The organism is Pseudoalteromonas sp. XMcav1-K, from assembly GCF_044005875.1.
Taxonomy (GTDB): Bacteria; Pseudomonadota; Gammaproteobacteria; order Enterobacterales; family Alteromonadaceae; genus Pseudoalteromonas; species Pseudoalteromonas spongiae.
This window is the reverse complement of the sequence record NZ_JBIPJE010000050.1, coordinates 57,672-115,342: the sequence shown is the minus strand read 5'-3', so window position 1 is coordinate 115,342 and position 57,671 is coordinate 57,672. Positions and strand designations below refer to the sequence as shown.

The 57,671-nt window shown below is 41.6% G+C and carries 52 protein-coding genes (2 of these 52 cut by a window edge); 29 read left to right on the top strand and 23 right to left on the bottom strand.

The window, feature by feature from the left end:
- From ACHSBP_RS17335 to ACHSBP_RS17325, 3 genes are all read right to left on the bottom strand, one after another.
- On the bottom strand, positions 1–304 hold the beginning of the coding sequence (locus tag ACHSBP_RS17335) for a substrate-binding periplasmic protein (RefSeq protein ID WP_395389775.1). It extends 461 nt beyond the left edge of the window; the window shows 304 of its 765 coding nt (coding positions 1–304); it begins with the start codon at positions 302–304; the stop codon falls past the left edge of the window.
- Positions 305–428: 124 nt separating this feature from the next.
- Positions 429–737: a hypothetical protein gene (locus ACHSBP_RS17330; protein WP_100914700.1), complete on the bottom strand. Its 309-nt coding sequence runs from the start codon at positions 735–737 to the stop codon at positions 429–431.
- Positions 738–965: 228 nt separating this feature from the next.
- Positions 966–2,267, bottom strand: a complete 1,302-nt coding sequence (locus ACHSBP_RS17325) for a hypothetical protein (protein ID WP_395389774.1) — start codon at positions 2,265–2,267, stop codon at positions 966–968.
- Positions 2,268–2,511: 244 nt separating this feature from the next.
- Here ACHSBP_RS17325 and ACHSBP_RS17320 point away from each other — a divergent pair, with 244 nt between their 5' ends.
- Complete coding sequence (locus ACHSBP_RS17320; protein ID WP_100914701.1) at positions 2,512–3,570, top strand: peptidase M42; 1,059 nt, start codon at positions 2,512–2,514, stop codon at positions 3,568–3,570.
- A 59-nt stretch (positions 3,571–3,629) separates the two neighbouring features.
- Here ACHSBP_RS17320 and ACHSBP_RS17315 read toward each other — a convergent pair whose 3' ends face one another.
- On the bottom strand, positions 3,630–5,012 hold the full coding sequence (locus ACHSBP_RS17315; protein WP_010558292.1) for a Na+/H+ antiporter NhaC family protein: 1,383 nt from the start codon (positions 5,010–5,012) through the stop codon (positions 3,630–3,632).
- Positions 5,013–5,407: 395 nt separating this feature from the next.
- Between ACHSBP_RS17315 and ACHSBP_RS17310 the strand changes: the two genes are divergently transcribed.
- The 4 genes from ACHSBP_RS17310 to ACHSBP_RS17295 all read left to right on the top strand — a co-directional run bounded on the left by ACHSBP_RS17310 (position 5,408) and on the right by ACHSBP_RS17295 (position 8,420).
- The gene (locus ACHSBP_RS17310; RefSeq protein WP_010558291.1) at positions 5,408–6,439 is read left to right on the top strand and encodes a nitronate monooxygenase family protein; all 1,032 of its coding nucleotides are present in this window, start codon (positions 5,408–5,410) and stop codon (positions 6,437–6,439) included.
- Positions 6,436–7,011, top strand: a complete 576-nt coding sequence (locus ACHSBP_RS17305) for a Crp/Fnr family transcriptional regulator (protein ID WP_395389772.1) — start codon at positions 6,436–6,438, stop codon at positions 7,009–7,011. Before ACHSBP_RS17310 ends, ACHSBP_RS17305 begins: the two co-directional genes overlap by 4 nt.
- 70 nt (positions 7,012–7,081) lie before the next feature.
- Complete coding sequence (locus ACHSBP_RS17300; RefSeq protein WP_395389771.1) at positions 7,082–7,585, top strand: YgjV family protein; 504 nt, start codon at positions 7,082–7,084, stop codon at positions 7,583–7,585.
- A 181-nt stretch (positions 7,586–7,766) separates the two neighbouring features.
- Positions 7,767–8,420 carry an XRE family transcriptional regulator gene (locus tag ACHSBP_RS17295; RefSeq protein ID WP_010558288.1) on the top strand — a complete coding sequence of 218 codons (654 nt, stop codon included), beginning with the start codon at positions 7,767–7,769 and terminating at the stop codon, positions 8,418–8,420.
- Positions 8,421–8,469: 49 nt separating this feature from the next.
- Here the strand turns inward: ACHSBP_RS17295 and ACHSBP_RS17290 are convergent, their stop codons facing one another.
- The 3 genes from ACHSBP_RS17290 to ACHSBP_RS17280 all read right to left on the bottom strand — a co-directional run bounded on the left by ACHSBP_RS17290 (position 8,470) and on the right by ACHSBP_RS17280 (position 13,368).
- Positions 8,470–10,638 (bottom strand): M3 family metallopeptidase, encoded by a 2,169-nt coding sequence (locus ACHSBP_RS17290; RefSeq protein ID WP_395389769.1) that lies wholly within the window; start codon positions 10,636–10,638, stop codon positions 8,470–8,472.
- A gap of 305 nt (positions 10,639–10,943) precedes the next feature.
- Positions 10,944–11,720 (bottom strand): ABC transporter substrate-binding protein, encoded by a 777-nt coding sequence (locus ACHSBP_RS17285; protein ID WP_010558286.1) that lies wholly within the window; start codon positions 11,718–11,720, stop codon positions 10,944–10,946.
- 445 nt (positions 11,721–12,165) lie between these two features.
- Positions 12,166–13,368, bottom strand: a complete 1,203-nt coding sequence (locus ACHSBP_RS17280; protein WP_395389768.1) for a PQQ-dependent sugar dehydrogenase — start codon at positions 13,366–13,368, stop codon at positions 12,166–12,168.
- On the opposite strand from ACHSBP_RS17280, the gene ACHSBP_RS17275 reads away from it, so the two are divergent.
- Positions 13,353–13,796, top strand: coding sequence for a hypothetical protein (locus tag ACHSBP_RS17275; protein WP_395389766.1), 444 nt, complete (start codon positions 13,353–13,355; stop codon positions 13,794–13,796). The two genes, ACHSBP_RS17280 and ACHSBP_RS17275, sit on opposite strands and share 16 nt — an antisense overlap.
- A gap of 49 nt (positions 13,797–13,845) precedes the next feature.
- Here ACHSBP_RS17275 and ACHSBP_RS17270 read toward each other — a convergent pair whose 3' ends face one another.
- Entirely contained in the window at positions 13,846–14,142 is a 297-nt protein-coding gene (locus ACHSBP_RS17270) for a DUF6482 family protein (RefSeq protein WP_105172182.1), read from the bottom strand.
- A gap of 202 nt (positions 14,143–14,344) precedes the next feature.
- Between ACHSBP_RS17270 and ACHSBP_RS17265 the strand changes: the two genes are divergently transcribed.
- The 6 genes from ACHSBP_RS17265 to ACHSBP_RS17240 all read left to right on the top strand — a co-directional run bounded on the left by ACHSBP_RS17265 (position 14,345) and on the right by ACHSBP_RS17240 (position 23,133).
- Entirely contained in the window at positions 14,345–15,067 is a 723-nt protein-coding gene (locus tag ACHSBP_RS17265; protein ID WP_395389765.1) for a hypothetical protein, read from the top strand.
- A gap of 125 nt (positions 15,068–15,192) precedes the next feature.
- On the top strand, positions 15,193–16,740 hold the full coding sequence (locus ACHSBP_RS17260; RefSeq protein ID WP_395389764.1) for a hypothetical protein: 1,548 nt from the start codon (positions 15,193–15,195) through the stop codon (positions 16,738–16,740).
- Between the two features lie 221 nt (positions 16,741–16,961).
- A complete protein-coding gene (locus tag ACHSBP_RS17255; RefSeq protein WP_010558280.1) occupies positions 16,962–17,108 on the top strand; it encodes a DUF3626 domain-containing protein in 147 nt (48 codons plus the stop codon).
- Between the two features lie 690 nt (positions 17,109–17,798).
- Positions 17,799–19,421, top strand: coding sequence for a chitinase (locus ACHSBP_RS17250; protein WP_395389763.1), 1,623 nt, complete (start codon positions 17,799–17,801; stop codon positions 19,419–19,421).
- Between the two features lie 297 nt (positions 19,422–19,718).
- Positions 19,719–20,507 carry a hypothetical protein gene (locus tag ACHSBP_RS17245; RefSeq protein ID WP_395389762.1) on the top strand — a complete coding sequence of 263 codons (789 nt, stop codon included), beginning with the start codon at positions 19,719–19,721 and terminating at the stop codon, positions 20,505–20,507.
- A gap of 379 nt (positions 20,508–20,886) precedes the next feature.
- Positions 20,887–23,133 (top strand): TonB-dependent siderophore receptor, encoded by a 2,247-nt coding sequence (locus ACHSBP_RS17240; RefSeq protein ID WP_395389760.1) that lies wholly within the window; start codon positions 20,887–20,889, stop codon positions 23,131–23,133.
- Between the two features lie 558 nt (positions 23,134–23,691).
- Here ACHSBP_RS17240 and ACHSBP_RS17235 read toward each other — a convergent pair.
- Positions 23,692–24,465, bottom strand: a complete 774-nt coding sequence (locus tag ACHSBP_RS17235; protein WP_395389758.1) for a hypothetical protein — start codon at positions 24,463–24,465, stop codon at positions 23,692–23,694.
- Positions 24,466–24,672: 207 nt separating this feature from the next.
- On the opposite strand from ACHSBP_RS17235, the gene ACHSBP_RS17230 reads away from it, so the two are divergent.
- Complete coding sequence (locus tag ACHSBP_RS17230) at positions 24,673–25,470, top strand: ion transporter (RefSeq protein WP_395389757.1); 798 nt, start codon at positions 24,673–24,675, stop codon at positions 25,468–25,470.
- A gap of 132 nt (positions 25,471–25,602) precedes the next feature.
- On the top strand, positions 25,603–26,070 hold the full coding sequence (locus ACHSBP_RS17225) for a YHS domain-containing (seleno)protein (protein ID WP_395389755.1): 468 nt from the start codon (positions 25,603–25,605) through the stop codon (positions 26,068–26,070).
- A gap of 3 nt (positions 26,071–26,073) precedes the next feature.
- Here the strand turns inward: ACHSBP_RS17225 and ACHSBP_RS17220 are convergent, their stop codons facing one another.
- The gene (locus ACHSBP_RS17220; RefSeq protein WP_395389754.1) at positions 26,074–27,003 is read right to left on the bottom strand and encodes a cupin domain-containing protein; all 930 of its coding nucleotides are present in this window, start codon (positions 27,001–27,003) and stop codon (positions 26,074–26,076) included.
- Positions 27,004–27,066: 63 nt separating this feature from the next.
- On the opposite strand from ACHSBP_RS17220, the gene ACHSBP_RS17215 reads away from it, so the two are divergent.
- Both ACHSBP_RS17215 and ACHSBP_RS17210 read left to right on the top strand, forming a co-directional pair.
- Positions 27,067–27,303, top strand: a complete 237-nt coding sequence (locus tag ACHSBP_RS17215) for a glutaredoxin domain-containing protein (protein ID WP_010558272.1) — start codon at positions 27,067–27,069, stop codon at positions 27,301–27,303.
- A gap of 255 nt (positions 27,304–27,558) precedes the next feature.
- On the top strand, positions 27,559–28,617 hold the full coding sequence (locus ACHSBP_RS17210) for a Kelch repeat-containing protein (RefSeq protein WP_395389753.1): 1,059 nt from the start codon (positions 27,559–27,561) through the stop codon (positions 28,615–28,617).
- A gap of 102 nt (positions 28,618–28,719) precedes the next feature.
- Here ACHSBP_RS17210 and ACHSBP_RS17205 read toward each other — a convergent pair whose 3' ends face one another.
- Positions 28,720–30,342, bottom strand: coding sequence for an endonuclease (locus ACHSBP_RS17205; protein WP_395389752.1), 1,623 nt, complete (start codon positions 30,340–30,342; stop codon positions 28,720–28,722).
- Positions 30,343–30,649: 307 nt separating this feature from the next.
- On the opposite strand from ACHSBP_RS17205, the gene ACHSBP_RS17200 reads away from it, so the two are divergent.
- The 4 genes from ACHSBP_RS17200 to ACHSBP_RS17185 all read left to right on the top strand — a co-directional run bounded on the left by ACHSBP_RS17200 (position 30,650) and on the right by ACHSBP_RS17185 (position 32,975).
- Positions 30,650–31,165, top strand: a complete 516-nt coding sequence (locus ACHSBP_RS17200; RefSeq protein WP_395389751.1) for a Crp/Fnr family transcriptional regulator — start codon at positions 30,650–30,652, stop codon at positions 31,163–31,165.
- 82 nt (positions 31,166–31,247) lie between these two features.
- A complete protein-coding gene (locus tag ACHSBP_RS17195; RefSeq protein WP_395389750.1) occupies positions 31,248–31,874 on the top strand; it encodes a nitroreductase family protein in 627 nt (208 codons plus the stop codon).
- The gene (locus tag ACHSBP_RS17190) at positions 31,871–32,323 is read left to right on the top strand and encodes a DMT family transporter (protein WP_138630670.1); all 453 of its coding nucleotides are present in this window, start codon (positions 31,871–31,873) and stop codon (positions 32,321–32,323) included. The genes ACHSBP_RS17195 and ACHSBP_RS17190 overlap by 4 nt, the downstream gene beginning before the upstream one ends.
- Positions 32,324–32,327: 4 nt before the next feature.
- Positions 32,328–32,975, top strand: a complete 648-nt coding sequence (locus tag ACHSBP_RS17185) for a GNAT family N-acetyltransferase (protein ID WP_395389749.1) — start codon at positions 32,328–32,330, stop codon at positions 32,973–32,975.
- Here ACHSBP_RS17185 and ACHSBP_RS17180 read toward each other — a convergent pair.
- From ACHSBP_RS17180 to ACHSBP_RS17160, 5 genes are all read right to left on the bottom strand, one after another.
- Positions 32,964–33,440 (bottom strand): DUF2938 family protein, encoded by a 477-nt coding sequence (locus ACHSBP_RS17180; protein ID WP_395389748.1) that lies wholly within the window; start codon positions 33,438–33,440, stop codon positions 32,964–32,966. The two genes, ACHSBP_RS17185 and ACHSBP_RS17180, sit on opposite strands and share 12 nt — an antisense overlap.
- 142 nt (positions 33,441–33,582) lie before the next feature.
- Positions 33,583–34,920, bottom strand: a complete 1,338-nt coding sequence (locus ACHSBP_RS17175) for a DUF3526 domain-containing protein (protein WP_395389746.1) — start codon at positions 34,918–34,920, stop codon at positions 33,583–33,585.
- On the bottom strand, positions 34,917–36,317 hold the full coding sequence (locus tag ACHSBP_RS17170) for a DUF3526 domain-containing protein (RefSeq protein WP_395389744.1): 1,401 nt from the start codon (positions 36,315–36,317) through the stop codon (positions 34,917–34,919). The genes ACHSBP_RS17175 and ACHSBP_RS17170 overlap by 4 nt, the downstream gene beginning before the upstream one ends.
- Before the next feature lie 3 nt (positions 36,318–36,320).
- Positions 36,321–38,336, bottom strand: coding sequence for a TonB-dependent receptor (locus tag ACHSBP_RS17165; RefSeq protein ID WP_395389742.1), 2,016 nt, complete (start codon positions 38,334–38,336; stop codon positions 36,321–36,323).
- 22 nt (positions 38,337–38,358) lie between these two features.
- Positions 38,359–39,063: an ABC transporter ATP-binding protein gene (locus ACHSBP_RS17160; RefSeq protein WP_395389741.1), complete on the bottom strand. Its 705-nt coding sequence runs from the start codon at positions 39,061–39,063 to the stop codon at positions 38,359–38,361.
- A 247-nt stretch (positions 39,064–39,310) separates the two neighbouring features.
- Here ACHSBP_RS17160 and ltaE point away from each other — a divergent pair, with 247 nt between their 5' ends.
- Positions 39,311–40,312: a low-specificity L-threonine aldolase gene (gene ltaE / locus ACHSBP_RS17155; RefSeq protein ID WP_395389739.1), complete on the top strand. Its 1,002-nt coding sequence runs from the start codon at positions 39,311–39,313 to the stop codon at positions 40,310–40,312.
- Between the two features lie 89 nt (positions 40,313–40,401).
- Here the strand turns inward: ltaE and ACHSBP_RS17150 are convergent, their stop codons facing one another.
- The gene (locus ACHSBP_RS17150; protein WP_395389737.1) at positions 40,402–41,463 is read right to left on the bottom strand and encodes a hypothetical protein; all 1,062 of its coding nucleotides are present in this window, start codon (positions 41,461–41,463) and stop codon (positions 40,402–40,404) included.
- Between the two features lie 114 nt (positions 41,464–41,577).
- Here ACHSBP_RS17150 and ACHSBP_RS17145 point away from each other — a divergent pair, with 114 nt between their 5' ends.
- A complete protein-coding gene (locus tag ACHSBP_RS17145; RefSeq protein WP_010558258.1) occupies positions 41,578–43,539 on the top strand; it encodes a methyl-accepting chemotaxis protein in 1,962 nt (653 codons plus the stop codon).
- Positions 43,540–43,624: 85 nt separating this feature from the next.
- Here ACHSBP_RS17145 and ACHSBP_RS17140 read toward each other — a convergent pair whose 3' ends face one another.
- Entirely contained in the window at positions 43,625–44,821 is a 1,197-nt protein-coding gene (locus ACHSBP_RS17140) for a helix-turn-helix domain-containing protein (protein WP_395389735.1), read from the bottom strand.
- Positions 44,822–44,969: 148 nt separating this feature from the next.
- Here ACHSBP_RS17140 and ACHSBP_RS17135 point away from each other — a divergent pair, with 148 nt between their 5' ends.
- Positions 44,970–45,638 (top strand): DUF2306 domain-containing protein, encoded by a 669-nt coding sequence (locus ACHSBP_RS17135; RefSeq protein ID WP_010558257.1) that lies wholly within the window; start codon positions 44,970–44,972, stop codon positions 45,636–45,638.
- 182 nt (positions 45,639–45,820) lie between these two features.
- On the opposite strand, the gene mtnK is transcribed toward ACHSBP_RS17135, so the two are convergent.
- Entirely contained in the window at positions 45,821–47,023 is a 1,203-nt protein-coding gene (gene mtnK, locus ACHSBP_RS17130) for an S-methyl-5-thioribose kinase (protein WP_010558256.1), read from the bottom strand.
- A 121-nt stretch (positions 47,024–47,144) separates the two neighbouring features.
- Here mtnK and mtnA point away from each other — a divergent pair, with 121 nt between their 5' ends.
- Positions 47,145–48,167: an S-methyl-5-thioribose-1-phosphate isomerase gene (gene mtnA, locus ACHSBP_RS17125; RefSeq protein WP_010558255.1), complete on the top strand. Its 1,023-nt coding sequence runs from the start codon at positions 47,145–47,147 to the stop codon at positions 48,165–48,167.
- Between the two features lie 307 nt (positions 48,168–48,474).
- On the opposite strand, the gene ACHSBP_RS17120 is transcribed toward mtnA, so the two are convergent.
- The 3 genes from ACHSBP_RS17120 to ACHSBP_RS17110 are packed head-to-tail and all read right to left on the bottom strand — an operon-like array spanning position 48,475 to position 50,311.
- Entirely contained in the window at positions 48,475–49,017 is a 543-nt protein-coding gene (locus tag ACHSBP_RS17120; protein WP_010558253.1) for an acireductone dioxygenase, read from the bottom strand.
- Entirely contained in the window at positions 49,014–49,700 is a 687-nt protein-coding gene (mtnC, locus tag ACHSBP_RS17115) for an acireductone synthase (protein ID WP_010558252.1), read from the bottom strand. Before mtnC ends, ACHSBP_RS17120 begins: the two co-directional genes overlap by 4 nt.
- The gene (locus ACHSBP_RS17110; RefSeq protein WP_010558251.1) at positions 49,697–50,311 is read right to left on the bottom strand and encodes a methylthioribulose 1-phosphate dehydratase; all 615 of its coding nucleotides are present in this window, start codon (positions 50,309–50,311) and stop codon (positions 49,697–49,699) included. Before ACHSBP_RS17110 ends, mtnC begins: the two co-directional genes overlap by 4 nt.
- Before the next feature lie 153 nt (positions 50,312–50,464).
- Here ACHSBP_RS17110 and ACHSBP_RS17105 point away from each other — a divergent pair, with 153 nt between their 5' ends.
- The 3 genes from ACHSBP_RS17105 to ACHSBP_RS17095 all read left to right on the top strand — a co-directional run bounded on the left by ACHSBP_RS17105 (position 50,465) and on the right by ACHSBP_RS17095 (position 52,975).
- The gene (locus ACHSBP_RS17105) at positions 50,465–51,559 is read left to right on the top strand and encodes a methionine aminotransferase (RefSeq protein WP_051320918.1); all 1,095 of its coding nucleotides are present in this window, start codon (positions 50,465–50,467) and stop codon (positions 51,557–51,559) included.
- Positions 51,547–52,338 carry an amidohydrolase gene (locus tag ACHSBP_RS17100; protein ID WP_010558249.1) on the top strand — a complete coding sequence of 264 codons (792 nt, stop codon included), beginning with the start codon at positions 51,547–51,549 and terminating at the stop codon, positions 52,336–52,338. Before ACHSBP_RS17105 ends, ACHSBP_RS17100 begins: the two co-directional genes overlap by 13 nt.
- Before the next feature lie 106 nt (positions 52,339–52,444).
- Positions 52,445–52,975 (top strand): CIA30 family protein, encoded by a 531-nt coding sequence (locus ACHSBP_RS17095; RefSeq protein ID WP_010558248.1) that lies wholly within the window; start codon positions 52,445–52,447, stop codon positions 52,973–52,975.
- Positions 52,976–53,185: 210 nt separating this feature from the next.
- Here the strand turns inward: ACHSBP_RS17095 and katG (ACHSBP_RS17090) are convergent, their stop codons facing one another.
- Entirely contained in the window at positions 53,186–55,453 is a 2,268-nt protein-coding gene (gene katG, locus ACHSBP_RS17090) for a catalase/peroxidase HPI (protein ID WP_395389731.1), read from the bottom strand.
- 330 nt (positions 55,454–55,783) lie between these two features.
- Between katG (ACHSBP_RS17090) and ACHSBP_RS17085 the strand changes: the two genes are divergently transcribed.
- Together ACHSBP_RS17085 and katG (ACHSBP_RS17080) are read left to right on the top strand one after the other, a co-directional pair.
- Complete coding sequence (locus ACHSBP_RS17085) at positions 55,784–56,692, top strand: hydrogen peroxide-inducible genes activator (protein ID WP_010558246.1); 909 nt, start codon at positions 55,784–55,786, stop codon at positions 56,690–56,692.
- Positions 56,693–57,050: 358 nt separating this feature from the next.
- On the top strand, positions 57,051–57,671 hold the 5' portion of the coding sequence (gene katG, locus ACHSBP_RS17080) for a catalase/peroxidase HPI (RefSeq protein WP_395389729.1). 1,539 nt of this gene lie beyond the right edge of the window; only the first 621 of its 2,160 coding nucleotides appear in the window; its start codon is at positions 57,051–57,053; its stop codon lies off the right edge, out of view.

Below are 57,671 nucleotides of genomic sequence, written 5' to 3'. Positions count from 1 at the left end.
GAAATAAGTAATTTGTTTCACGACCGGGCGTTTTAAGCAGCGACATCATTACTACATTCGGCTGCGACTGTAGTTCACGAAACGCTCTTGCTTGCGGCATGATTTCAATTTTGCCAGCGCACGCACAGTCATCAAGTACCGCGTTAACGACATCAACTAAAAAGCCGTCTGGCTGGTTATTTTTATCTTTAAAATGAAGCGGGTATAAGTCTTCAGCGACAAAGCGAAGTTGTGTAGCAGAGCAAGTGACACTGAAAAAAAGAGTGACGATAAGTATGACATATACAAGAACTGAGTTTTTCATAAAGAACACACAACAATTACAACCCATTGCACACATTGCCTAAATGTATGCGCTTTTTCCAGCCATTTAGCCTGATATTAGTCAGGCTTTAATTGTAGCTCAACGCAAATTAGTGCCAAGTAGCTTAATCGTCAGGGCCTTTTAAGGTAAATACTAAGTGTTTGCGCATATCTTTTAGCACAACACCTTTTTTTACCAGCGCTGCACTTAAGCGTTTTTGCCAAGTGAGCAGATTAGGCTCAGCAGCGGCTAAGGCTTGCTCATTTTCGAATTGAAAGCAAAGTAATAGCGATCCTGGAAACAAGTGATATTCAACATCAAACCAGCATTGCACCATGCCCGGAATTTCAGCTAAGGCTTTTGCCTCTAGCGCATCTGCAATACTAAGCACCAAAGCTTGTTGTTTTAGTTGAACTTTTGAGAGTTTTTTCATTGTTTTTTGATGCTCACTACGAAAATATCAAATGGGGAAGCAGAGCGTTCAGCCTGCGAAACGTCAATTATACCAATTCTGTTAAGTATGTGATCAGCTACTTAAGTGAATTGGTATTATAACCAAGGATTTAATGGGCTACCAATGTTAGATTATCGGCTTTTATATATTAGGATTGTGAATTAATAAGCGCCAACAGCGTTACCTGCACAGTTGGCGCACAAGGGATTAAGAAATTGAGGGTAAATAGTGCGCCATCAGCTGCTTTGCATCTGCTTGATACTCTTGGTACGACTTCACCTTAAAGAAAGTGCCTGCGCGATAATCTTCTCCTTGTCTGGTTTGATACATTTTCTCTAGCACTGCTTCATCATTCAAAAGTGCAAACAGTTGCGTCGCAGATTTGGCATCTTCTAGCGGATTATAGGTTTCTTGGTTGTTTTCATCGCGTTGGATAAGATTTTCTAAGCCAATAGTAAAGGTGTCTAGATAAGCGATTTGCTGCTGGCGTGGATGATTTATTAAGTCTTCGCCAAATTTGCTCAGCTGCTCGTCAGAAAACTCGTAATCTTCTAATAAATTAACGGTTTTACTTACCATATCTTGCACTGTTGTATACATGTTGTCGCCATGGCCCTTACGGAGATAAAGTGGGTTATCGGGGTCACGAGACGAAAAGGCGGAAAATTCTAAAAAGGCGCCCGATTTTTGCGTAATATCACCTAAAAATGAAACGATGTTTTGACGTGCGGTTTCATCTTTGTCGTGTAACTGATCAAGTAAACGTGTACCAAGATGATTATCAAACCCCAGTACATTTAACATTGCACTTTGCTGCTGCTCACTAAAATTACTGAGTTTGTCTACTAAATCACCTGGGTTATCTGACGAAATGACACTTGATACAAAATTTTGTAGGTTATTTGCGCTTGAATCGGTACTAAAGTACAAATTGATTTCCGAGTAGGTACCGTCATCGCGACTATTTTTTTTGTATGTATTTACGGACTCGCTATAAAGTGCTGCTTGCGAAATAATTTTGTCTCGGTTTACTTCATTTTGGTTGGCAATCACGTCAATAAATTGCGCTATTTTTTCTTCTTCCGTGCGCGGAGGTTGGTATTCATTCACATGCACAAATAACATGCTTGCAGGCACAGACAAGCCCGCAATAGCACTTACTAATCCATTTAAATGCTCGTTATCGAGCTGCCCTGACAATGATAAAAACTGTTCGTTTTTTAGCACATCTGTTTTTGCTAAATTAATGAAGTCTTCTTCAGAAAGTCGCTCATACAACGACGTAAGCTGCTGTTTTTGCTCATCGGATAAATTGGCTTGGTCGGGTTCGGCTAACCAACTGTTAAAATCAAAATCAACAAGGTAAACCTGGCTAATAAATACAGAATCTGGCGCTATTTGGTCATTAGCGTTTACTTTTGCTGTGTTTACAGCTTGTTCAATACTGGTGTTTTTATTTTGCACCGCATTTGAGAGGTTTTCATAACTATTTATGCTAGGTAATTTCATAATCACGTCCTTGTTTGTGAATCAATATGTTATCGGCAGGTTAGCCCAATAATTTAGTATTTATTTTGGCTTTGATTTTACTTGCTAGTTTGTAGATTCAGGCAGATACTTGCAGTTAATTCGGTGCTTTAAATTTAGCCATAAAACGCTTGTGCAAAGATATCGAACTAGGCAAAAAATGACGGCTTCTCGCTAGGCTTTTAAACTTAGTAGGGGCTATTTAGCGCGTTTTAGAGTGAAATTAATGAGCACATTAAGCCAAGAGTATATCGATTTATTAAAAGAAATTATTCGCCATCCGAGTGTGGTCGGGGCGGAGCATTCGTTTTTTCGTGTATTGCAGCGCGAGCTTGAAGAGCGAGGAGCCACCGTAACTTGGTACGAAGGACTATTAGTTGCGCAGGGTAAAAAGCCGTTCAGTGCAATGTTTTCCGCACATATCGACCGCCATGGTTTAATTTGCACCGGGCCGAACGAATTTCAATATGCAGCATTTATTGCTGCAAACCGCACTGATTTGCTCAATAACTCAGTGTCTGAAGAACTCATGACTAAAATCACCGAGCGCTATAAGTCTACCCCGGTGTATGCTTACGAACCTTGGTCTGGTGCGTATCGCGGGCAAGGCATGATCAAGCATTCTTATGTGTGTGAGTATCGAAATAACCTTATTTTTGAAATTGACGGCCTTGAAAGTGCCGTTGCCGGAACACCGGTTGCGTTTAAAGACAAACTACGTATTTCGGAAGAGCGATTAACCGGTCAGCTCGATAATGTGCTGTCGGCGGCAGCGCTCGTGCATTTATTTAGTTTGGGCTTTGAAGGCACAGTGTTTTTCACCGCGCAAGAAGAAGCAGGTAAAAGCTGGCGCTATTTATTGGAATGGTTTCGTCGTTTTGGTGGCTCAACTAACCGCTTATTTGTGGTGGATACTAGCCCGTTTCCCGATGTTGAATCAGCCAACAAACAACATTTAGTGCTGCGAAAAAAAGATGCCAACGCTTCGTTTAATTCAGCGGCAACTAAGTTAGTGGAAAAAATCTGTAAAGAGCAGCAGTTAAGCTACATCTATAAAGATGAATATATGGAAAAAATAAATAAAGAGCTTGCCGCGCGGGGGGAAGCGCCACGCTCTATTGGTAGTACTGAGCTTGGTCGTATTATCGCCAGTTCGAATGGTTTAGTGGATGGTACCACTATTCAAGTGCCAACAACCAGCTATCACACAATGGATGAATCGGGCTCAATCGCATCGGTAGAAGCCTTTTTGAATGTATTAATGGCCCTCTCAAAAAGAGGCTAATTATCAATAAAAAAGCGCCAGCATATTGCTGACGCTTTTGTTTTATCAGGTTATTGAGTTTATGCCAGTAGCAAAAAGCCAATAAATGCGATTGCAGCTGCAAGCAGTGCGTAAGGTAATTGGGTTACAGCATGGCTGACTAAGTTACAATCTGAGCCTTGCGCTGCCAGTACCGTTGAATCAGAATAAAAACACGCTTGGCTACCAAAAGATGACGCTGATAATAGCGCACCAATCACAAGCGGAATGTTCGCATCAACCGCAACAGCAAGTGGCATTACAATTGGGATTGTTACTGCAAAAATACCCCAACTCGACCCCGTAGCGAACGCTAAAATAGCCATTGATAAAAACACCATCGCAGGCAGTAATTGTGCTGTCATATACGGGCTTAGTGTGTCCATTACATATTGTGGCAATAGCAATTTGTCGCACACATCTTTAAAAATAAATGCAGCGATAACCGTACCAATGGCAGGTAACATACATTTAAAGCCATCAATCATTTGCTCCAACATATCGGCCAACGGCATTAAACGCTGTGCCATATAAAATGGAATGGTCACAGCCAATGTTGCCAGTAAGCCTTTCCACACATCAATATCAAAGTACACGGTAAAGCCTACAAGAAGCACTATTGGCACTAAAAAGTTGTAGAGCTTACCGCTATTATCGGCATTTTCGAATTCTTGCTCGATTGCTTTTGCAGCGTATTCATCGGGTGTTTGCACTTCGCTTAAATCGACTTGCTCAAGTGCTGGTTTACCCGCTTTTGCTGCAAGTTCGGCTTTATTCATAGGGCCAAACAGTGGGATCACCTCTAAAATAACCAATGGCACCATAAACACGGCAACCCAGGCATAGAGCATGTAGGGGATCGCGTCGATGTAAACGCTAATGCCTTGCCCTTCTGCGGCAACACCGTTATCAACCAACAAGCCACCAAAAAACACCGCCCAAGTAGATAGTGGCACCAGCACACAAATAGGTGCGGCGGTTGAATCAACCACATAGGCCAGCATTTCGCGGGAGATTTTAAATTTATCCGTAACGCGGCGCATGGTTTCGCCTACAGTTAAAGCGTTTAGGTAGTCATCAATAAAGATCACCACGCCCAGCAAGTAGGTCATAAGCAGTGACGACTTAGCGCCTTTGGCAAGTTTCAGTGCGCTGCGACCAAATGCCAGTGCACCACCAGTTCGCACCAATAGCGCAATAAGTGCACCAAAGCTACCGCATACTAAAATTAGCCAACCTATGGTTTCGTCGGCCATCACTTTTAATGATGCCTCGGCAAAATTACTTAAAATGGTCGTAAAATCAAGCAGGGCTAAGCCTACTAACGCACCTAACACAAGGGCTAAAATAGGGCGGCGAAGTACTACAGCAAGTGTCAGTACAACAATGGGTGGAATTAAGCTGATAACGCTCGGCTCGGTCATTCAAATGGTTCCAATATTATGGTTACTTTTAAAGGTGTAAATCGCAGCAATAGGCATGCGGATATCTGCTTAATATTGGGTTGACCAGCGCTTAGTATGGCCCTTCTTGAAACATCACGGCGAAAATAAACAGGATTACGTTTTGCGTCAATTTAAAATTTTTGTCTTATCAAAAAATAGTTTTAATCAATGGGTTAAATTATTAAATTTCAATAGGTTATTAACCATTAAATGTTAGTGTAGTACTGAGTGTGGTGCTACGGCATTTTTATTTTTCACTTAACAAAAACAGTTTAATTTAAACACCTTAACGCAAACTCAGTTCCTTTAATTTATTTGAATAGCATAATGCGCTAACACTTTGGCTTTTCTTCATTACAACAAGGATCGTAACAATGACAAAAACGTTTTTTAATACTGAGCTTGCGCTTATTCAAGCGCCGATGGCGGGAGTACAAAATGCCAAATTGGCCGTTGCGGTTTGCAATGCAGGAGGGCTTGGGTCGCTGCCGTGTGCTATGTTGACAAAAGAGCAGCTAGTTAGCGAATTAAACTATCTAACCTGCCATACAGATAAGCCCTACAACTTAAACTTTTTTTGCCACACCACGCCCAATTATAGCAAGCAGCAGCAAATGGATTGGCATCAATTACTCACCCCTTATTTTGCCGAGTTTAATATTGATGCATCAGGATTTTCAAGCAGTGCATCGCGCACGCCTATTGATCAAAGTGTATTGGAGATTATCGCGCCATATAAACCGCCAATAGTGAGCTTTCATTTTGGCTTGCCAGCCAAGGAGATTGTGTCGCAAATTAAAAAGTGGGGTGGGCAAGTCTGGTCATCGGCAACCACGTTTGAAGAAGCGTGTTTTTTAAAAGAAAACGGTGTTGATGCCATTATTGCACAGGGCATTGAAGCCGGTGGTCACCGCGGCCATTTTTTATCGACTAACATCATGCAGCAGCCAACAACCAAGCAATTGGTAAAACAATGTGTCACTTTAGACGTGCCAATTATTGCCGCTGGTGGTATTAGTAAACCTGAAGACGTTGAGGCATTTCAGCAGCTAGGTGCTGGTGCGGTACAAATTGGTAGTGCCTATTTATTAAGTAATGAAGCCACAACAAGTGAGCTCCATCGCGCGGCACTAAAAAAGCCGCACCAAACAGTGCTGACGACTATATTTTCTGGTCGCCCTGCGCGCGGAATAGTCAACCGTGCGATAACTGAGCTTGACAGCATGCCGTCACATGTACCGCCATTCCCGTTTGCGTCAATTGCGATGACGGCGATCCGCGCCCGTGCAGAAGCCGCTGGCAAAAGTGATTTTTCGCCACTTTGGTGTGGTCAGCATTTTGTGGTGCGTGATAGCGTGAATGCAAGTGAGATTACTCAATTATTAATGCGAGGTTGGCACCATTGAATACGCCAAAAATCCTTGAACTAGGTGATAGTTATCAGCAACTTGCAAGCTTATTTGAGCAAAAGTTAGCAGGGCAATTTGATATTAAAACCTATGCCAAAGGCGAGGTACTATTACAACAAGGCGAAACGCAACACGCGGGGTTTTTAATTTTGTCAGGGGTACTTGGGGCTTTGCACGCAAGTTCCGATGGCGGGCAAAAATGCAAAGAGTTTTATTTTAAAGATGAATTTGCACTTTTGTATGGCAATTGGCTAACGCACAGTCCTGCGCTTTATCAGCTAAAAGTAATACGTCAGGCTCGCGTAATTAAGGTGCCATTATCGTTAATGGAAAATGCAGATTGGCAGTTTATAAAACAACAGCTTATAACCCAACAGTTATTATTTAAAGAAGCCAAAGAGGCTTTTTTATTGCTCAATACGCCCGAGCAACGCTATCAATATTTACTCGACAATAAACCTCATTGGTTAGAAACGCTTAGTTTGAACGAAGTGGCAATGTACTTGGGAGTGTCGGCAATATCATTGTCGCGCATTCGCCGTCGTTTAAATTTAACCAAATCATTTTGACGGCAATTAACTTAAGTTAAGGTTTTTACATTGGCGCCTGATTAGACTGCCCCTTTTTACAGGAGCCGTTATGTTTATTGTGTCGCAGTGTTTGGTAGCAATCGCTACTTTACTTGATTTAGCCTCGTTTCAATTTAAATCGCGCAGTGCGATTTTAACCTGCTTATTTACTTCGGTATTGTTTACCGCAGTGCATTTTCTGTTGCTCGATAAAATAAGTGCAGCATGTTTAATGCTGTTGGCGGCATTGCGTTATGGCTATTGTATTTTTGCACGAGATCCACGTGTAATGCTCGGTTTTATGGCGATGAGTATTGCTGCGGTTTATATTACTTGGCATAGCTGGATAAGCCTAATTGCGCTGCTTGCGGCTTTACTGCAAACCTATGCGTCGTTTCAAGCAAATGATTTTACTTTGCGCTGTTTTATGATTGTTGGCACCTTATGTTGGATTTTGCACAATGTGTTGGTGTTTTCGCCAGTAGCTGTACTGATGGAAAGTGTTTTCTTAATCAGTAACCTGATTGGCTTGTGGCGTTTTTATGCCAAAAAGCAGTTATCGGTTAACACTTAGTTTGGTTGAGGGGACTTGTGTTGGAAGGGGGTTGTTTAGCTAAGCTCAGGTTTATTGACTGCAAATCCAACGATGTGTTTAAAAATAAGGCATACAGCTAAGAGTTTAGCTTGGTTACGTTGAATTTAGTGTGAATATAGGTAAAGTCAGCCTCCACTAAAATTTTGGAGCTGAACTTACCATGAGCACTGCCTTTTCTCGCCGCTTTCTTTCGTTAATTGACCAAATCACAGAAGGCAACAAAAAGCGTTTTGCTGAAGTAACCGGGCGTTCGGCTTCAACTATTTATCGTTTGTGTCGTGGTGGCAGCCGCCCGTCGCTTGCTTATTTAGAACAATTAAGTGAGCAATTTAGCATTGATTTAAATTGGCTAATTACAGGCCAGCGCGCTACTGACGACGTTACCAATAACACTAAACCCGATATGGTACTTGCACCTAAGTTTGATGTAGAAGCCAGTGCGGGCTTTGGCCAAGTTGGCGCAGGGGAAGAAATTTCTGACCATTTTGGTTTTTCGAAACAGTGGTTATCATCGCAATTAGGTGTGCATTCAGAGCAGTTGGCGTTTGTTTCTGTACGCGGAGACAGTATGCAACCAACCCTAGAACACGGCGATATGATTTTAGTGGATATGTCGCAAAAGCAAGCGCATAAAGAAGATATTTATTTAGTACACACCGAAGATGGTTTGTTAACTAAACGCTTAAAACCATTTAGTGGCGGCGTAAAAGTAATAAGTGACAATCCAGAATACCCAAGCTTTGAAATCACCCATGCCACGGGTGAACAAGCACGTATTGTTGGTCGAGTTGTGTGGTTTGGTCGCGATATATAACATTAAAAGTGAGCAAAAAAAACCGAAGTCACTGACTTCGGTTTTTTGTTTAATCTAGCCCGCGATTGCGAAGTAGTGCATCCGTGGTAGGCTTTCGGCCTCTAAATCCTTCGTATGCTTCGAAGTAATCTAATGTATCACCACGGCTGTAAATAAAGTGATATAACTTCTCTGCCGTTTCTGGGTCAAAAATATTTTTCTTTTCCAAGAAAGCATCAAACCCGTCGGCATCTAAGATTTCAGACCACATATATGCGTAATAGGCTGAAGAGTAACCGCCAGCAAAAATATGGCCAAAGTGCGTGCTGCGATGGCGCATAATAATTTCACTAGGTTTACCGTACTTAGTTAACACGTCGTTTTCAAAAGCACGTACATCCAAGTGTTTTACGTCTGTTAGTTGGTGATATGCCATATCGACAAGTGCAGATGCCGTAAACTCAATCGTTGCGAAGCCTTGGTTAAAGGTACTTGCTTGTTTAATACGCTCAATAAGTGCTTTAGGCATAGGCTCGTTGGTTTTGTAATGACGAGCAAACTTTTCGAGCATTTCTGGTTGCGCAATAAAGTGTTCATAAAGTTGCGCAGGGAACTCAACCCAGTCACGAGGTACACTTGTGCCAGCAAGCGTTGGGTAAGTCACGTTAGATAATAAACCATGAAGTGCGTGGCCAAACTCATGAAACAAGGTTACTGCATCGGAGTAACTCATTAACGTTTTTTCGCCTTCAGCTGGTTTATTTAAGTTCATATTGTTGACGATAATTGGCTTTACATCGCCAGCAAGCTTTTGCTGGGTGCGGAACGAGCTCATCCAAGCGCCTGAGCGCTTGCTTGAGCGTGCGTAATAGTCACCAAAGAATAAACCGATGGCGTTGCCTGTTTTGTCTTGCACTTCCCATACACGAACTACTTCGTTGTAAACAGGAATGTCGTTACGTTCAACAAATTTAAGGCCAAATAATTGCTCAGCAACATAAAATTTTGCTGCAAGCATATTTTCAAGCTCGAAATACTCGGCAATTTCACCTTGGTCTAAGTCAAATTTGGCTTTACGTACTTTTTCTGCGTAATAGCGCCAATCCCAAGCAGCTAGCTCGTGCTTAACACCCTCAGCTGCCATTTGCTCTTTTATCCAACTACGCTCTTGTTCTGCTTTTTCAATTGCTGGCTCCCACACTTTTAACAGTAGGTCCATTGCGGTTTCTGGAGAACTTGCCATCGCGTTTGACAGTACATATTCAGAGTGGTTTTTATAACCAAGCAGTTGAGCACGTTTGGCGCGTAACGATACCATCTCAGCAATAATTGCCTTATTGTCGAACTCATTATCGTTGTCGCCACGGTTTGCCCAACCTTTGAACGCTTTTTCGCGTAGATCGCGACGGCTCGAAAATTGTAAAAACGGTTCAACGCTGGCACGGTTTAGTGTAATCACGTATTTGCCTGCTAAGTTTCTCGCTTTTGCCGCTGCGGCTGCTGCATCACGTTGTGCTTGAGATAAACCGTCTAAATCTGATTCTTCTAATACCAATGTAAACGCACGCGAGTCATTTAAAGAGTTCTGCCCAAACTGGGTTGAAAGTTCGGAAATACGTTCATCGATGGATGCGAGTTCAGCGCGTTGTTCTTCGGTTAGGTTTGCACCTGTTCTCACAAAGCTGTCGTATACACGGTTTAACAAACGAGTTTGTTCAGGGTTTAAATTTGCACCAGAACGGTTGTTGTAAACGTGCGCTACACGTTTGAACAAGGCTTCATCCATGCGAATTTCATTGTTGTGACGCGTTAGCATTGGTGACACTTTACGCTGCAACGCTTGCATTTCATCGTTTGATTCTGTGCCAGTTAAATTAAAAAACACACGAGAAACGCGTGTGAGTGACGCACCTGCAAGCTCCATAGCGGCGATAGTATTATCGAATGTTGGTGCGTATTCACTTTGTGTGATCGCATTGATTTCTTTTTTATGCTCAGCCATGCTTTTTTCAAAAGCGGGTAAAAAGTCGGTTGTTTTTATTTCATCAAATGGTGGCGAACCAAATTGCGTATTCCACTCTTTAAAAAATGGGTTTTGCGTGAGCGCGTTTTTGCTCTCTTTCGAAGTGGTTTCACTTACTTCTGTATGTGCTTTGTTAGGACTCTCAGGTTCTTTGGAGCAACCTGTCAGCATAACTGCTGCAGATATTGCCAAAGCTAGGTAGGTTTTATGTTGCACAACTTTCCCCTTAAAAGGCTTGTTATTAGATTATTTATAAAATGATACATTATAACAAAACAAATAAAATGAATTTTATCTCATAAATGATGGTGCTTGTCTGAAATTTTAGGTGTTGGCGTTAGGTGTTTTAACGTGTTTGAAGGGGAGTGGTGCGTTTTTACCTAAAATAGTGTTGGTCGAGTTGTGTGGTTTGGCGCGATATTTAATTTAACCTAACTTGGGTTAAATTAGAGCGTGTTGACCTTTGCTGTCTATTTCTGCAGCATTTTGTTTGGCATTTAGACCACAAAGATCAACACGCTCTAGTCGTGAGCTAAGATTTGCTCACGGCTTAATTGTATGTGGTGCCAAAAGCGCGCTACATCGTCTTTATTGTTGTTATAAAAATCTCGATTAAACGGTACGTACCAATAGGTGCGTTTTAACACTCCCTGACTGCTGATAACAATACCTTGTTTGTTAAGTGCTTCAACACGTTTTAACCCTGCGCGTTTTTCAACTACATAACCGTCGAGCCTGCCATTAGCGACTTGGTTGATGCCCAAATCTAAGTCATAGTTATCATTTGCGGCGACGTTATGCTGTTTTAAAAATTGATGTAATACATAGCCAGTGGGTGCTTGTAAGCCAAATTCTTGTATGCGTTTGTAATAATTAAAATTAAACTGACCTTGTTCGTTAAACAGTTTGCCGTTCGATTCGGCACGATGCAGCGGCGAGCCTTTTTTATACAAAATGACATAATCTACTTTATTTAAGTAGTGCTGCTCATTTGTTGGGTATGCAAATTGCTCTGCGCGCTTAGGCGTTTTAAGCATTACAAACAAGCCGTCATATGTGCCATTTTTAACGCCTTTCTTGCAGCGTTTCCATGGACGAGCAACAAAAGTAATCGGTGTATTAGCGTGCTTTGCTGCCCCAGATAACACGTCAATTACAAGCCCTCCAGGCTGAGTGTTTTGCACTGGCTTAGTAAGGTAAGGCGGGTACTCTTTATCTTCATGACAAAGTCGCCAAGGCTTAGCATTAATACTAAAGCTAACTACAAGCAAAAATGTGAGTAAGGCGTTTAAAAGCATAGTATTTCTTTGTCGTTGAGTAGTGGTAATTATATGTGACTTGCCTGAAATAGCTATGCAAAAAAGCAGCTTACAAAACGAGTTTTGGTCAACATATGGTTAATTGTGTAAAACATAGCTAAGCACTATGTTTTTATGTTACTAACATATTTCAGTGTGACAGCGCCTATTGAATTTAGGCTAGGGTCTGTTAACCTTTGCTGTTCTATTTTTGTTCTTTTTGAGCGTGCTTTTATCGCGGCGCTCGATGTGTGGCCTAGTAACCTAAGCAAATATCGAGCAACAATGAGAAAAGTGCGCTCAAAAGAACCATTCGGCAGCGCTTGATTGAGTTTTCTACTGTGTTATCGGCTGACTCACATAGAATGACTATGCCACGCAGTCTCTGCCTTGTATAAAACCCAATCAAACTGCTGCAAAAACGAACTTGAAAGGTCAACAGACCCTAGTTACTTAGCTTTGAAACAAGTAGCAATTTGGCATCTTTGCCATCGGTTAAAATGGCGATATTACCGCTATTGCTAACAAATACGTCGCGCAAGCGACCGCTTATTTCGGGGAATACAGCGGTTTGTTTAAAGCGATTATTGTTAATATCAACTGCGTACAGTTTTCTATCAACGAGCGTGGTAATTAATACGTGCTTTTGTAGTGATGGGAACGCGTTATAACGTGTGCCGTAGTAAGCCATGCCAGAAGGGGCGATAGAGGGTGTCCAATTAATGCTTGGTTGTTTCATACCCTTGTATCGAGTAAACGGCGAAATTCGCGCTTGTGAATAGTCTTTACCGTAGGTGATCACCGGCCAACCGTAATTTTCTCCAGCGCTTAAAAAATTTAGCTCATCGCCGCCAGCAGGGCCATGTTCATGACTTACAATGCGTTTTGCATCGTAATCGTACACAAGCCCTTGTGCATTGCGATGGCCAAGAGAAAAAACCGTATGAGCGTTTTGGTTTGTGTGATCTTTAAATGGATTGTTGTTAGGTATGCTGCCATCTAGGTTTATGCGTAGCATTTTTCCTAATTGACTCGTTACAACTTGTGCTTGTTCACGATAATCAAAGCCGTCGCCACTTGAAAACAGCAAGGTATTGTCAGGCAGTATTAGTGCGCGACCAGCATAATGTTGAGGTGTGCCTTTATCGGTTGCGACCGTATACACAATTTGAGGTTTTGAAAATTCTGTGCCATTAAACTGTGCTTTTGCGATGGCTAAGCGGTTAGCGCTTAAGTTGCCTTGAGCGTAGGTAAAATAAACGGTGTTTGATTGCACATAATCAGGTGCAAGCAGTATATCAAGCAAGCCACCTTGACCTGCAAGGTACAGGCCTTCAAAGTTAACGTTTAGCCGTTTTTGGCTGTTGCCTTTTACCATTACGACATGGCCGTCTCGTTCAGTAATCAGCCATGTTCCATCGGGTAACTCCACCATGCTCCAAGGCGCGTTTAATCCGGTAGCAAGGGTATGTATGTTGTAAGTTTCTAACGGTAAGTTGGTGTCGCTTGCAATGGCGTTTTTTGAAACACCTACAGATGTGACAAAACTAAAGACGATACAAAGCAACCATTGTTTACAACCCAAGTGTTTGCTAGTGTGAGGGAATATACCTTTGTTGAGTTGCGCTAACTTTGTTATTTTTAACACGTTTATTACCTTCGTTTTTAGTCGCATGGCTGCTGAGCTTTACCATAGCTAGCTTGTTCCATAGCCAATATGTTGTCAATCAGTTAGTAAATGTTGGTGTGGTGGTGCCATTAGGTTATCGTCTTAATGTAATGGCGCAAGATTGGCTTGGCATGATCACAACCTATGGCGTGATTATCGCAGTTGCATTAGCAATCGCGTTTACGGTTGCTAATTGGCTTAGCAAAAAATACGCTATTTCGCGCGATGTATGGTTTACCTTTGCAGGTATTGCAGCGCTCGCAACTGTGTTAATTGCGTTTGAACTCATTGTGAAAATTAACGTAATTGCGGGCGCAAGAGGTTGGGGGTTTTATACCCAATTACTCGCTGGCGCCGCAGGTGGTTTTGTGTTTTCAAAAGTAAGTGCTGCGCTAACACGTAAATAATAAGCTGTTAGCTTTAAAGTAAGCTTAACGTATAATCTTCTAAGCTTATTTAGTACAGCTTATTATCTCCAAGCGACACTTCCATCTCATTACTCCCTTTAACTGGGCCGCCAATCATCTCATCGTAGGCGCTGCTTTGACGTACCACCTGTTTTTTAGCTTTTACATTTTGAAAACGCTGTTGTAGTGCCAATAAATTATGGTGTTTTATGCGTTCACCTCGCTCATCAGTAATGATGTATTCCTGTCCTTCAACCACTGCACTTACGTTGTAAAGCGCTAAATCAAGGCTATTAAAAACAAGTTTTTCAACTTCAAAGTACTTTTCTAATTTGCTCAGTTTCATTGTCGTATTCTTATTTAAATCATAACCTTGTTTATTACGTATACCACTTCAAATTAGATTAACTAGTAGCGTTAATTTTTATGTGTTAAACAAGCTAATAGTTTGTTCTATTTACATATTTAGTAAAGCCAATAAAATAGGCAAGGCAACAACGGAATCGCCGTTAATCAAAACAACCATCGCTAGCACAAATGGATTTAATATGCGCTCAATTGCAAAGCACTCGCTCGAACTTGATTTAACCGACAAAGATTGGTTTAGATACGCTTCCTTTCAAGGTAAATCATCGCTACAAGCCGATTCAGTAACACGGCTTCAGTCTTTGCCTGCGTTAGCCGTGTTATCAGGTTGGGCTGAAGTGTTTTTTGCCCTTTTGGTGATGGCGATTGCGCTATCAAGTTTGTATTTAGTAGAACATTACCCGCGTGGCATCGCTTTTTTAATTTGTTTAGGCAGCTTTTTAACGGTATTCATAATTAAGCGCTTAGTAACGATTAAAAAATATGGTTTTGGCAGTAAAAAAGTGATGACCATTAGCCAAAATCACATCGAAATTGAAGAGCTCGCTAAAAAAGTCAAAAAAGGTGGCAGTGAGTTAGTTAATAAAAGCGATATAAGCGAAGTGGTTTTTAACTACACCTATATTCGCAAAAACAAGCACCGAGTCGGTGGCGTTGCCAATAAAACACGCGCTGTTTTGCATACTTGCGATATTCATTTAAACGACGGTAAAACCATCTCCCTCGACGCTATGCGCGTTGGGTTATTTAATGTTTTGTACTTATTAGTATTTCATCAATACCCATTGAAATATAGAAACACCTCAGCCGGTGGTATCGGCACCATGTCGATTATTTTACTGCGATTATTCGCACTTGGCGCAATCGGCAATGCGTTAATTTTGATGGGTAATAAGTTGTTTTAACTTATTAATATTTCACATTGATTTACATTTACTAAAATGAATACAGATCTTTTGATTGCAGGGTATTTACATTCAAAATAAAGTTGCGGGCGATAATTATAATAAAACTCGCTTAAGGAAAAAGAGTGAACTTAAAACATCTATGTTGCGCCGCTATCATCTTCTTTTTAGTTGGCTGTCAAAGTACACCGAAAGACCAAAACGCCCAATTACTCTCAAACTCACATGGTTATTTAGTTGTAAATTTGCCACGTTTTCATCCCAATGTGGAAGTTACAAATATAGCTACTAAAAAGAAGTACACTCTCACCACGCGTATCAATAACACTTCTGGTTTATGGCTACCTGAGGGGGAATATGCTATTAGCAAAATGGGTATGCAGTCCAAGATAAAAGGGTTTCCAACGATTAACGTAAAAACAGGTACGTTAACTGATATGGGCTCTTTGATTTACTTTGATTTAGGGGACGATCAAGAAATTTGGATTCCAAAGCGTTTAGGTAACGAAGAACAATTAATAGCCCCACATATCGCAAAATATTCTCCTTACTTGTCGAACCAAAATGGTATCGTTTGGCAGCCAAAAAAAATGCCTTTGCCTAGCAAAAGTGTGATGACAAGTTCAGGACAAGGCTTAGTGGTTGATCTAATAAATGTTTATGTGCACAGTGTTCAAGAAGGAGCGTTGAAGAAAGGTTTGTCAGATGAATTAGATGCTGATCAATTTTATAATTTAGCAATCAAAGCGTTACCACCAATACAGTCGCAAATTCCGGCAAGTGATAATAATCAAAACTTATATTATGGTGCCGAGCTTGGTGTAATCAAAAAGCGTGATGCAAAAGGGCAATGGGACATTATTCAAACAAATCAAGTGAGCGACATTCATACCGTTCGAACGCTTTCAAATGGAAAGCTATTAGCGGCAAACGAAGCGCAACAAATGATTGTTGAAGCGCAAGAACAATGGCAAGTGGTAAGCAAGTTTGAAAATAATGAAAAAATTCAAGATATCGATATTTTAGGCGACAAAGTTTATGTAATCACAGCTGATTATGAAGACGTAAACTATATTCCATTCGGAGGTAATAACTATACATTAAAAGTTTATGAGTTTGACGCTAGTAATTTCGCATCTAAAAAAGAAATCTATTCGAATTTTAGAAAATGGGGTGCAAGAGCACACGGCAAAATTGTAAATAATAAATACTATATTGGCTTATCGCCAGAGCTACTTGATGTTATCGACTTGAATACGTATCAGACAGAAAATTTAAATGTGCCTCAAAAATTCACAAACTTTAATGTGTTAGGTGAAATAATTACGCTATACAACCAACAAGGCGCATTTTCTGATCTATTTGTTTCAAAAGATTTAGGGCAAACGTGGCAAGAACTTAGCACACCACTATACACCATTGGCAGTATTTTGTTCGAATCACTGACTAATGGAACAGCATACCGCATTGCTGCTAATTTAGCAGATGTGAGCTTTTTCTTGCAAAAATATGATGCGCAAAAGAACAAGTGGCATAACTTTTCTGAAGCGCCACGTGAGTGCAAATTTATCTTACACGATGCAGAGTATTTCCCTCGTTTTTGTGTGACTAAATCAGATGAAATTATGTCATACCAGAATAAACAGTGGTCAAAGGAGTCCAGCTTTCTTTAATTTATTACTTTCTAATAAAAGCACCCTTGCTATTAAATGAGTTAGGGTGTTGTCTTTTTAAGCAAGCCCGTATTGGGTAAGTCTTAATCTATTGTTTCTATTATTATTGGATTAAAGTGATAGAGGTGGGCTGTTAGCAGAAGTAATGAAATGCTGTTCCGCAAGCAATTGAAAATATTCGCTTAAAGTCAAAAAAGGGGGGAAGCGTTGTTAACTGCCCCGTGACTATTAATTTTCACCCAGATCGCTTTACTAATCAAAACGTGCCGCTGGTGCTCGTAATGCAAAAAGCAGGTCACTTGCAATCGCAATTTGAAATAGGCACCAGTAATGGCGGTTTAACAGCGTATGCTGTTGTAGAGCGCTAGCTTTGGGAGCAGAGCGTATTTGATGGTGCTTCAAACAGCTAACCAAATTGAATTTGTTAGCGTGTCAGCACTGAAATTAAGTTAGAGACATAAAAAACATTCATGCGTAATTAGCATGAGTGTTTTTTATGGTCTTTTTAGCTGTTGATTATGAATTCCCTGTAATCAAACGTGGTATCTTCCAAAACTCATACTTTATAAATTACTTTTTACTCTGTTACCTTATGCGCTTTTGTTACAGCGCGAAAATCCAACACTAACAATGTTGCGTGTAACTGGCAATACTCATCTTACCGTTCGTGATAACGATAAGGCTTGCCCAAGTCTGTAAGCCTTTTTTATGGTTTTGCTATACCAATACTACTGATAAGGCCCTTATTAAAAATAGCGTTTGACAACGCTGTCAAAAAGTACCAGTATTCGGTACGTTAATTTATTGTTAACGTTTCCAAGAATAACTAACCTCAGGCTCAGATAACAAATAGTGAAAGTACATAAGTTTGAAATAGATAAAGCTGTTTTAAAGCGCTTGCGACAAGTGTTTGCAAAATTCAAGGCATAGCCCTTGAAACAATAGCGAGCATTAAGAGTGAATTTATTGCCAACACATTTTACGGTTAAGCCAGTAAAAGTAACCGTTAGAAGCACATTCGTTATCTCCACTTGAGGTTAACCAATAAGGGCAGAAAAATGAAAAAAACACAGTTAGCGTTGGCGCTAAATTTAGCGCTGTTAACACCACTTGCGACGCACGCACTTAATGTGCAACCCGACCCACAAAACCCCAATGGTTATGTGCTATTAAAAAGCGAAGTAGCGACTGCGGCGCAAACTAAAACCGCAAATCCAATGTACGCAATTTGGTCAGATGCGCTACGCACCGCTGATAACACGTTAGTTGAGGCGATTGTGCCAAATGCCGCTAGCAACCCCGCCAATGTAAAGCGTGCAGAGCGGGTTTTTGGTCAGGCGCAATGGGACTTTTTAACTCAAATGGCTGCACCTGAGTATACCTACACGCGTTTTTTACGCGCAATTGGTAAGTTCCCAGCGTTTTGTGGTGATTATAGCGGTGGACGTGATGCCGATGCGATTTGTCAACGATCAATCGTTACCGCATTTGCCCACTTTGCCCAAGAAACGGGCGGCCATATTGCAAAAGACAATACCTCAGATAACCCGCAAGGTTTGGAAGAATGGCAACAAGCGCTTGTACACGTAAGAGAAATGGGCTGGTCTGAAGGGCAACCCGGTTACACCACGGGGTGTGGTCAAAATGACTGGCAAAATCGCCGCTGGCCATGTGCACCAAATCAAGGCTATTTTGGTCGCGGTGCAAAACAGCTGTCGTATCATTTTAACTATGGCGCGTTCTCAGAAGCGATGTTTAATGGTGATGCCACGGTACTGTTAAATAACCCAGCACTGGTTGCAGACTCATGGTTAAACTTAGCCTCGGCGATTTGGTTTTTCTTAACGCCACAAGCGCCCAAACCGGCAATGTTACATGTGATAGATCGCACATGGACGCCGTCAGAGCGCGAAACATCTGCAGGGATCGGGTACGGTTTTGGCACTACCATCAATATTATTAATGGTGGCATTGAATGTGGTGCACAAAATAAAGATAAAGGCCAGCCGGTAAATCGTATTCGCTACTGGGAAGGGCTTTCAGCGCATTATCAAATACCGATTGAAATGGATGAAGAAAATACGTGTTGGCAACAAACCCCGTATGGCAGCTTAAATTTAGAAGGCGCAACCGATGTGCTTTACACCAATTGGGAAGGCGACTGGGCGTATTACGCAGATAGACCCGGTGGTTATGCATTTGAGTGTAAATTAGTGGCATATCAAACGGCGTATTCGGCATTGGTACCGGGCGATTATGAAAAATGCGTAACTAATTTCTATGCCTCACACGCAAATTGGCCTGAAGTAAGGTTAGTTGATACCTTGCCCGATCCCGTCGAACCGCCATCAACAGGCAACGCTTGGTCTGCGGATAAGGTTTATGTTCAAGGCGATAAAGTGGTGTATCAAAACGCTGAATACCAAGCAAAATGGTGGACACAAGGTGATGTACCAAGCGCGGGTGGTCCATGGCAGTTAATTGGTGAGGTAACTCCGCCAACAGAGCCACCCAGCGAACCGCCTGCTGAGCCGCCAGTCGAGCCACCAACAACGGTTGCACAGTGGCAATCAACAGCAGTTTATGTTGGCGGCGATAAAGCGGTGTTTGAAGGCAAAACCTACACGGCAAAATGGTGGAATCAGGGTGAACAACCAGATACCAGTAATGCATGGCAGTAATTAAGCCGGCTTGAAGCAATTAGCCAATTTAAATTAACCAAAAATGAAAAAGCGCACATACATGAGTGCGCTTTTTTGTTCACATGGCGAAGGGGTAATTAACTTGGCTAGTAAAGGTGGGCTACACCTTATCGACCCTTCATTTAATTAAACGTTATGATTTTCAAAAGCGATCAATTAACGTTTAAATATATAAAGAAAATATCCAGGGTATTGTTTTTATAAATATATTTTTACAGTGTACTTTTTCGGTGTACCCTAGTCACTCATATTTCTTTTTAACGCAGGATGCGCATTATGCCTTTCAATTTGCGACCGTTCGGTCTTTTCTTTATTGCAACTATGGTCCTGAGCGGCTGTGGCGAGACGTCTTGGTATGAAAAAGATACTGACGGTGACGATATACTGGATGTGATTGATGATTACCCATTTGATGCAACTAAACATCACTATCCGGTATTTATTGAGCAAGAGCCGAATGATAACCCAGGCATTGCGACACCAGCGAAACTAGATGATGGCTTTATTGCTGCTGGCACAATTTCGTCGCGTGTTGATAAAGGGGACTTATTTGGCTTTGATGCGTCAGAAGGAACGATGATCACTGCGTTTTTTACGACACAAGCAGAGCGCTTTTCTCCACAAGTGTATATTTCAAATGCCGATGGCTTGGTTATCGATAGCTATGTTATGAAGCCATTTTCAAAAGATGGCACCTATGTTGTTCACTTTCAATTGTTTAAAGCGGGTCGTTATCAGCTAAGCGTAACGGATAACAACTATGCGGGTGGCGATGATTTAAGCTATAAAATTACCGTATTCCACGACACAGATGTCGATGCCTTTGACGACCGAAAAGAGCGCAGGTTAATGAGTGATGTAAATAAAAACGACCAAGATAATGATGGCATTATTGATGGCTTAGAGTATTTGTTAGCACGCTCAGTAAAGCTGCTTGACGCTGATAATGATGGCCAATTTAACTGGCAAGATGACGACTCAGACGGTGATGGCACTGCCGACAAGCAAGAAAGTAAACAAGATAAAAATAATAACGGCCAACCAGATTTTTTAGAAAAGGGTTAGTTAACTACCTTCGAATCTGCTATTAGCGCTTTTTTTCGATTTAAAAGTCTATGATTTTTTTTTAGGTTTTATTTAACGTGCGCCTAAAAATTTAATTATTCATTATTTTATAGCCCTACGTGTATTGGATTCAGGTTTGTATTTGAAAGAGAGCCAACTTTTAAAATTTGCGTAGTATTTTAGCGTTGGCTATTTAGTTACGAACGTTATCAAATTAAAACATGCTATTTAATAATCATTGATGTTTTAAATTTGATGATGAAAAAGTACTTTTCACAAAAAAGTAATTGCAAACAGTATTGAGAATGGTTTCCATTAACTGTAATATTCGCGCTTGATAATTCATCTTACTCAACTACTTACAATTACGTGATCAACTATGAATAGTTTTAAGTTTAAGTACCCAAATTTATTATTGGCGACCAGTATCGCTCTTTCGGCTAATGCAATCGCTAACGAAGCAACTCAATCTACAAAAGAAGAAATGGAAGTTATTACGGTAAGTCCTAAAGGGCTTATCTCGTATGTTTCTGCGTCAGCGTCTAAATCGGACACACCGATTGTGAAATCGCCCGTATCAGTATCGGTATTGACCGAGAAGCGTATTGCTGATTTAGGCGCCGAAACACTTCAAGATGCGATTGGCTATGTTGCTGGTGTTTATAATGGACCTTATGGTGTTGATACACGAGGTGACTGGGCCCACATTCGTGGTGTTGCGCCTGTTCAGTACTTAGATGGTCTACAGATGATGTTTGGTTATTACAATAATGCACGTCCAAACCCATATAACTTTGAGCGTATTGAAATCCTAAAAGGACCTTCATCGATGTTGTATGGCCAAGGCTCAACAGGCGGTATTATTAACTCTGTGAGTAAGCGTCCAAAGCAGGGGACATCGGGCGAAATTTGGGCTCAACTTGGTAATTTTGATCGTAAGCAGCTTGCATTTGATTTTAATACAGCAGTTGATAGCAATGAAGATGTGCTAGTACGCACAGTAGCTATGTACCGCGACAGCGAAACGCAAACAGAATATGTTGATGACAATACATTATTCTTCGCACCAAGCCTAACTTGGCATGTTACTGACAACACGAGTTTAACGGTACTAACCAACTTCCAAAAGAATGAATCGGGCTCAAGCACACAGTTCTTCCCGCACGAAGGTACAATTAACTCTGCACAGTATGGTCAAATTCCAAGTGAACGTTTTGTTAGCGAACCAGGCTGGGATCAGTACGATACAGAACAAAAAGCTGTTACTTTAATCGTAGATCACTACATCAATGATATGTTCTCCGTTCATTGGTCGGCGCGTAAAATGGACTCTGAGGCAACATATCGCACCATGTATGCATGGCCACCAAAGCTTCAAGAAGACAAACGTTCGATTGTGCGTAACTTTAGCTTAAGTGATGCTGTTGCAGATTCAATCACAACGGACCTACAACTACGCGGTGCATTTGATACAGGCATGGTTAGTCACACGATTGTAACTGGTATTGATTACCAAAGCGCAGATACTGATACAGATCGTTTATACCTTACACCAGCGTCTATCAAGCAGTTTGTCGGTATCGACGTAGATACTTCGCTTGATTTATACGACCCAGTTTATGGCCAAATTGGCTTCTTGCCGACGGGCGATATGATCCCAGACACACCAGGGCAAAACGATAAGCAAATTGGTATTTACTTCCAAGACAGCATGGAAATTGGCAACTTTATCGTAAACGCCGCCCTTCGCTACGATGAAGTTGAAACAAAAAGCGATGCTGCTGGAGCTGTAAAAGACGAGCAATCAGCAACTACAGGTCGTTTAGGCATTCTTTATACCTTTGAAGATTACGGCATTGCACCTTATGTGAGTTATTCAGAATCATTCTTACCTCAATATGGCTCACGCCCTGATGGCTTAGACGAAAATGGCCAAGTAAAGTATGGTACTTACAAACCACGTGAAGGTGAGCAACTTGAGGCGGGAATAAAATATCAGCCGAAGGGCACAGAACACCTGATCACAGCATCTGTGTTCGACATAACACAAAAGAATGCACCGCGCAGTATCGCACCAAATCATGAAGTTCAAGATGGCTCAACTGATATTCAAGGTATTGAATTAGAAGCGCAGTTAGAGTTCAATGAGTTTGATGTGTACGCAGCCTATGCCTACACTGATTCAGAACAAAATACCTCAGATAAGTCTAAAGAAGAGCTACTTGGCTTAATTTTACAAGGTCAAACATATCTGCAAAATCAACTTATAACTGATTCAGCTTCACTTGCCGCAGTGCCTGAGCATTTATTTAATATTTGGACTACTTATCGCCCTGAAAGCTTTTTACCTGGGCTGAAAGTAGGTGCTGGTATGCGTTATGTGGGTGAAACTTTTGACGGGAGCCGCACAATTGAAGCACTTGGCCAAACGTTACACACAGCAGTTACTACAGATGCATATACTGTGTTTGATCTGATGGTTGGTTATGAGTTCAACAATTTCGACATTAGCTTAAACGTTGATAATGTTGCTGATAAAACAGTGGTCACAAGTTGCTTATACCGTGGCGATTGCTTCTATGGTCAACAACGCACAATTACAGCGAATGTAAAATATCGCTTTTAGCAGCTAAATACTGTTAACGTAATTATGCTAACACTTCAAAGGGCATGTAAATGCCCTTTTATCCACTCAAATTTGACTTTGTAACCCGCTGTAAATTGACGACTCACAGAATCACATTATTCACCGATTACTTGGAAATAAAAGAGGTTCTGCAAGCTATATGCATAAATAAGGTTAGCTTTAGCTTACCACCCTAATATTAAATAAATACAAATGAAAAACCTGATAGGCGCTTTTTTGCTTCTGCACTGTATGTTGCTTTGGCATGCCTCAGCAAGTTGAGAATTTTGAACGCGATAGATGTTTAGGTAAGTGGTACAAAATAGCGAGACTAGACTATTCGTTTGAGCTAGGGATAACTCAAGTATTGGCTTAGAGTAAACCCTATTTTTTAAATACTGATGTGGCAACTTTAAAGTATCGTTTTGCTTGTATCGGAATTTGTATAAGTTAGGAACATCAGCCTTTGTGCAAGTCGCAGCAATTCCTTTAAAGCAACTTAATTTTGTTTATATAGCTGGGCCAAACTATGCGTTGGCCCTTTGTCTGCTTGATCCGTTAAAGCTGAGCTGGCTTTGCTGCTGCAAGCTTGCTCTCTAAACGTTGTAACTGTTCTGCGAGTGCATTTTGCGTCATTTCTAATTCGGCTATGCTGCCACCAATTTCAACTTGTTTGGCGTCGCGGCCTTGTGATTTAGACTTTATTTGGTCAAGTTCGGTATTCACTGCAGCTAATTGATTTTTAAGTGCTTTAGTTGCTTGCTGCTGCTCTTCAAGTACCGATAGCTTTAATGTGAGTTCAGTATGGTTTTGCGACAGTGTTTTAAGTTCAGAGCTAACATTTGCTTGCGCTGTTTTTTGGTTTTTAGTGATGTCGCTAGCTTGATCTTTTAACTGTTTAATTTCAGATTGGTTGCGTCGCCACGCAGATGCCCAAAGCTTGTCCATTTGTGTCCAAAGCTCGTCGGTACGTTTGCTAAGTGCGCTTACCTTGGCTTTTATGGCGCCTGCCGATTCACCCATTTCTTCGCCTGTTGCTGAAAGTGCGCTTTCTAATTCAGCAATGCGTTGATTTGATGCAGCAAGCTGAGCTTGGGTTTCAAGATTTTGTTGGTAAAGTGTGTATCCACCTGCTGCTAACGCAATAATGGAAATAGCACCCAGCCAGGTAAATACATTGCTACTTTTTTTAACGGCAGGTGTGTCAGGTACGTTTTGCGGCGCGCTTGGCGCTTGCTTACTCGATTGTGCAATCGGCTCTTTTGATTGCGCAACCTGATCTAGGTCGGGCGTACTACCAAATAGTTCAGGTTCAATTCGTTTATTCAACACGTACTCCTAATGTTGTTACTTATTTCTGGCGTTGAAGCAGCTTACTGCAAAATGCTGAAAGATGGAATTACTATACCTAAAATGTTCGGCATACTTAAGCTGGTGGCAATGGTTGTATTTGCTTGTTATTGCTAGATTGAGGCTTGAAAAACGTCTTTTAAAACCAGATTATGCAAATCATAAATTAGTTTATAAATTTACACTTAAATGGAATCAACAAATCCCTTTCTTTCTAAGTTAACAACCTTAGTTGAAAATAAGCTGTTCAATAACTTTTTAGTGGCGGTTATTTTATTTAATGCCGTTACTTTAGGTTTGGAAACTACACAGTTTGGTAAGCAAAACGCAAACATACTGCACGCGTTAGATTTTATTATTTTAATCATATTTACCATAGAGCTGGCACTTAAACTGATTGTGTATCGGCTGCACTTTTTTAAATCCGGCTGGAATTGGTTCGACTTTTTAATTGTGGCAATTTCGTGGGCACCAACCAGTGGGGCGATGTCTGTACTGCGTGCGTTTAGGATTTTGCGGGTGTTAAGGCTGTTTTCGGTGGTGCCACAAATGCGCCGTGTAATTGGTGCGCTGGGTCACTCATTGCCAGGTATGGCGTCGGTAATTGGTGTACTGGGTATTATCTTTTATGTTTACGCGGTACTTGCTACTAAGCTGTTTGGCCAACACCCAGATGCGAATATGCAAGAATGGTTTGGCAGTATTGGTGCGTCGGCTTACACCTTGTTTCAAGTAATGACGTTAGAAAGCTGGTCTATGGGGATTGTGCGCCCAACTATGGAGCTGTTCCCGCAATCTTGGCTGTTCTTTGTGCCGTTTATCATTATCACCAGCTTTGCGGTGCTTAACTTGTTTATTGGTATTATTGTTGATGCAATGCAAGTAATGCACGAAGAAGAAGGTAAGCCAGAGCAAACCTTTGCCACCAAAGAAGATATATTGCGCCTTGAGGCAAAAATTGACGCCTTAATCAACAATAAACAGTAACCACCCGCCAAAAAAGCTGAAAGTGAGGTTCGGATTTTCGGACATAATTTCAGTTTTTTTGGATATAGTTTGACTAAATGAGTGTACGTATCATTTCTATGCATTAACAAAAACGCATTAGGAGCACGTGTTATGACATTTTCTCATTCATTAAAAACAATTTTAGCAGTAGCTTTTATTGGCCTTTCGAGCTTTGCTGAAGCAGGCTACGACACAGAAACCGACAATAACGGCGTAATTTTAGCGGGTCACGATGTGATTGGTTATTTTACTGAAGGCAAGCCGGTGTTAGGTAGTGCCGATTTTACCGCCGTTTATAACGATGCAATTTATCGTTTTAAATCTGCCGAAAATCGTGATTTATTTACACAAAACCCAGAAAAATACGCACCACAATATGGTGGTTTTTGTGCCTACGGCATGACCTTTGGTAAAAAGTTTGAAATAGACGGAAAGGCATTTGAAATTGTTGATGGCAAATTGTTTGTAAATAAAAATCAAGATGTTTACCAAGCATGGGCGAAAGCCGTACCTAAACATATTTCCGAAGCAAATAACTTATGGCCAACGGTTGAACTAGCTAACCCAAGCGAGCTTTGATTGTTAGCTTTGGGCACCACTTCGCACGCTGCCAGGTGCGTGCCCTTGATGTTGTTTATATGCTTTACGAAATGCGGCTTCAGATTCATAGCCGCTTTGCTCTGCAATTTGGGCAATGCTTAAATCGCTCGTGATCAGTAATTTTCGCGCGTTGATCATCCGCCATTTTATTAAATAATTCATCGGACTACTGCCCACTAACTTGCTAAATTTATCGGCAAAATTAGAGCGACTCATGGCGGCTTTTTCTGCAAGCTGGGCCAAATTCCAGTTATGCTCTGGCTGTTGGTGAATAGCGTTTAACGCGCTGCCAATACGTGAGTCAAAAAGCGCAACCAATAAGCCGCTTTGCAGTTTGTTGCTTTCTACTTGTACGCGTAACACTTCAACAAACAATAAATAGGCAAGCTGATCAACAACCGTGTAGCAGCCAGCGCGTGATTCACTTAATTCCATTATCATTAAATCAATGAGGGTAAGGGCTTTACTGTTATTGGGTGTTGCAGGCAAATGAATAACGCTTGGCATTGCATCTAATAATGGATTAATAAGGGTGTTTTTAAACTCGAAAAAACCGCACACCATATTGGTGGTTTCGCCATCATTACTCATTGGCGCATTGATTAAATGCGGCTGAGGTGTTGCTGCGCTGCTGGCAATAATATGCTGATGATCGTGCGGGAAAATAACCAAATCGCGGGCGTTTAACTTGTGCTTTTCATCGCCCATATGTAGCCACGCTTCACCTTTACCAATCAGGTGAAATGGTATTCGCCGACTGCCTGATGTATCGACTGCCCACGTGCCACAAAAATCACCGTTTACATACACTTCGGCGTTTAACGACAAACGCTTTAGCAATACGCTGAGCGGATCGGGATCATTTAGGTAAATATTCGGACTTTCAGACATAAATTTAATCAGATGCGACATGTTCTTAGAGTAAGCCCCTATTTAAACTTGGTATTGAAATTTAATCAAACAGGAATCCCCCCAATGAGCAAGATTAAGATTTATGCGAAAGATTATTGTCCCTACTGTAAAACGGCGAAATCATTGATGGATGGTTTGAATTGGCAATATGAAGAGATTGATGTCACCCATAACTCGCATGAGTTTAAGCAAATGGTGTTGTTAAGTGGTCGTAAAACGGTTCCCCAAATTTTTATTGATGGTGAGCATATTGGCGGTTGTGATGACTTTAAAGCTTACCTTACTAAACACGCCTTGTAGGTTAATGTGTAATGGGGCGGCAATATTAGTGAGCTTCGCACTCGCTAATATTGTCGTTTTTGTATTTATTGAGTACCTAACTGATGACCTTTCTTTAGTGGGTTTAGATTTAGCTAGATCTCAATTACGGCTTAATATAAAGTGACAAATATCTGTATTTTTCTAACTAATTCTAGTTATTAATCATTTGATTACAGATGAACTTGTAGTTGGTTGCTTACGTACAAACTACAGAACACTTTTTAAGGAATTTAGATGCGTCTTTTTTCTGCCGGTCACATGTTATTACTACTTTCTTCTATGGCTTTATTTAGCAGTTCACTTGCTGCAAACCAAGCCAATTCTCCAACTGAAACTACGCAGCAAATACAGTGGCTTGATGCGCCTGAATTACCGATTGCGTTACAAGAAATTTATCCCGCGGTATTTGAAGAACGCATTGTGGTCGGCGGCGGTTTTACGCCTTCTAAAACACCCTCTTTTTTTGGTTTAGGGCCAAGTGATAAAGTATTTATTTTAAATCCTGCCCGAGCGCGTTGGCAAAATGCGCCTGATTTACCTGAGCCCAGACATCATCTCGGAATGGTAAGTAATCATCATTACTTATATGCCATTGGTGGTTTTACTGGCAATAAAGAAAATGCTTGGCAAATTCAGCGCTCGGTATTTCGCCTAGATGGTAACTTGCAGCGTTGGCGTAAAAGTGCGTCACTGCCGATCCCATTGGCTGAGTCGGTTTATGCTAATGTTTCGCAAAATATTCATGTAATTGGTGGTAAAACGTTGTCACCTGACACTGGCAAACACATCGATAGCACATCGCATTATGTGTTAGTGAGTAATGCGTATTGGCGACAAGCAAAACCGCCCACGATAGCCAGAAATTCGGCCGCAAGCGCGGTAATTGGCGATAGAATTTACGTCATTGGCGGGCGCACTTCAGGGCAAGATGCGAAAGCACTTAACAGCGTAGAAGTTTACGACGCAAGCACCGACTCGTGGTCTGAGGTTGCGCCGTTACCCGTTGCCGCTGCTGGGCTTTCGGCAAGTGTGATAGATGATAAAATCATTGTTACAGGCGGCGAAGTCATTGCAAATAATGGTGATTGGCGCGCTGGCAAGGCGCTTGATTCTATATGGCAATACGACCCAACCCTTGATAGGTGGACGGCACTTGCTAGTTTACCCAACACACTTCATGGACACGGTAGCGTTACGCTAAAAGGTCATCTTTATATTCTTGGTGGTGCAACAAATGTTGGGCCACAAGAAACAACAAACAAAGTGATAACAGCCGCGTCTGTGGCGCAGTAAATGCGGCGGATTTGAGCTGCTAGTGCTCATACTTTAAAGAAAAAAGCTAACGGAATACGTTAGCTTTTTTTTGCTTTTACTTGTTGCGTGAAAAATGGCGTTTTACCAAATCATATCAACAAATTCAGGGTGGTCGACAAATGGGTTGCGGTTACCTTGGTAATCATAAGCCGCTTGGTTGCGGTCGCGTTCAAGTTGGCTTACAGGGTCATTGTTGTGCCATTTTAATAAAAGTGCCACTACCCAGTTTTCAAATACCTGATTAGTTGTACCATTTAGCACATCATTGGCGCTGCTGCTATTTCCTTGCCATGAGCCAATCACGTTTTGATAACGCGTTGCCATGTAAAAATAGGCGCGTGCAAAGTCACCTTTAAACTCGTCAATCGGTTCAAATACAGTACCGTTATAGCCTGTTGATGAGGCAGCGCTACCGAGTTTACTGCCATTGTTTGACACAAAACTAGCGCTGCTGACGTCACCAAATGGATAGCTGCCACGTTTTGCGTTGACATAACCATCGGTTGCAAAAATATGGTGAATATCTGAATTCATTGGTTCTACTTTGCCACCAAACCAGCTTTTCGGGAAAGAGTGTTCGCGGTTGTAGCAATCGGCTTCGCTATTGTAGCTGCCGCACTGGTTGGTAACAGCAATGTAATTGTAGCTATCTTGCCCAGTTGGGTTTTCAGAGTATCTATCGAGAATGGTGTTGTCGTTCTCGAAATATTTATCGCGTGATGCGCTATCGTAAAATCCCCAAATAGCTGAGTAGCCACGTGAATTATGATTTTTGATAATATTGTATAGCTCGGTTTTTAGCGCAAAACCTGTTAACCCTTGGGTTGATGCATAATAACCTGTTGGCGTTGTTGGAGGTTCAGGGTCGGATGAACCGCCAAGTGTAAACGCTGTTGTTTGAGCGCTTTGAAAGCTTGCGCCACTTGCTAACACTGTATTTGCATTGGTTAAACTGTAACTGCCATTACCGTGGTTGCAGCAAATGCCATCGCCATAGCTATCAAAAATGGTGAAGCTGTAGTCGCCTGATGCTAAACACATATCTTGGTTGTATTGGGTGTTTGCTTGATACCCGTTACCAGATTCAACTACATTGTTTTGGCTATTAGTGATTTGCCAGCTTGTTTCCTCGCCGTAGCTGTCGGTTTGTAGCGACAGTGATACGCTATGATCGTTACAGCCAGTACTTGGTGGTGTGCTGCCTGAAGAAGGTAAAAAGGCATCAATATAAACCACTTCGCTGCCATCAAACCCGCTTACATCATAAAAACGCAAACCCACATCAATGTTTGTGGTTGTTGATGCAGTGTATTGGTAGCTTATTTGCTGCCATTGTTGTGTAACGGCTGCATTAGAATAATTTTGATAGCCATCAACAACTAAGCGCGCTTTTATGCCGCCTTCAGTATGATAAACCCAAGTAGAAAATTGATAGGTTTGACCCGCTTCAACAGCAACGCTTTGACGTATATCTGTGCTACTTTGCGATGCGGTATTTACCGTTACTTTTGCGGCATAACTGCCCGACTTTACAATATTGCTTTCTGGTGCAAGTGTAATACCGCTATCAATAGTAGACCAAGCACTTGGTGTGTTACTTGTCCAAGTTTCAAAATCACCATTGTTTACAGTAGCGAAACTCGCCCCTGCAACACTCATTAGGCTACTTGCAAGCAGTAGCTTTTGCCATTTTCCGTAAATCATAGTGTGTCCTTTAAGCGTGTTTTTGACGATAAATCAACCAGCAGTATAAGCTAAATGAAATTTGTTACAATAATGTTAAAGTTGGCGTTTGAGATTACTGCGAATTGAGATGGTTTAATGCATTGCTGCCAAGTAGTGGAGCCACAAATTAATAAGCGTCATTTATTTATAAACAATGGCTTAACGCTTTAGCGTTCGTTAGGTAAACTGGCGTTACTTTTTCGATTTGGCTGTATTTGTTTTGGATGCAATATCTCACCTTAAAACCACGTTAAACAACTATTATCCTCTTAGCGAAGAAGCGTTTTTGGCTTATAAAAATTGCACGCGATTACGCACGGTAGAAAAGGGCGAAGTATTGTATGAAATTGGCCAAACTCCTAGCCACTTTGCGTTTTTGCACCGTGGCTTGATGCGCGCATATGTTATTGACGAGCAAGGCAATGCATTTAATAAAACCTTTTTTGCTGAAGGGCGCTTTCCCGGCAGTATGACGGCGTTACTTACTAATAAGTCTAGTTTTATGGCAATTGATGCCCTCGAAAAAAGCGAGATTTTAGAAATAGATTTTAAGCAATTTCGTCAGGCGCTATTTGAAAATAATGAGTTGATGGCATTTCATATTAATTACCTTGAAACCCATTGGCTACTTGAAAAAGAGCCAAAAGAAATCGGCTATTTGCAATTTGAAGCAAAACAACGTTACTTAAATTTCTTGGAAGAGTTTAACCCAATAATCAACCGCTTAACCCAGTATCATATCGCCAGTTACTTAGGTATTACCCCAACTCAGCTAAGTCGCATTAAAAAAGATTTAAAATAATTTTGGGTTATCAACATATGTAAAGGAGATAAGAATACAGAGTGCGTAACCTTGCCTTATCAATTTAAACAAGGGCAAGGCAATGGACTTTATTAATTCACTCAATTGGCGTTACGCGGTCAATAAATTTTCTTCACAACAACTCTCACAAGCGCAGTTGCAACCACTTATCGATAGCGTACATTTGAGCGCTAGTTCTTATGGCATGCAGCCCTATGAGTTACTTGTGATAAGCAAAGATCATATTAAACAGCAGCTAGTGCCGTTTAGTTATGGGCAAGATAAAATTGCACAGTGCTCACACTTATTGGTGTTAGCAAACCGTGTTACCACCTCAAAACATGATATTGATAGCTATATTTCGGCGCTGGCAGAAAATCAGCAAATTGATGTTGAAAAACTAGCGGGCTACAAGCAAACCATTAGTGGTGATTTGTTATCGTTATCACCATTTGAGCAACAAAAATGGAGTGCCAACCAATGTTATATCGCGCTTGGCAAATTGCTCAGTTGTGCCGCAATAAATCACATTGATGCGTGCCCAATGACAGGCTTTGCTCAAAAAGCAGTAAGTGATGCCCTTGGGCTGACAGAACGTGGGTTAAACGCTGAAATATTATGCCCAGTAGGCATTCGTAGCAGAGACGACCACAGTGCGCTGAGAGCAAAATATCGCAAGCCAATAAATCAATTAGTGAGTCTATTATGAACGCCCTTTGGCCTGTCGCTTTTATCGCAGGCGCGTGTATTGCAATGCAAGCTGCGATGAATGCGCGCTTAGGACAACTATTAAAAAGCTCATGGTTGGCAACAAGTTATGCATTTTTAACCAGTTTTATTTTGGTTTCGCTGGTGCTTTTGGTTATCAATGCAAAAACGCTCTCGGTCACGTTGCAAAATGTACAACTGAGCAATGTGCCTTGGTACTTGTGGGGGTCATGTGTATTAAGTGTTTTAGGCGTTGGTAGCATGTATTGGCTTATTCCCAAAATGGGCGTAGGCAATTTAATGAGTTACGCGTTAACCGGGCAAATTATCTTCGCTATGTTAATTAGCCACTTTGGCTTATTTGATAGCCCACAAAAGCTCATTAGCATTACCAAAGCGTTAGGTACAGTGTTGTTGATTGCTGGCATTATATTGATAAATAAGGACTAAATTCATGACGTTATTAGATAGGAACCTCGTAAATTTACACCAGTTTTGGTTAACATTAGCGCATACTAAAGCTTCGAATGTGCATCGTCATACTAGCTGGCCAAACAAAGTATGGCGCAGCGATTTTAAGGCAATTGACCAAAATGCGTGGCAGCAACATGTATGTGTAACCATTGAACCTAATGATTTTCAACGTGAGAACTACCGTAATAAACTGATTGCAATGGGTCTTGAAGGTACGCAAAAACTCGCAGTCTCGAATAAGTATATTGAACGCATCACGTCAGAAGAGCGCTTAAAACAGTGGGCCAACATATGCGGTGAGGCTTTTGGTTATTTGATTGATTATAAAACCTTGCTGCCATTACTTTGTGATAGCAATGCAACAATTTTCGCCTACATTGAAAATGGTGAAATTTGCGGAACAGCCATCGCCTATATCACTAATCACACGCTAGGTGTTCATCAAGTTGGTGTGCCAGAACGTTACCAAGGCAAAGGCATTGGCAAGGCCTTAATGCAACATTTACTGTGGTTTGCAGAGCTAAATAGTTGTGACTTTATTAGTTTGCAGGCCTCGCAAGCTGGCCTGCCAATGTATCTTTCAATGGGCTTTCTAGAGTTAGGTGCTTGCTACCATTTAGCCGAGTAGCAACAAGATCATAATGTAAAGCCCAGCACCAAATGACAAATGTGCAAGCAGGCTTTTTAGTCTGACTTGCAGCGGGTATGGGGTTTTACTGGCAGCGATGCCAAAACCAAAACACGGTTGCATAACAAAAAAGGGCATTACCAGCGTTGAGAGCGTAAATAGTAATAATAATGCTATATTGCCAGTGTTAAGCGTGAGTATGTTCGCCAGTATCAAATACATATATGCGTAAATAATCCCATAATGGCAAAACCAACCAATGGCAAATTCATGCTTTTCACTTGGTGATGCCATAATCGGATTATGACGCAGTTTTCCACGCGTGATACCGATTAACCAACGCCCTACAAAAGCATAATTTAATGGCTGAATAGCGAATAATCGCAAACATAACCAAGCGGCCAAATCCATAACAAGCGTAGCGCCTACACCAATTATCAGGCTATTTAATAATATTGAAGTCATCATTTTATCCTTAATTCTCAACTAAAAGGGAATTTTGCAACTTCAAGTTAGCTTTAAGTCAAGGTTTAAGTGCAATAAAAAAAGGAAGCAAATGCTTCCTTTGGGTGTGACAACAGAATCCAATTTTTGGCTAGAATTGGAACTAGTATTTGCGTTTGTAACTTAGCGCAATTAAACACGCAGTAAGTAACAACAACCACAGCAATTGCAGCGCATCTTTAGCTGTATTTGCTAAATAGCTAAACTTTGGTGCATCGGCAATGGCTTGTGGCGAATACGCTTTATTAAAAAATAGGTAAGGGTACCAGTGATCTTTTAGTTTGTTATACCAATCAGTTACTTGCGCTTTCATATCTAAATCGCTTTGCCTATCGGTATTGGCAAGGCGGGTTAGCAATAAATCCACATTCAGCACAGGCGATAGAGCCCTAAAAACAGGGGCTTTGTTGGCGTTTTCAATATGGGCTAAGTAATCATTTGCCATTGGTTTGGCGGCATCGTCACTTAACGTTTGCATGGCGTAATACCATTTCCAATCGAATGCTTCGCCTAGCTTGCTGGTTTCTTGCCATTTTGGATAAGCCGCTAAAAAGGTATCGAGATCTGCTTGTTTATCTCGGTCCCAACTATCGTTAATACTTTGGCGCTGCGTCATTAATAGCGATACGCCAGTATTACTTTGGCTTACGTCTAGCTGGCTTGAAAAGCGCGCAGAAGGTATGGCAATTGCGAGTACCAGCCAGCTCACAACAAAAGCCAGCACCGATAAATTAGCCTGTTTTACCAATTTGCTAATGAGATAACTAACACTTGCCCAAAACAGCATATAGCTAAACAAAATAGTCATTAACCACACGGTATCGAGCGATAGCGTGATATCCGTAAAAGCAGTAGCTGCTAATAGTACCAATATATTTAAGATAAACAGCACACTTACGCTGATTGCGATACGTGTTACTAATAATTTACTGCCAGTTGATAGGTTGGCAGAAAATAACTGCCAGCGCCCAGTTTGTTTATCTTCAGCAAGTCGCGTTACGGTGATAAAGCCAATCAGCAATGGCAATAAATAAACCCATACAAAGCCTAAATCTAACCATGTAAGACGCAAATGTTCGCTGTTGTTTATTGGTTCATTGTAGAGCTGCCCTTGCAGTGCTAATAAACGAATGCGATTGATGGTGAGTAACTCTTGGCTTTCACCTTTAAATAAAATTGACCATGGGCTCGGTGTTTTAACCGCAGGGCTATGTAAATAGTAACCAAGTCCACCTGGTGTTGCTTTATCGCCAGCGGCTTGCCACTGAGCTATGTCTGCCGCAGCAAACTGATGTTGTTTTTCGATTTCGCTAAGTTGCTTGTTGTAATGATTAAAGCCAATGACAACCGCACCAAGCGATAAAACAAGGTATACCGCCAGTTGCAAAAGAAATCCGCGATTTCTAAATAGCAGCTTTAGTTCTAAGTTAACTAAACTCATGATTGCTTTGCTCCTACACGGTAAAACAGGCCAGCGATAAGCACTAGCCAGACTAAAAACGGCAGTAAGTTTTTAAGCGGGAGCTGAGCGGGTTTCATGTCAAATTCAAACAGCGCCATATCACGCCATACATCGCCACTTATTTTTTGCGCACGATCGTTATGGTGATCAATTTGCTCAGTATGTACTTTATTGAGCGCTTGGATCAGTGATAAGCGATAGGCCTCGGCTTGTTTTGCAAACTCATCAATACTGGCGCGATCGTTACCGCTTAGTAACACCGATACTTTGCTTAGCACTAGGGTAGGAGAAAGCCATGATAACCATTGATGGGTGCGTTCATGCTCTGCGAAGGTTTGCTCTAACGTGTGTAAATGACGCTGGTAAATATCGCTTGTGATGCGCTCGCCCTCGGCCATGATCAAGCCGTTGTAATTAACGGGCAGTTCTTCAATTGAATCTACGCCATATTGGTCAAGTACAGATTGTTTAAAGCTATTGAAATATGGATCGTTTGGATTGTGCGAATCGCCGACTGCCTTTACATCTTTTTTCAGCTGACTGACAAAGTTAGCGTGCTCAGGAACAGGCGCTAAGCTTTGCCCAATTGGTGCAGCCATTTTTGGCACGAGCACACAAATAAACAGCCAAACTGCTAAGCTGCTTAACAAGCTTTGCAGGTTGTTTTTGGCAACGGCCGACACAGTAACGATGATCAGCACCCACATAATGCTGTATAACCAAAAGCTCGCCATCATTGCTGCAAAAGAGGACCAATGCTGGGCAGATACATGTGCAGTTAAAGCAATAAACAGTGCGGCAACGCAGGCAATAAACGCCACAATAATCGTACTTAACACGATGTAAAACACCGCTTTGGCAGACATTAATGTACGTTTTGTTAGGCCAAGGCTTAACAGCCAAGTGTAGCGATTCATTTGTTTTTCGTCGCTAATTGCGCCGTATGCCAAAATAATTAGTACCAATGGCCATACAAACCAAAAGAAGGTGGCAACAGACGGAAAACCAATTGCTAGGCTAGAGGCGTTTACCGGGTAACTTTTGATTGCGCTGGCATTTTGTTTGTGTGCTTCTAAAAATAAGAAGTTGCCATTAAATGGCGCGACACCAACATCGAGAAAGCTAAGCGGTGAGTGTTCGCGAAATACCACGTGGCCGTAGTGTGCAACGCGGTGCGGATGGCGCTCAGGTTGTGCTTGCCAAAATTCATCGGCGGTTTGCTGCCATGTTTTTTGTGCATCAATGGCATTTTGTTGTAGTTGCCAATGACTCAATACAATGACACTTACCAATACAACAACTAGAGTTAACACGGCTTGTGCTAAACGGTGGCGACGTAATCGCCGCCATTCTTGTTTGACTATTGTTGTTAACATAATTTAGAAACTCATAGAGAGGGAAAGGCTGGCATTACGGCCATCGCCAGGTGAATGAACGGTGTCAGTTTGGTACACGCCGTTGCTATCTACACCACCAAAATCGTATACATATTCGTAGTACTCATCAGTGAGGTTATTAAGCTGCAACTTTATGGTGGCCCAGTCTAGATGGTAATCGGCGCTGGCATTGAGCAAAGTGTAATCACCGTATTTTTTGCCGGCATTTTCTTCATTAACGTAATAATCGCCTTGGGCATCTAAGTGAACGCGTAAAACGAGTTTTTCTGTGGCGTCGAAACTTGCGCCAAGCGATGCGGTAAAATCAGGAATACTTCTTAATTGATTGCCTTTAGTTACGTTTGCGCTATCACTTGGCGTGACAATTTCAGTATCGATATACGAGTAGTTTGCCCATACTGTAAATGCGTTAGATACCCGCCAGTTACCTGCTAAATCAATACCGTTTCGCGTTGTTTTGCCAACGTTTTTTTGCTCGCCATCAATTAATACAAACTCGTTTTTGGCTTTTTGCACCCAGTACGATGCGCGTAGTTCAACAGCATCAACACTCCACTGCGAGCCGATTTCTGCACCGTCGTTGTGTGTCATTTCGCGGGCGTTAATATCGCCACTGGTAAACGCGGCTTTGCCCGTTGGGTGTTGAAAGCTTCTGCCAGTATTGAAAAATACCGCAGTGTTATCGGTAAGTGCGTAAATCACATTAAGTTTAGGTTGAACAACTAGGCCAAAATCATACATTTCACGGTCGCTGCGCGTTCCATCGGCGGCAAACTCGCTGTAATCACCAGAAAGGTCATCAACACGTAATGCTACATTCCAGTTCAGTTTGTCGTTTGGCTGATGCTGAAGTTGTAGGTAACTGCCTTTTGTGTCGTAACTAAACTGACGGTTACGCTTAACAACTTGATCATCACGCTCTCGCGTTTGACCCACTGTGCCAAAGCGTTGCTCAATAATCTCTTCGTTTTGTAAGTCAACGCCCCATAGCAGCGCCCAATTAAGGTCAATTTGCCATGTTAACGTTGAAATTGCGCCGAGCATATCTTGATCATCAAAGCGGTTTTGAATATCACTGTGCGCTGAAAAACGTACCCAACGATTACGCTGAAAGTTTTGGCTATAAACTTTTACTGCCCAATCAACTTGGTTGTTAATGGCGGTATCGTAATGCAGGCTAATGTGATGATTTTCTTTAACGCCACCATCTTGGCTCGCATAATCAGCCGACATGGTTGGGTTATCTCTTGCTTCTTGTTCGCTCAAATAACCTGGGGCTGAACCTTCATATCGGCTATAGCGCGCGATTGCGCCAAGTGTTGATTCGCTATTTAATTGCCAGTCCCACCGGCCCGAAATGGCTTTTTTGGTAATATCGGTATGGTCACGATAGCCTTCATTTTTACGATAACCCAATGAGTAGCTATGTGATAACGTATCACCTTCTTGGCCAAAATAACCTTGAATTTCACAGGTGTTAAAGCTGCCTAGGGTCAGTTCTAGGTCGGCACTGCTATCACTACGCGATTTTACTTGATAGTTACCGGCAATATTAAATAATCCATAACGGGGATCGCTGGTGGCACGAAACATTTCGATATGATCAATGGCAATCGGGAATAACTGATCGAGTTCACCGTAACCTGCGTGCATATTAGCTGGAATGCCGTCGATCAATAATTTAGCGTGAGGACTGGCTCCGTCTCCGGCAAAACCACGAATTGATAAAATGGTATTCACAATGCCTTGGTTAAAACGCGAGAGATAAACTCCTGGCACTTTAGTAAATAATTCTTTTAAATCATCAATATGTTGATAACTAATTTCTTCACGGCCCATATAATCAAATGAACCCGCAAGGTTAGATGAGCTAACCGATGACGATTTACCAATTACCACAATTGATTCAAGTGACTTGTCTTGATTTGCTACAGCGAATTGAGCGCAAAGTGCAATTGATATGGCGCTCAGAGATAAAGGAAGGCGACTGATTTTCACAAACTACTCCGAAAATAAACAGTTAAACAAGGGATAAATAGGTGCTTTCAAGTGACTCGAACGATTCGCTTTGCGGCAGTTCGGCAACTTGTTTACCTTGGTGCAAAATACTGATGCGATCTGCAAGTAAATGAGCACAACTGAGATCGTGTGTGATCATCACTGTCATTACCCCTTTTTCGCCAAGTTGCTTAATTAAGGCGACAAATTCGCGCGTAGCAACCGGATCAAGGCCACTAGTTGGTTCATCAAGTAGCATTAGGTTGGCATTTTTTAATAGCGCCAATGCGATAGCGGTTTTTTGTCGCATGCCTTTTGAGTAAAAACGCGTTGGTCTATCGAGCGCTTCTTGATTTAAGCCACATTGAGTAAGCGCATCGCGCAGGGCACGGTCATCAACATCAAGCGATGCTAATGACGCAAGGTATGCAAGGTTTTCTACTGCTGAAAACTCTGGGTATAAACTAACGTTTTCAGGTAGATAAAAGATATGCTGATCTAGTTTGAAATTGCTGGCAAAAATTGAGTCGCCGTTAAGCAGCACTTCGCCCGCATCGGGTAGCGTATTGCCCAAAAGCATATTAAATGTTGTTGTTTTACCGGCGCCGTTAGAACCAAGTAGGCAGTATACCTCGCCTGAATGTAAGTTAAAGCTTAACTCGCTCACTGCGGTTTTGTTGCCAAACTGCTTGGTTAAGGCCGAAACACTAAGAGTGTTGTTTTGCATAATGCTTTTACAACCAAAAGTTATTAATGAATGAAACAGCACTAAAACGGGACTGAAGATAACAAGTGTTTTAGTGTTACTTAGAAAAATCGTGGTATGTTATATTATAACATTAAACCAAAGTAAACCTTTGTGCGATGAGAATCGCTCGCATTACGCTTTGTGTGATTAGCGCAATGTCATTGTCTTTGTTGTGTTGTCAAGCTACAGTGAGGCCTTCTCAGAACCAGTTTAAAGCAATGAAAATATGATAGATTTACGCAGTGATACCGTAACCACACCGTGTGCAACAATGCGCGAACTGATGGCCAATGCTCCTGTAGGTGACGATGTATTTGGTGACGACCCAACGGTAAATGCGTTGCAACGCAGAGCGGCAGAATTAACTGGCCACGAGGCTGCATTGTTTGCGCCAAGTGGCACACAAAGTAATTTATTGGCACTTATGGCCCATTGTCAGCGTGGTGATGAATACATTGTGGGTCAAGACGCCCATACCTATAAATATGAAGGTGGTGGTGCAGCAGTGCTTGGCAGCATTCAGCCACAGCCAATAGAGTTTGAAAAAGATGGCAGCTTGTCACTCGAATTAGTTAAACGAAAAATTAAGCCGAACGATCACCATTACGCGCGCACGCGTCTTTTGTCGATTGAAAATACGGTTTCGGGTAAACCGCTGCCAATGGCTTATTTATCTGACGCCAGCAAGTTTTGTGACGAACATGGTTTAGGTTTGCATTTAGATGGCGCGCGGGTATTTAACGCCGCGGTACATCATCAAGTTGCGATTAAAGACATTACCTCGCAAATGGATTCGGTATCGATTTGCCTATCGAAAGGCCTCGGAGCGCCGCTTGGTAGTGTGCTATGTGGTTCAAAAGCCTTTATTCATGAAGCACATAAGTGGCGTAAAATGCTTGGTGGCGGCATGCGCCAAGCTGGTATTGTTGCAGCTGCAGGTTTGTATGCGCTAGAAAACAATATTGACCGTTTGGTTAAAGATCATAAAAACGCCGAGTTTTTAGCGACAGAGCTGTCTAATATCGACGGTATAAGTGTTACATTGCAGGCAACCAATATGGTGTTTTTGCAATATCAGGCAACTAAGCCAGTTACTGAATTTGCCGACGCACTTTATCGTCAAGGCGTTAATATTTGCCCAGGCGAGCAAATTCGTTTGGTACTTCATAAAAATGTGACACACGAAGATTGTGTTTCAGTGGTTACTGCAATAAAGAATGCACTTTAGTTATATGTGCATTGAATTGTTAAAATAAAGGTTAAGGCAGATATTGGTTATCTGCCTTAGTATAAGTGTAATTTGCTACTAAGTTACGCTTACCAGTAGTAATCGAAGGTAAGGTACCACGCCGCAAAGTCCCCTTGATTGATTTGCATATTGCGGTCGAAATACGCATCTTGATTGAGGTATTCAAGGTACAGCCAACCCGGGCCATAGTCGTATCGCACGCCCGGCGCAAACGCATAAACTGTGTCACCGTCTACACCATTGGTGTTTGATTTAGCTAAGGTTACATCTAATACAAAATACCAATCACCCAACGTGTAACCAAGTTCGCCAGCATAGCGGGTGTTGTCGATTGTGCTAGCAACATCGGGATTGGCGGCAAGATAGGCTTGTGGCAAATCGCGCTTACCGTCAATGTAACTGAGTTTGGTAGTAAGCTGGTCAAATTGGCCTTGGTAATAAATTACATAAGCGCTGTGATCGCCATCGGTACGTCTATCTCCTGTGATCAACTCCTCTAATTTACCGTTTTGGTAGGAGGCGGCAAAGGTGTGTTGCTTATTAAATGTATAAGAAAAATCGACAACTGCGGTGTCTACCTTTCGGTAGGTTGAGCTGCTGCCCCAGTGGCGGTTGTCATCGGTGCTGTCGGTTGATTTACTTGCCCAGTCATCAGCCAAATAATAGGCAAGTTGGTAATTGAATTGGTTAACGCCGCCTTGGTATTTTACGCCGACATCCATTTGGTCACCGTAAGCAGCTAAAAACATGTCCCCTGGCCAAAAATTAGCGGTTTTCCAGCCAAATGGCACTTGGCTTTTGCCAAAGGTCAGTGAGTTATTGTCATCGATAGCATAACCTAGCCATGCTTTGTGCATCACGTATTTTTGCCCGCTTGAATTGTTATCAACGTCGGTAAAACTGCCGGGCCCTAGGCGAAATTCTGCAGAGTAAAACCAAGGTGACTTATCTGATTTTGCACCATCCAAGTAACCAATAATTGCTTGGTCGCCAAAGTCGGTTTCGTGGGTGTCTTCGTTAAAGCTATAGTTAACCCAAAAGCCGCCTGCCAATGAGGGCGATGCTGCGAGCTGCGTTGAAATTGTAAGTGCAAACAGCGAGGTAAATAAAAGGGATTTAGAGTTCAACATAAATACCGTGTAAATAGATGACTTTAAAATAGCTTAGACCATAACTTATGAAGTTGACTAGCACTAGATTGCAAACCATATTTAATTCAATACTAGTCATATGTAGTTAGCTCAATGTCGATTTCAAAAAAACTCATCATTGCCTTTTTAGTCACTATGACACTGCCAATTATTGTGATTGCAGTGATCATGATTAACCAGACTCGCAATTTAGCGCACGATAATTTTACTATTGCCAATACGCGAGAAGTTACGCAGATAGATAAAGCGATTTCGCTTTTTTTCGAGGAGATCAGTAAAGACGTTGTGTACATAGCGAAACACCCCGATTTAGTGGCGGCCAAAAGCGGTATTAAAACATATATGAATAGCGCATCCGCCAGTCAAATTACGCCAGAACAAAACGACGTAATTGAACAACGGGTATTCGATTTGTTTTCGCAATTTGGTGAATCACACGAGGGCATTTCTTATATTTACATGGGTAATCAACAAGGTGGTTATACGCAATGGCCAAAAGGCAGTGTAAGCGCTAACTATGACCCACGACCGCGTCCTTGGTTTAAAACAGGCACAGGCGCGACAACTAAACCGATTCGTACTCAAGCGTATTATTGGGAGCCAGATGACGCGGTTATTGTCTCCACCGTGATGTCGATTAAAGATAGTGCGGGTAGCAATTTTGGTGTAACGGGTATGGATGTGTCGTTAAAAGGGTTAACGAGCATGATCCAAAATATCAAAATGGGTGAGTCGGGCTTTTTAATGTTAATAGAAGATTCCGGCAAAATTTTGGTTGATGCCAAACACCCTGAAAATAATTTTAAAGAATTTGCGAGTGTTAAAAGCAATCTATACGCTGGATTAAGCCGCATGGAATCTGGCGATACCACCATAGAAATTGATGGCGATGTTTATCTTGCTAATGTGTATACCTCGCCCAAACTCAATTGGAAGTTTATCGGCCTGCTTAAAAAATCAGAAGTAATGGCGAAAGCAAATACGCTGATGGTGATAATTATTATGGTGAGCTTAATTCTGATTGGTATCTTCTCCGTACTCTCGGTGTATATTTCAAAATTAATATCTCGTCCGATTGTTGAGGTGACCCGTGGTCTTGAAGATATTTCGCAAGGTGAAGGCGATTTAACCCAGCGTTTAAAAATTCGTACGCAAGACGAAACCGGACAACTGGCTAATAGCTTTAATCAATTTTTAAATTCGATTGCTGATTTGGTGCGAGAGATTAATGGTTCTTCTGCTAATGTAAGCAACGCATCGGAAGTAAGCTCACGTTTAGTTACGTCGATGAATTCATCGTTAATGACGCAACAATTAGCGCTTGAGCAAGCTTCTACCGCTATTAATGAAATGGCGGCAACCGCCAACGAAGTTGCATCAAGCTGTGCATCGGCAGCAGATTCAGCCAATTCAACTAAACAATCAGCCATTGAAGGGCAATCGTTAATTAATAAAACGGTATCTAGTGTGTCGGGACTGTCAGACACTATCGCAAGTACAGAGCAAAATGTGCGTGATTTAGACAGTGAAAGTGAAAGCATTACCACAATTTTAGATGTGATCCGTGGCATTGCTGAGCAAACAAATTTGTTAGCACTTAATGCCGCAATTGAGGCAGCGCGCGCAGGCGAACAAGGCAGAGGCTTTTCGGTGGTAGCAGACGAAGTACGTGCGCTTTCACAACGTACATCCGAATCAACAGAAGAAATTGCACAGCAACTTGGTAAACTTAGAAATATGACCCAAGCGATTTCAAAAGAGATGTCACAAAGCCTCGATATATCCTCGCAAACCGTTGAGTTCACAAAACAAGCGCAAACCAGTTTTGATTCCATTACGCATTCGGTTGACCTTATTAGTGATATGAACTCGCAAATAGCCACCGCAGCAGAAGAGCAGCAACATGTAGCGGAAGAGATTAACCGCAACGTTGTGGATATTAAAACCGGTGCTGATGAAATTTCAGGGCTTGCTAATGACGCCGATGAAAATGCCAATAGCCTGGCATCGCTCTCAGCCGCTTTAACTGCGTTGGTTAAAAAGTTTAAAACTTAACGCTTGTTTGTCAGTTATGGTGAGAAGAGGCAGTAGCTGCTGGTAAAATAGCGCGAGCTAATCTAAGCACTACAGCCTCGATGCGTTAGAGGCTAGTGTGCTGCTTGCGATATTGCATTGGGGTGATACCGGTGTATTTTTTAAAGGCGGTGTAAAACGCCGACTTAGAGTTAAAACCCGCATCCATTGCAATATCGAGTACCGTTTTATTGCTGTTTGTGAGTTCATTCTTAGCGTGTTTTACACGGTAGCCATTTACATAATCAAAAAAGTTGACTTGTAAACGCTCGTTCAATGTTTGAGAAATATAGTTGGAAGAAGTATTGATACTTTTTGCAAGTATAGGCAGTGACAAGGCGGCGTTTAAATAGATTTTCTCTTGCTGCATTGCGTTTTCCAATTTGTTTGCAATGTGCTGTAAATTGTCTTCACTTAATGCCGAAGTTTTATATTTATTCTGCGTTGCTGACAACACTCTAGGTTCATCATCCTTATTAATATCATCAAATATTTCTTCAAACCCAGGTTTTTGGCGAAGCGCCCAAGTCGCTAAAAAGGTTACAGCAATCAGTAATAGTAAGCTTGAAAAGGGCGTATACATTTCACTTGGGAACAGCAAATTATTGAGCGTTAGATTGATGGCAAATAACCCCCAAGGAATGCCTACTAAAAGTGCTAGTGCTGTAAGCCAACCCATTTCTTTTTGTTCTGTTGTGGCAAAAATATCTTTTAAATGTGTGCGGTAGCGGTTTAAACGAACAATGGTTTTAACCACATAAAATGCCGATTGTAATACCCAGCTTATCACCAACAAAAAGGTGATAATTAACCCAGCATACACACTATATCGCAAGAAGGGGGATACGCTTTCAAGCACCGCATCATCACCGACAACCAAAAGCCCGTGTTGAATCTCGTTAGGTAAAACTAATGTAAAAAGTGAAATAAATAGTCCGATTACAGGCAAAGCAAAATGCCATTTGTCGTGTTTGGTAAGCGTCCATTTCGATTCTGCTGTAAGGCTTTTAATGTAAAACCAAAAGCTTGGGGCGATTAATAATAATGCAGGTAACGATACGATAAGTTGCGTTTGCCGCCACTCTGGTGCGAGTAATTTTAAGCTGGGTTGGCATATCACAATTGCAATGGCAATAAAGCAGCAAGAAAGGGAAGCATAGCCGAAATTTTGGCGTTTTTTAGTAATAAGTAAACTTGCGTTAAAGCCTAATAAGGTCATTGTTGCAATGTTAATCGCAAATAAGTAAATCTCTGGTGGTTGCAAGTTAAATCCTTTTATTTCTTTATAAACAATATCTTATTTGTTTTTGTTGTTTCTTTTTGGTTCTGCTCAACAGATTAGAACGATATTGCTCTAGGTATTTTACATAATCGTTTCTAACTTAACTAGCGTATGGCGTAAGGATTAAAAAATGACATACCAAAATGCAATGATGATAGAACCAAATGAATTTAAAACACCGTTTAATTGGGCTGGTGTTAGCTTTTTACTCTTTATGATAGGTATTCCTGCAATACCAGCAGTATTTATTGTTGCCTTAGTTGTAATGGGTAGTGGTATTGAGTCGCCGCTCAGTGAAATGATTAACGTGCGCTATTTTGATATGCCACTTGTGATTATTTGCCATGGCATATCAGGTATTGTGTTTTTTTTAACAATGCCATTTCAGTTTTCACCAAAGTTAAGACACACAAAACCGCGCTATCATAAAATTAATGGCTACTTTGCTTTTATTTCTGCGTGTGTGATGGCGGCGTCTGGCGTGTGGATGCATCATGTATTTTCGCCTAATGAATTTGGCGCGCGCTATGTGAGTTTGGTGATAGTTGCGATAGCTATTTTCTTAACGTTTGTTATTGCTGTTAAGTATGCAATTAAAAAGGATTTCAAACAGCATCAGCGTTGGGTGTATTTTGCAGCAGCTGCCAGTTTAGCGGTTGTTAGCCCACTATTTTTAGAAATTATCGCGATGTTAATGGGTAATGTGGGAGCTGAAGTTATGCATGACTATGGGCGTTTAATCGGCTTGGTTTTGAATCTTCAAATTGCACATTGGTTATTTAAAAAGAACCATAGCTAGCGATTAATTGGTAAACGTTGAGGTATTTAAGGGAACATGAAGATGTTTAGAGTTAGGTACTAAAGTGTGAAGATACATCAATTAAAGCAGTTTAGAAAAAAGCCAGTAACACGGTTACTGGCTTTTTAGGCTGAAACTTATAGAGCTTATTTTTACTGTGCTTCTTTTTACTGAGCTTATTTTTACTGAACGAGGCTAATAATCAGATTAAATGCTGACTCTTTATCGTGAGCGGTCTCGGCATGTAAAATAAGTTGCTCACCTAGGATTAATGTTTGCTGTTGTACTTGCAGTCGTGCGGTTTCATCTTCAATACCATCAATGTCTGATACATGGGCAAGGCCAATGGTGCGGCGAACAAGCTCAGTGCCGGCAAAACCAAGTGCATCTTTAATGATTTGGTTTACAAAATACTCTGTATAGCCTGGTGCCTGAAGTGATAAATCACGGGTATGCGCTTTAGCAAGTGACAGCCAGGTTGCTGCAAATTCGTTGATCACTTGCTGAATCGTCGTCAGTAAGTAGGTTTGCATTTGGCGGCGCTTTGGAATTTCACTAATTCGGGCATTTTGCGCACAATAATTAAGTAAAAAATTACCGATAAACGAGCCTAAATCAAAACCAATTGGGCCAAAAAAGCCAAACTCTGGGTCGATCACCTTAGTTGATTGCGCATCAACAAAAATACTACCTGAATGCACATCACCGTGTAATAAGCTTTGTGGCGACGATAAAAATAGTTGCTTTAATTTAGCCACTTTAATGTGAAGTTCGGTGTTTTGCTGAAGCTTCTCTACCTCACCTTCAAGTGTCGCCGGGTAGTTATTGCGCAGAGATGTGCGGTACGGATCATCAAAGAATAAGTCTTCAGTGATGGCGCACAGCTCAGGGTTTGTGAACTCAATGACCAAGGCTTTCTTTTCAGCAGGTGTTAAATAAAAGTCTGAGTAATAAAAGCTGGTGGTTGCCAGGTAGTTTGCAAGTTGGCTGCCTAAATTTGGAAAGGTTGTTGCTTGGTTTAGTTCACCACGCAAAATCGTCATATGGCCTAAATCTTCCAAAATGGTTAGGGCAAGTTCGGTATTTTTGTGCAGCACTTTTGCTGTGTATGGTTCGCACACTGCACCATGTTTTTCAAGCACCGCCGCTTCAATGCGCGCTCTATCAAGGGTTAAAGGCCACGACTCACCAACACAACGGGCATAGGGTAATGCCTGCTTTAAAATAATGCTATTACCGTTTTCATCAGCAATGCGAAAGACTAAATTGAGATTGCCATCACCAAACTCATTACAGGTTAATTGAGCATTAGGGGCAAAAAATTCGTTTAACTGTGCAACATAGTTAAGTGCACGCTCATTATCAAAAGCAATATAGTCAGCCATGGTGTTCGCTATTCAAAAATACAGATAATTACGGAATTCTATACTGATGAATGTTTAGATGTCTATACTTCTTTGTGTCTTGGTGTAAAATGATCGCGTTAATAGTTTGGAGTTTCACAGCATGCAAAATTTGCTCGCACGCAGTCTTAAATATCAAGGCGGACAGTTATTCGTTTTAGATCAGTACCTTTTACCACACCAGCAGCATTGGCATGTGTGTAACAGTGTACCTGAGATGCAAGAATTGATTTTGACGTTAAAAGTGCGTGGGGCGCCGCTAATTGGTTTAGCTGCAACCCTGCTAGTTGCTCATTTAGCTGAGCAAGGTCTATCGCATAGCCAACTTGCAGAGGCAATAAATGATTTAGAGGCAACGCGTCCAACTGCGGTTAATTTAATGCACTGCATGAAGCGTATGCGCCAAGCATTAGCTCAAGATAATTTTGTTGACGCATTAGTAGTAACTGCAGAGCAGCTATTTAATGAAGATGTTGCGCTGTGTGAATCCATGGCAACCCTAGGTGCTGCGCTTGTAAAACCGGGCGATAATATTTTAACTCACTGTAATACGGGTGCATTAGCAACAGCAGGGGTAGGTACGGCACTTGGGGTAATTCACCACGCCCATCAAAAATACGGTGATATTCATGTTTGGGTGGATGAAACACGCCCATTACTGCAAGGCGGTCGTTTAACGGCATTTGAGCTTGAAAGCTGGCAAATTCCGTACACCCTTATTTGTGACAATATGGCCGCCAGTTTAATGGCTGCGGGTAAAGTAGATAAGATTTTTGTGGGTGCAGATCGCATTGCAGCTAATGGCGATTTTGCCAATAAAGTCGGTACCTATAATTTAGCCGTGTTGGCACATTTTCATAATGTTGAGTTTTATGTGGTTGCGCCAATCACCACCTTAGATATTGACTGTGAAAGTGGTCAACATATCCCGATTGAAGAGCGTGCTGATGCTGAAGTAAAAGGTGTCAGTGGTAGCTTTGGTGAGTGCCAATGGGCACCAAACAATGCCAAGGTATTTAACCCTGCCTTTGATGTAACGCCAGCACACCTAGTAACGGGTTGGGTACTTGATACCGGCGTTTACAATTTACAGCAAGTAAAAGATGGCGCGTTAAAACAGCTCTAATAAGCCTTATTAAATATAAGAAGAGCACCATTCGGTGCTCTACTTAGAGCGTGTTGACCTTTGCTGTCTATTTCTGCAGCCGTTTGTTTGGCATTTAGACAAGGCAGAGTGATTGTAGTGTAGTACTCTACATAAATGAACGATAACGCAGTATAAACGCCAAACAGACGCTGCCTAACAGGTTCAACCCAAAGCGTTTTGTTCTTTGTTGTTGCTTCTTGACTTAGCTTGCTAGGCCTACAAAGCAACGCCGCGATCAAAACGCTTTGGATTTGAACAGAATTTAGACCATAAAGATCAACACGCTCTAATCCAAGATTGGAAACTCATTGGCAATTTTGCTTTCGGTGCTTTGTGCCACCCAACCCGCTTCGTTATTGAAAAAACGAATTGCGGTAAACTCAGGATCGCTGCCCATATCAAACCAATGCTTAGTGTTAGCCGGCACTGAAATTAAATCACCTTGCTGGCAAAGCACTTGATACACTTTGTCGTCTAAATGCAGGCAGAATAAGCCTTGGCCCTTTACAAAAAAGCGTACTTCGTCTTCGCTATGCGTATGCTCAAATAAAAATTTCTGTCTTAATTCAGCCGCCGCTGGATTACCTTTAGCAAGTGAAATTACATCCACCGTTTGGTAGCCGCCGTCGTGCTGCACACGTTTAATATCGGCGTCATAGGCGTTTAAAATATCATCTGAACTGTGGCTTGCGTCAATTTCAAATGCTGCTTGCCAGTTCTCAAATACCACACCTACTTGATTAAGTTGTTGCTGAATTTCAGTAAAGTTTTCGCTCTGTAGCAGAGTGCTTACTGCATCGTCGTGACGGTAAATAGTTAGTTTGCTCATACAAATAATGCTTCATCAAATTGGTTAAAATCGTCAATTGCTGGGTGTTGGTCGCTTTTTTCTTGGTTATCACGCCATAACTGCAAGGTGTGCATGCCCGCACTTTTAGCGGCATCAAGCTCTTCAACGATGTCGCTTAAAAACAACACCTCAGAGCCTGAAAAGCCAATCTTTTCAAGAATATTGGTATATGAACTTGCGTCTTTTTTACCGCCAACATGGGTATCAAAATAAACGCTGAACAGCGGGCGAATATCACCATAGTCAGAATGTTCAAACAACAAATGTTGTGCTTTTACCGAGCCAGACGAATAAACAAAAAGGCTTATGCCCGCGTCTTTTTGCTGGTTTAAAAAGTCATAGGCATCTGGGTAAATATGGCCTGTGAAATCACCTTGTTGATAACCCGTTTGCCAGATTAGTCCTTGCAGTTGTTTAAGTGGGGTAATTTTTTGATCCGTTGCAATCCAATGTTGCAGTGCATCTATGACCTCAGTAAGGCTGGCGTCTGGTTTGGCAATTTCCGCTTTTACTGCATTAATTTGCGTTTTTACCGTGGCATCGTTTTGGTTTTCTTCAACAAATGCAGCAATATGTTTTGCCGCATAGGGAAACAAAATATCTTTTACAAATGAAATGCGGGTAATTGTGCCTTCAATATCGGTAATGATGGCTTTAATCATAGTGATGACTCCAACTTAATGCGCTCAAGCTCGCATGCGAATAAAAACTCCAACCCTTCAATGTGACGACGTGTTTCAGCCACACTGTTGCCCATTGCATATAAACCATGACCGCGAATAAGCACACCATGAACAATTGGCTCTTGCTCGTGGCGTTTTGCAACAAGTTCCGCCAAGCGGTCAATATCTTGGTCATTATCAAAAATGGCAATAGTAAGCGTACTTTCGTGACTGGTGATGCCGCGTAATGATTTTTGCATTTCATAGCCTTGAATTGCCAAGGTATCAGCTTTTATAAAACGCGATAACACAGTGGCGGCTATAGAGTGGGTATGTAATACACATTCAGTGCTTGGTTGAAGTTGGTACAGTTTTAAATGAAGTGCCGTTTCGGCAGATGGCTTTCCTTGGCCTTTGCAAATAGCGCCTTGCTGATCGAGCTCTAAAAAGTGTTCAGGGGCAAGGTGTCCTTTATCATGGCCACTTGCGGTCACAACAAATCCCGTGTCTGTTTTAATTGAAAAATTACCACCAGTTGCTGGTACCCAGCCTTTATCGCTGACCCAACGACCCGCTTCAATCAATGCACTTTTTGCGGCATCATTATGCATAATAGGTTACTCGAATATAAAAACTCAAACTTTTAGACGGCTATACATCCGTTTTCGGCAATGATAGCATCGCTTTTGTTAAAGCACCATCAAGATTAGAGGTATCGTGTGCAAAGTAAATTACCAAATTTAGGCGTCAGTATTTTTTCGCAAATGACCGCATTGGCAAATGAGCATCAAGCGCTTAATTTATCACAAGGTTTTCCAGAGTTTGATACGCCAGAGGCGCTTAAAAACAAACTTAATTTTTACAGCGCACAAGGATTTAACCAATATTCGCCATCCAGTGGTGTACCCGCATTACAACAACAAATTGCTGATTTGGTGTTGCGAAAATACGCTTTAACGATTTCACCAGAGGCATCGGTAACCGTTACATCAGGTGCAACTGAGGCGCTTTATGTCGCAATTCAAGCTCTCGTCAGCCAAAATGATGAAGTGATTGTGTTTGACCCTGCCTATGATTCTTACCAGCCAGCGATTGAACTTGCCGGTGGTAAAGCGGTTCATATCGCGTTAACTGCACCAAATTACCAAATAGATTGGCAGCAGGTCGCCGGCGCAATTACCGATAAAACCAAAGCGATTATTATTAATTCGCCACATAACCCAAGTACTAAAACGCTAAAACAAGCAGACATTAATGCGTTAACGCTACTGCTTGAACAGCATGATTTGTACCTCATCAGCGATGAAGTTTACGAGCATATTTGCTTTGATGGCGCCACACATTTAAGTGCGCTTGGCGATGACGTACTGTTTGCCCGCAGTTTTGTGGTATCGAGTTTTGGTAAAACCTTCCACTGCACAGGGTGGAAAATGGGTTACTGTGTGGCTCCTGAAAAGCTGATGGTGGAGTTTCGTAAAATTCACCAGTATGTGACGTTTTCTAGTTTTACCCCTGCGCAACTGGCATTAGCCGACATGCTTAAAGAGCAGCCAAACCATGTTGATGAATTAAGTGCGTTTTATCAGCATAAGCGCGATGTGTTAACTAATGCATTAGCAAATAGCCGTTTTACACTGTTACCAAGTGAAGGTACCTATTTTTTACTGCTTGATTACTCCGCCATCTCAGAGTTAGATGATGTGGCATTTTGCGAATATTTAGTAAAAGAAGTTGGTGTTGCTGCGATTCCTCTTAGTGTGTTTTATGAAAATGCCCCCGGCGACCGTGTGATTCGTTTATGTTTTGCTAAGGAAGACGCCACCTTAATCGCCGCAGCGGAGAAGTTATGTCAGCTATAAATAGCAGCTTAAACGTCGCGTTAGTGCAAAGTGATATTGCATGGCTAGACGTTAATAAAAATTTAAACACCTTGAGCGAACAACTGAGCAATCTAGAGTCGGTTGATTTAATTTTACTGCCCGAAACTTTTGCTACTGGTTTTGCCATTAATTTAGATGTCGCAGAGCCAAGGCAAGGGCCAATTTTAGATTGGATGTTGGCACAAGCAAAACGCTTAAATGCGGTAGTGGCAGGCTCAGTGTTAGTGAACCAACAAGGTAAAAAAGCGAACCGCTTTTACTGGTGTTGGCCAAATGGCGCGGTGGAATTTTACGATAAACGCCATCTGTTTTGTTTAGGTAACGAAGGTGATTTTGTTAATGCCGGTGTTGAGCGAAAAATCATTAGTATCAATGGTTTTAGGTTGTTGCCACAGGTGTGCTACGACTTACGTTTTCCGGTATTTCAGCGTAGTCGCAACGATTACGATGTGATGGTTAATGTGGCAAACTGGCCTGCTGCACGTCGTCGTATTTGGGATACTTTGCTGCAAGCTAGAGCAATTGAAAATCAATGCTATGTACTTGCTGCCAATCGTGTCGGTGATGATGGCAATGGAGTTGCACATAATGGCGGTACAGCTGCCTATGATTTTACGGGTGAAACGCTCGTTGCCGCCGAGGATAACCAAGCGCAAGTAATCACAATTGAACTGACGAAATCGGCGTTAACTCAGTTTAAAGAGAAGTTTCCAGCCCATCTTGATGCGGACCAATTTACACTGCCTAATATTAAGTAGGCAAACGTGAGTTTGGTTACCACTCGTTAGGCAATGTTTGTTTTATTAAACCTAAAAGCTGTTTTAAGCGTAATAATTTTATAGCTCAAAACAGTTTAGGTGTTCAATGAAATCGTCTCTTGCTACAGGTTTGTTGTTTATGGCAGCAAACGCTCACGCTAATATAAATCTTAACCAACTTGAATGGATGGTGATAAACGACTCGGTGATGGGAGGCGTTTCAAATAGCCGCGTAATTGTTGGCGATAACAATTTAACGTTTAAAGGCGATGTGTCACTTGCCAATAATGGTGGTTTTGCATCATTTCGAGCGCCTATTTCATTTGAGAATACCAATGTTGATTCCCTTAGTTTTAAGGTTGTAGGTGATGGCAAACAATACCAACTGCGCTTGCGGGTAGATGGATATTACGACGGCCCTGCGTTTGTTTATCACTTTAAAACTAAGGCAGGTAAAGAACATACTTTTAATTTATCCGAACAAGACTTTGTTTTAATGTTTCGCGGTAGGCAGTTTGAGTCGGACTATCAACTTCGTTTTGATGATGTACGCTCGCTTGGTTTTATGATTAGTAATAAACAAGCAGGTGATTTTAGTTTGCAGGTAAAGCACATAGCACTATTACAAAAAGTGTAGTTATCGTAGAGCCGTTAATTTTAGGTTAAGTTTACTATTGGCATACTAGCCACAAATTCAACGAATTGTTTTTTAGAATTTGTTCAAAGTTAGTTTTCCCAAGTAGTTGTTTTACACAAGTACACCATTTGCCCACAACCTTTTGTGGGCTTTTTTTTTGGCTATAAAAAAGGCGCTAAATGCGCCTTTGTTTGATTGTAGCTTCACTCATTATTTAATATCAAAACGGTCAAGTTGCATTACTTTTGTCCATGCTTTTACAAAGTCGTTTACAAAACGTTCTTTCGAATTATCAAACGCATATACTTCAGCAACAGCACGTAACTCAGATGAAGAACCAAAGATTAAATCAACCGGTGTCGCTGTGTATTTAACGGCGCCAGTTTTACGGTCTTTACCTTGGTAGACATCGCCTGCTTTTTGCCACTGAGTAGACATATCAAGCAAGTTGACAAAAAAGTCATTGTTTAGTGTGTCTTTTTTATCTGTAAATACACCGTTGGTTGAGCCATCTGTATTGGTATTTAGCACGCGCATACCGCCAACTAATACCGTCATTTCAGGTACCGTTAATGCAAGCTGGTCTGCTTTATCTACTAAGGCGTCGGTTGGTGATTTGTAATAACCTTTTTCATAGTAGTTTCTAAAACCATCAGCACTTGGTTGAAGTAACGAAAATGAGTTTACATCCGTTTGTGCTTGGGTTGCATCACCGCGTCCTGCCACAAATGGCACGCTTACTATAACCCCTGCATTTTTAGCTGCTTTTTCAACTGCAGCTGCACCGCCGAGTACTATCATATCAGCAAGTGAAATTTTGCTGCGACCAAAAGTACGGTCATTAAATTCATCTTTAATTTCAGTCAGTTTGGCAATCACTTTCGCAGTTTGTGCTGGGTTATTTACTTGCCAATCTTTTTGCGGCGCCAGTGCAATACGTGCACCATTTGCACCACCGCGCATATCAGAATCCCGGTAGCTTGATGCTGAAGCCCATGCGGTTGCTACGAGTTCCGATACTGACAGGCCTGAATCTAAAATTTGCGCTTTTAGTTTTTTAACGTCTTTATCACTTACTAGTTTGTAATTTGGCTTGTCGATAGGATCTTGCCAAATATGCGCTTGTTTTGGATATTCGTCACCTAAGTAATTATCAAGTGGACCCATATCGCGGTGGGTTAATTTAAACCACGCTTTGGCAAATGCGAGGCGGTATTCTTCAGGATCTGCCAGGAAGCGCTCTGCAATTTTGCGGTATTCTGGGTCAAATTTTAACGCCAAATCTGCTGTATTCATCACAGGTGGATTGTACTTGCCCTTAACGTGTGCATCTGGAACTGACTTATGTAACGACTCATCGGTAGGGACCCAAATAATCGCACCCGCAGGGCTACGTGATTGTTTCCACTCAAAATTAAGTAAGTTTGATAGGTATAGTGATGTCCACTTTGTTGGTGCTTGTGTCCATGCACCTTCTAACCCGCTTGTCACGGTGTCTTCCGAGTGGCCTTTACCGCATTTGTTTTTCCAGCCAAAACCTTGCTGCTCAATTGGCGCTGCACCCGGTTCTTTCTCTAAACACTTATTCGCTTTGTGAGCGCCGTGCATTTTACCAAAGGTGTGACCACCTGCGATAAGAGAAAGCGTTTCTTCATCGTTCATTGCCATACGTGCAAATGATTCGCGAATATTTTTAGCTGAGCCAAGTGGATCGGGTACGCCACCTGGGCCTTCGGGGTTTACGTAAATTAAGCCCATATGGACAGCAGCCAGTGGGCGCTTTAATTTGCCATCGCTATCGCGACGATCGCTTGCTAACATTTCAACTTCTGGTCCCCAGTAAACCATATCCGGCTCCCAGTCATCATCCCGACCGGCAGCAAAACCGTAAGTTTTAAAACCCATGTTTTCTAACGCTACGTTACCTGCAAGTACGATTAAGTCACCCCAAGAGATAAGCTCACCGTATTTCTGCTTAACAGGCCACAGTAAGCGACGTGCTTTATCTAGGTTACCGTTATCTGGCCAGCTGTTTAATGGGTTGAAGCGTTGTTGACCACCGCCTGCGCCACCTCGGCCATCAAGCGTGCGGTAAGTCCCCGCAGCATGCCAAGTCATACGAATAAAAAACGGGCCATAGTTACCCCAGTCGGCAGGCCACCATTCTTGTGAGTCAGTAAGCACAAAATCGATGTCCTTTTTAAGCGCATCCATATCAAGCTGTGTAAACGCTTTTTTATAATTAAAGTCTTCACCTAATGGGTTTGAGCGAACATCGTGATCGCGAAGTGGTGTTAAATCGAGTTGATTTGGCCACCAAAATAGGTTTGATTTCGCTTGGTTAGGCATTACTTTGCCCATGCCAATTGCGCCTTTTGGCTTGCTCATTGTGTCTTTAGCAAATGCGGATGTTGCGCCTAAAGATAGTGCTACAACAGCGGCAATAGAAGTATATTTTAATATCTGAATGGATTTCATTTTTGAATTCCCCTTATTATTTATGGGTGTATTAACGCAGCTAAGTATAGGGAGGAAATCAAATAACTAAATTTGATAATAACTAAGTTGATATTCGTTTTTTTAGATTGTTGTTGTGTAAATACTTTCCTTGCCACATTGATTTTGAAAACGCTAATCAAAAAAACATATGATCACCATCGGTATTTTTGAATAATGTCTTAAGATATTGATTTTTAGTTTCTTTTGTTTTTATTTGGTAGTGAGTGAAAGAAACGACCGAGTTAGAGATATGGTCATTTCGTATAAATTGATTATTATTTAAAAAACATTCGATTTATAAGAACTACAATGATCTCACTGAAACAGCTTCATTACGCCTTAGCCGTTGAAAAAACGCTACATTTTAAAAAGGCTGCGGACAATTGCCACGTATCGCAATCCACGCTTAGTACCGCGGTACATGAGCTAGAAAAACAATTAGGTGTGGTTATTTTTGAGCGTAACAATAAACATGTGTTTATTACCGACGAAGGCAAGTTAATTCTTGAAAAAGCCAAGCGCATTAAACTTGAAGTAGACGAACTGACGTTGCTGGCAAAGTCCAATAAAGCGCCGCTAGCAAGCCCGATGACGATTGGTGTGATACCTACAATTGGCCCTTTTTTACTGCCAAAGGTATTGCCAAAAGTGCGCACTGAATACAGCAACTTTAAGCTGAAAATCGTTGAAGACCAATCACATGTGTTGGTTGAAAAACTGCGCGAAGGTGAGCTTGATGCTGCAATTTTAGCCTTGCCATACGATATTGACGGTTTAATGGCATTTAATTTTTGGCAAGAAGACTTTTACTGGGTGAGTCATAAAGACGAATGTTCACTAAATTTGCGTGAAATTACCACCAATGAGTTTGATCTCGACAAATTAATGTTGCTAAAAGATGGCCACTGTTTAAAAGAACATGCACTAGCGGCATGTAAATTAGAAAACACCAACAACGACAATCAACTAGACTCAACCAGTTTACACACATTAATTCAAATGGTTGCCGGTAAATTAGGCACAACCTTAGTACCTCAAATGGCCCTTGATCAACTCGTGAAAAACGAAGGTGAGCTGGCTGCGGTACATTTAAACGAGCCAGGTCCGCATCGCACGATAGCACTTGTGGTAAGGCCTAATTACGTAAGAACCAATGATATTGTGCTACTACAGCAACTTTTTGAAAATGAGTTAAAAGATAAATGCTATACAGGTTAACGCAGTGATTTAAACATCTGCTAGATCATGAATTTTGATGTTTTTTTGCCCTTGGCACTGCAAAACAGCATTTGATCTTGTATAACTAATTGAGCGTATAAATGTTTTTACGTTCACCGACATGAATTGTTAACTGATTTTAACGAGCGAAATAAAGAAATTTTGATACGTTTAATTGAGGTATAAGTGGTTCGGTTATCTCAATTAAGAATGTTTCCCCTGCATTCTTGCCTAGTATTATTTTCACATAGGCAATTGGCACACAGTTTCTTTTAAGCGTGAAAAAACGCTGCTCGTTAGTCGTTTTAATAAAAATGTCGCCTCAATGAACCCGTCAGACCAATAAAGGAGATGTGCGATGTCATCAAGTAAATGCCCATTTACATCAGGAAGTAATACGCAAATTGGAAAATCGAATACCGATTGGTGGCCTAATACCCTCAATCTCGATATTTTGCATCAACACGATTCAAAAACTAACCCACTCGGAAGTGATTATGATTACCGAGAGCAATTAAAGCAGCTTGATTTCGCTGCGCTGAAAGCCGATTTAACCGCACTTATGACCGACAGCCAAGATTGGTGGCCGGCCGATTGGGGCCACTACGGCGGTTTAATGATCCGTATGACATGGCATGCGGCGGGAAGTTATCGCGTTGCCGATGGTCGCGGTGGTGCGGGTACTGGTAATTTACGTTTTTCACCGCTTAATTCATGGCCAGATAATACCAACCTCGACAAAGCGCGTCGTTTACTTTGGCCGATTAAGAAAAAGTACGGTAACAAGTTAAGCTGGGCAGATTTAATTGCGTATGCTGGCACCATCGCCTATGAGTCGATGGGGTTAAAAACCTATGGTTTTGCGTTTGGCCGCGAAGATATTTGGCACCCAGAAAAAGATGCCTACTGGGGCGCTGAGAAAGAATGGCTTGCCCCATCAGAAAATGACAACAGTCGTTATTCAGGTGAGCGCGACTTA

What these genes read in the sequence shown, in the direction of transcription:
- ACHSBP_RS17330 (WP_100914700.1), bottom strand. Translation starts at nt 737, where the DNA reads ATGAAAAAACTCTCAAAAGTTCAACTAAAACAACAAGCTTTGGTGCTT.
- ACHSBP_RS17325 (WP_395389774.1), bottom strand. Translation starts at nt 2,267, where the DNA reads ATGAAATTACCTAGCATAAATAGTTATGAAAACCTCTCAAATGCGGTG.
- ACHSBP_RS17320 (WP_100914701.1), top strand. Translation starts at nt 2,512, where the DNA reads ATGAGCACATTAAGCCAAGAGTATATCGATTTATTAAAAGAAATTATT.
- ACHSBP_RS17315 (WP_010558292.1), bottom strand. Translation starts at nt 5,012, where the DNA reads ATGACCGAGCCGAGCGTTATCAGCTTAATTCCACCCATTGTTGTACTG.
- ACHSBP_RS17310 (WP_010558291.1), top strand. Translation starts at nt 5,408, where the DNA reads ATGACAAAAACGTTTTTTAATACTGAGCTTGCGCTTATTCAAGCGCCG.
- ACHSBP_RS17300 (WP_395389771.1), top strand. Translation starts at nt 7,082, where the DNA reads ATGTTTATTGTGTCGCAGTGTTTGGTAGCAATCGCTACTTTACTTGAT.
- ACHSBP_RS17295 (WP_010558288.1), top strand. Translation starts at nt 7,767, where the DNA reads ATGAGCACTGCCTTTTCTCGCCGCTTTCTTTCGTTAATTGACCAAATC.
- ACHSBP_RS17285 (WP_010558286.1), bottom strand. Translation starts at nt 11,720, where the DNA reads ATGCTTTTAAACGCCTTACTCACATTTTTGCTTGTAGTTAGCTTTAGT.
- ACHSBP_RS17270 (WP_105172182.1), bottom strand. Translation starts at nt 14,142, where the DNA reads ATGAAACTGAGCAAATTAGAAAAGTACTTTGAAGTTGAAAAACTTGTT.
- ACHSBP_RS17265 (WP_395389765.1), top strand. Translation starts at nt 14,345, where the DNA reads ATGCGCTCAATTGCAAAGCACTCGCTCGAACTTGATTTAACCGACAAA.
- ACHSBP_RS17250 (WP_395389763.1), top strand. Translation starts at nt 17,799, where the DNA reads ATGAAAAAAACACAGTTAGCGTTGGCGCTAAATTTAGCGCTGTTAACA.
- ACHSBP_RS17245 (WP_395389762.1), top strand. Translation starts at nt 19,719, where the DNA reads ATGCCTTTCAATTTGCGACCGTTCGGTCTTTTCTTTATTGCAACTATG.
- ACHSBP_RS17240 (WP_395389760.1), top strand. Translation starts at nt 20,887, where the DNA reads ATGAATAGTTTTAAGTTTAAGTACCCAAATTTATTATTGGCGACCAGT.
- ACHSBP_RS17230 (WP_395389757.1), top strand. Translation starts at nt 24,673, where the DNA reads ATGGAATCAACAAATCCCTTTCTTTCTAAGTTAACAACCTTAGTTGAA.
- ACHSBP_RS17225 (WP_395389755.1), top strand. Translation starts at nt 25,603, where the DNA reads ATGACATTTTCTCATTCATTAAAAACAATTTTAGCAGTAGCTTTTATT.
- ACHSBP_RS17220 (WP_395389754.1), bottom strand. Translation starts at nt 27,003, where the DNA reads ATGTCGCATCTGATTAAATTTATGTCTGAAAGTCCGAATATTTACCTA.
- ACHSBP_RS17215 (WP_010558272.1), top strand. Translation starts at nt 27,067, where the DNA reads ATGAGCAAGATTAAGATTTATGCGAAAGATTATTGTCCCTACTGTAAA.
- ACHSBP_RS17210 (WP_395389753.1), top strand. Translation starts at nt 27,559, where the DNA reads ATGCGTCTTTTTTCTGCCGGTCACATGTTATTACTACTTTCTTCTATG.
- ACHSBP_RS17205 (WP_395389752.1), bottom strand. Translation starts at nt 30,342, where the DNA reads ATGATTTACGGAAAATGGCAAAAGCTACTGCTTGCAAGTAGCCTAATG.
- ACHSBP_RS17195 (WP_395389750.1), top strand. Translation starts at nt 31,248, where the DNA reads ATGGACTTTATTAATTCACTCAATTGGCGTTACGCGGTCAATAAATTT.
- ACHSBP_RS17190 (WP_138630670.1), top strand. Translation starts at nt 31,871, where the DNA reads ATGAACGCCCTTTGGCCTGTCGCTTTTATCGCAGGCGCGTGTATTGCA.
- ACHSBP_RS17185 (WP_395389749.1), top strand. Translation starts at nt 32,328, where the DNA reads ATGACGTTATTAGATAGGAACCTCGTAAATTTACACCAGTTTTGGTTA.
- ACHSBP_RS17180 (WP_395389748.1), bottom strand. Translation starts at nt 33,440, where the DNA reads ATGACTTCAATATTATTAAATAGCCTGATAATTGGTGTAGGCGCTACG.
- ACHSBP_RS17175 (WP_395389746.1), bottom strand. Translation starts at nt 34,920, where the DNA reads ATGAGTTTAGTTAACTTAGAACTAAAGCTGCTATTTAGAAATCGCGGA.
- ACHSBP_RS17170 (WP_395389744.1), bottom strand. Translation starts at nt 36,317, where the DNA reads ATGTTAACAACAATAGTCAAACAAGAATGGCGGCGATTACGTCGCCAC.
- ACHSBP_RS17160 (WP_395389741.1), bottom strand. Translation starts at nt 39,063, where the DNA reads ATGCAAAACAACACTCTTAGTGTTTCGGCCTTAACCAAGCAGTTTGGC.
- ltaE (WP_395389739.1), top strand. Translation starts at nt 39,311, where the DNA reads ATGATAGATTTACGCAGTGATACCGTAACCACACCGTGTGCAACAATG.
- ACHSBP_RS17150 (WP_395389737.1), bottom strand. Translation starts at nt 41,463, where the DNA reads ATGTTGAACTCTAAATCCCTTTTATTTACCTCGCTGTTTGCACTTACA.
- ACHSBP_RS17145 (WP_010558258.1), top strand. Translation starts at nt 41,578, where the DNA reads ATGTCGATTTCAAAAAAACTCATCATTGCCTTTTTAGTCACTATGACA.
- ACHSBP_RS17135 (WP_010558257.1), top strand. Translation starts at nt 44,970, where the DNA reads ATGACATACCAAAATGCAATGATGATAGAACCAAATGAATTTAAAACA.
- mtnK (WP_010558256.1), bottom strand. Translation starts at nt 47,023, where the DNA reads ATGGCTGACTATATTGCTTTTGATAATGAGCGTGCACTTAACTATGTT.
- mtnA (WP_010558255.1), top strand. Translation starts at nt 47,145, where the DNA reads ATGCAAAATTTGCTCGCACGCAGTCTTAAATATCAAGGCGGACAGTTA.
- ACHSBP_RS17120 (WP_010558253.1), bottom strand. Translation starts at nt 49,017, where the DNA reads ATGAGCAAACTAACTATTTACCGTCACGACGATGCAGTAAGCACTCTG.
- mtnC (WP_010558252.1), bottom strand. Translation starts at nt 49,700, where the DNA reads ATGATTAAAGCCATCATTACCGATATTGAAGGCACAATTACCCGCATT.
- ACHSBP_RS17110 (WP_010558251.1), bottom strand. Translation starts at nt 50,311, where the DNA reads ATGCATAATGATGCCGCAAAAAGTGCATTGATTGAAGCGGGTCGTTGG.
- ACHSBP_RS17105 (WP_051320918.1), top strand. Translation starts at nt 50,465, where the DNA reads ATGACCGCATTGGCAAATGAGCATCAAGCGCTTAATTTATCACAAGGT.
- ACHSBP_RS17100 (WP_010558249.1), top strand. Translation starts at nt 51,547, where the DNA reads ATGTCAGCTATAAATAGCAGCTTAAACGTCGCGTTAGTGCAAAGTGAT.
- ACHSBP_RS17095 (WP_010558248.1), top strand. Translation starts at nt 52,445, where the DNA reads ATGAAATCGTCTCTTGCTACAGGTTTGTTGTTTATGGCAGCAAACGCT.
- katG (WP_395389731.1), bottom strand. Translation starts at nt 55,453, where the DNA reads ATGAAATCCATTCAGATATTAAAATATACTTCTATTGCCGCTGTTGTA.
- ACHSBP_RS17085 (WP_010558246.1), top strand. Translation starts at nt 55,784, where the DNA reads ATGATCTCACTGAAACAGCTTCATTACGCCTTAGCCGTTGAAAAAACG.